The organism is Burkholderia cepacia GG4 (assembly GCF_000292915.1).
Taxonomy (GTDB): Bacteria; Pseudomonadota; Gammaproteobacteria; order Burkholderiales; family Burkholderiaceae; genus Burkholderia; species Burkholderia cepacia_D.
The window spans coordinates 3,017,431-3,075,101 of record NC_018513.1 but is presented as its reverse complement, the minus strand read 5'-3'; the positions used below and the strand labels follow the sequence as shown (position 1 = coordinate 3,075,101).

Genomic DNA, 57,671 nt, shown 5'->3' with positions numbered 1-57,671 from the left:
GGCGGATCATGATGAAGTAGAGCACCGCGAACATCAGGATGAGCGGCAGGAAGCTCATCAGGCTCGATTCGGCGCCACCGGCACCTTGCGCGAAGGCATTGGAAATGAACGGCACGTTGGTCTCTCCGTAGGGGAAGATCGAAAAATAAGCCGGTTATTCTACCACCGGCCCCATGCGCAAACGGCGCAGCAAATGCGCTTTCGGATCAAGCTGTTAAAGCATGAACCGGCATTGTTGTAACGCGTTTGGAAAGGCAATTGTAATGTTTGGCGGTCGTGACCGGTATTGGGAACGAGCAATTTAGTACTCGTCCCATGCGACGGGCCGCGGTACGGGTTGCCGGCCCGTCAGTCGACGCCTCTTGCGCGATCCTCCGCGAAGCGCTGGCGGAACGCGTCGAACGTATGGGTCTCGATCGCGTCGCGGATCTCGCTCATCAGCTGCAGGTAGTAGTGCAGGTTGTGGATCGTGTTGAGCTGCGCGCCGAGGATTTCGCCGACGCGGTGCAGGTGATGCAGGTAGCCGCGCGAGAAGTTCTGGCACGTGTAGCAGCCGCAGCTCGCGTCGAGCGGCTTCAGCGAGTTCTTGTGCGTCGCGTTGCGGATCTTCACGTCGCCGAAGCGGGTGAACAGCCAGCCGTTGCGCGCATTGCGGGTCGGCATCACGCAGTCGAACATGTCGATGCCGTTTGCGACGCCCTCGACCAGATCCTCCGGCGTGCCGACGCCCATCAGGTAGTGCGGCTTGTTGGCCGGCAGCTTCGGGCCGACGTGCTGCAGCACCCGCATCATGTCTTCCTTCGGCTCGCCGACCGACAGCCCGCCGATCGCGAGGCCGTGGAAGCCGAGCTCCGACAGGCCGGCGAGCGATTCGTCGCGCAGGTCCTCGAACATCCCGCCCTGGACGATGCCGAACAGCGCGTTCGGGTTGCCGAGCCGGTCGAACTCGTCGAGCGAGCGCTTCGCCCAGCGCAGCGACATGCGCATCGAGTCGGCCGCCTCCTTGTGCGTCGTCGGCACGCCGTTGGTCGCGTACGGCGTGCATTCGTCGAACTGCATCACGATGTCGGAGTTCAGCACCTTCTGGATCTGCATCGACACTTCCGGCGACAGGAACAGCTTGTCGCCGTTGATCGGCGACGCGAACGTGACGCCGTCCTCGGTGATCTTGCGCAGGTCGCCGAGCGAGAACACCTGGAAGCCGCCCGAGTCGGTCAGGATCGGCTTGTTCCAGCCCATGAAGCCGTGCAGGCCGCCGTGCGCGTCGATCGTGTCGAGGCCCGGGCGCAGCCACAGGTGGAAGGTGTTGCCGAGGATGATCTGGGCCTTGATCTCGTGCAGCTCGCGCGGCTGGATCGCCTTCACGGTGCCGTACGTGCCGACCGGCATGAAGATCGGCGTCTCGACCACGCCGTGGTTGAGCTTCACGCGGCCGCGGCGCGCATGGCCGTCGGTCGTCAGCAGTTCGAATTCGAGCCCGTTGGCGGGGCGGTCTTGCACGGGGGCGTGCATATCGTGGGATGAACCTTCGGTCATCGCGTCATTCTCCTTGCCACCGGAGAACAGTCCGGCGCATGTTGGAAACGCCGCCGGGCGCCCGGCGGCGGGGAAAAGCGGGTGCGCGCCAGCGTAGCGCGCACAGCGGGAAAACGGGGTGCGACGGCGCGACGGCGGCCGCGCGCGGCGCGGGCCGGCGCGCCTGCCGCGCTTACGCGCGCGGCGCCTCCGGCGTGTCGCGGCGCGTGAGCAGCATCGCGTCGCCGTAGCTGAAGAAGCGGTAGCGTTCGTCGATCGCGTGCTGGTACGCGGCGCGGATCGTCTCGACGCCCGCGAACGCGGACACCAGCATCAGCAACGTCGACTTCGGCAGGTGGAAGTTCGTGACGAGCCGGTCGACAACCCGGAAACGGTAGCCGGGCGTGATGAAGATGTCGGTCTCGGCCTGTGTCGCCGCAAGCGGGCGTCCTGCTTCGTCGGCGGCGCGCGCCGCGGCTTCGAGCGCGCGCATCGACGTCGTGCCGACCGCGATCACGTTGCCGCCGCGCGCGCGGGTCGCGGCGATCTTGTCGACGAGCGACTGCGGCAGGTCGTACCACTCGCTGTGCATCTTGTGCTCGGCGATGTTCTCGACGCGCACCGGCTGGAACGTGCCGGCGCCCACGTGCAGCGTCAGCGTCGCGCGCTCGACGCCCATCGCGTCGAGCTGGGCGAGCAGCGGCTGGTCGAAATGGAGCCCGGCCGTCGGCGCTGCGACCGCGCCCGGGTTGCTCGCGTAGACGGTCTGGTAGCGCGTCTCGTCGTTCGCGTCGGCGTCGTGCTCGATGTACGGCGGCAGCGGCAGGCGGCCGTGCTGCTCGATCAGCGTGAGGCACGGCTCCGGGAAGTGCAGCGTGAAGAACGGCTCGACGCGCTCGCCGACCGTCACGTCGAACGCGTCGGCGAGGCGCAGCGTCGTGCCGGCGCCCGGCGACTTGCTCGCGCGGATCTGCGCGAGCGCCGTGTGGGTGCCGGTCACGCGCTCGATCAGCACCTCGATCTTGCCGCCGCTGGCCTTCTGGCCGAAGAACCGCGCCTTCAGCACCTTGGTATCGTTGAACACGAGCAGGTCGCCGGGCGCGATGCACGACGGCAGCTCGGCGAAACGGCGGTCGACGAGGCGTGCGGGCTCGACGGTGCGGTCGACCTCGAGCAGGCGGCTCGCGGTGCGGTCCGGCAGCGCGGTTTGCGCAATCAGCTCGGGCGGCAGATTGAAATCGAAATCGGAAAGCGTGAACATGCGGGCTGGTTAGAAACGGCCGGCGGGCGCCGCCGACAGGGCGGAAACGCATAAATGGGGCGCGCGAGCCGCTATGATGGCGGGATGCGCGGCCTGGCCGGCGTCGTTCGTTCGGACGACGTGAAAGCCGCTATTGTACTTGCCTTGCGAAGCACCCAGACGATCCGATGCCTGTGTCACCACGCCGTTCTACCGCCGCCGTTGCCGATTCCGCCGATTCCGCCGATCCGTTCGACGCGGACGATGCCGCGTCACCCGCGCCCGGCACGGAGCCGCGCAGTGCCGCGCCGCGTCGCGCCGGCCCGCGGCGCGGCGCCGACGGGCGGCTCGCACGTGTGCCTCGACACCGCGTCCGGGGCTCATCGAGGTGCATTCTGCGGCGAGCCGTCGCGCACGTGCCTGATGACACACATCACTTCCAAGGACCATCCGCTGGTGTACACGACCTGATGGTCGTTGCACGTGCATCGTGTCATCTCCCCCGTGCGCCACTACCTTCCCAAACAATGGACCTCGATGTTCCACGCACCACGTTCTGCCCGCACGGCGCGCTCTCTGGCTGACGCCCATCGCCTTCGTGCCGTCGGTCAAAGGATCCGGGGAATCCGGGTAAACGATAGAGTGAACGGGTCCGCCGAGTCTAACGACAAGGTCCAGCTGAAAGACCATGACAAGGTGAGCGAGCGCTTCTTGGTCATCATCGGAGAGTAGACAATCAGGAAGCAAGACAGGTTACACCACGAGGTATACGAGGAAAGATGCGAAAAAGAGACACGGGGAGGCACACGAAACCGAAAGCGACAGGTAAAGGTGGTACCGGACGAGACGCCGAAGGACCATTCGTGACGGAGCACAGCCATACGGCATGGTGGACGCGGTGTCGACGAGGCGGGCGCAGCCGGCGCAAAGCGCAAGAAGAAGCCGGCCGCCGACAAACCCGTGAAGACCGTCGACAAGCTCGCGAAGCTCGGCCTCACGCGCTCGATCGATCTCGTGCTGCATCTGCCGATGCGCTATGAGGACGAAACCACGCTCACGCCGATCGGCGACCTGCTGCCGGGCGGCATCGCGCAGTCCGAAGGCGTCGTGTTCGACAACGAGGTCGCATACCGGCCGCGCCGCCAGCTCGTCGTGAAGATCCAGGACGACGACGGCGAGCAGCTCGTGCTGCGCTTCCTGAATTTCTACGGTTCGCAGGTCAAGCAGATGGCCGTCGGCCAGCGGCTGCGTGTGCGCGGCGACGTGCGCGGCGGCTTCTTCGGGATGGAGATGGTGCATCCGGCGGTGCGCGTCGTCGAAGCGGATGCGCCGCTGCCGCAGGTGCTCACGCCCGTTTATCCGAGCACGGCCGGCGTGTCGCAGGCGTATCTGCGCAAGGCGATCGAGAACGCGGTCGAGCGCACGCCGCTGCCCGAGCTGCTGCCGCCCGAGATCGGGCGCGACTACCTGAAGCCGCTCGGCGTGCCGACGCTCGAGCAGGCCGTGCGCATCCTGCATCACCCGGGCGTCGATTCCGACGAAGCCGCGCTGATGGACGGCTCGCATCCGGCGTGGACCCGCATCAAGTTCGAGGAACTGCTCGCGCAGCAGCTGTCGCTCAAGCGTGCGCACGAGGAGCGCCGCACGCGCGCGGCGCCCGCGATGCCGCGCCGCACTGCGAGCGACATCGACGCGCTGACGACGCGCCTCTACGCGGCGCTGCCGTTCAAGTTGACGGGCGCGCAGTCGCGCGTCGTCGACGAGATCGCGCACGATCTCACGCTCGCGCATCCGATGCAGCGGCTGCTGCAGGGTGACGTCGGCAGCGGCAAGACGGTCGTCGCGGCGCTGGCCGCCACGCAGGCCATCGATGCCGGCTACCAGGCCGCGCTGATGGCGCCGACCGAAATCCTCGCGGAACAGCACGCGCGCAAGCTGCGCGCGTGGCTCGAGCCGCTCGGCGTGTCGGTCGCATGGCTCGCGGGCAGCCTGAAGGCGAAGGAGAAGCGCGCGGCGATCGAGGCTGCGGCGCTCGGCACCGCGCAGCTCGTGATCGGCACCCACGCGATCATCCAGGACACCGTCGAATTCGCGCGGCTCGGCCTCGTGATCGTCGACGAGCAGCACCGCTTCGGCGTCGAGCAGCGTCTCGCGCTGCGCGCGAAGGCCGCGAACGCGGCCAACGGCGCGCGCGATTTCCAGCCGCACCAGCTGATGATGTCGGCCACGCCGATTCCGCGCACGCTCGCGATGACGTACTACGCGGATCTCGAGGTATCGACCATCGACGAGCTGCCGCCGGGCCGCACGCCGGTGCTGACGCGCCTCGTCGGCGACGCGCGGCGCGAAGAGGTGATCGCCCGCGTGCGCGAGGCCGCGCTGACCGGCCGCCAGGTGTACTGGGTCTGCCCGCTGATCGAGGAGAGCGAGACGCTGCAGCTGCAGACGGCCGTCGAGACCTACGAGACGCTGGCCACGGCGCTGCCCGAGCTGAAGGTCGGGCTCGTGCACGGCCGGCTGTCGCCGGCCGACAAGGCGGCGGTGATGGAGGCCTTCACGCGCAACGACGTGCAGCTGCTGGTCGCGACGACCGTGATCGAGGTCGGCGTCGACGTGCCGAATGCGTCGCTGATGGTGATCGAGCACGCGGAGCGCTTCGGCCTCGCGCAGCTGCACCAGCTGCGCGGCCGGGTCGGGCGCGGCACCGCGGCGTCGGTATGCGTGCTGCTGTACACGGGCCCGCTGTCGCTCACGGGGCGCGAACGGCTGAAGACGATGCGCGAGACGACCGACGGCTTCGAGATCGCGCGGCGCGATCTCGAGATCCGCGGCCCCGGCGAATTTCTCGGCGCGCGCCAGTCGGGTGCGGCGATGCTGCGCTTCGCGAACCTCGAGACCGACGGCTGGCTGATCGATCCGGCTCGCGACGCCGCGACGCGACTGATCGCCGCGTATCCCGACATCGTCACGCAGCATCTCGCGCGCTGGCTCGGCGCACGGGAGCAGTATCTGAAGGCCTGATTCGCGCTTTCGGGGTCGGATTTAAAACCGCCATTCGACGGAGATTCGATGCATCCCGATGCAGAGAAACTTGGCGAACCGGTGCCAGTGGGTGTATAAATTAAACCTATCGCCTGTATATCCCTGATTGACCCACAATGACCCTGACTGAATTGAAGTACATCGTCGCGGTCGCGCGCGAACGGCATTTCGGTCGCGCGGCCGAAGCATGCTTCGTGAGCCAGCCGACGCTATCGGTGGCGATCAAGAAGCTGGAAGACGAGCTGAACGTGCAGATTTTCGAGCGCGGCGCGAGCGAAGTGAGCGTGACGCCGATCGGCGACCAGATCGTCACGCAGGCGCAGCGCGTGCTCGAGCAGACCTTCGCGATCAAGGAGATCGCGAAGCAGGGCAAGGACCCGCTCGTCGGCCCGTTCCGTCTCGGCGTGATCTACACGATCGGGCCGTACCTGCTGCCGACGCTCGTCAAGCAGATGATCCAGCGGGTTCCGCAGATGCCGCTGATGCTGCAGGAGAACTACACGCTCAAGCTGCTCGAACTGCTGAAACAGGGCGAGATCGACGCAGCGATCATGGCGCTGCCGTTCCCCGAAACCGGCCTGATGGTGCGGCCGCTGTACGACGAGCCGTTCGTCGTCGCGCTGCCGGCGGGCCATCCGTGGGAGAAGCGCGACGAGATCGACGCCGAGGACCTGAAGCAGGAAACCATGCTGCTGCTCGGCAATGGTCACTGCTTCCGCGATCACGTGCTCGGCGTGTGTCCGGAGCTGATGCGCTTCTCGCAGACGGCCGACGGCATCCAGAAGACCTTCGAGGGCTCGTCGCTGGAAACGATTCGCCATATGGTCGCGAGCGGCGTCGGCATCACGGTGCTGCCGCGGATGTCGGTCGCCGAGGTCGGCCCGCGCGCGAACGGCCCCGATGCCGAGCTGCTGTCGTACGTGCCGTTCAACGAACCGGTGCCCGATCGCCGCGTCGTGCTGGTGTGGCGCAAGAGCTTCACGCGGATGCCCGCGATCGATGCGATCAGCGATGCGATTGCCGCGTGCGAGCTGCCCGGTGTCGCGAAGCTCGACATGCCGGCGACGATGAACTGAACAGGGCGCGGCGCGCCCGCATGTCGGCCGATGGACGGGGTCTTGCGACCCCGTTTATTTTTTTCTATCGCATAGATAAAATTAATCAAATTAAAATAATCGATAGGTTTGCATAGAATGCTCTACATGGATCGGCGCCGGATCGGCAGCCCGATTCGCACGCTGGATGCAAGCGTCAAAGGAGGATGTCATGATGCGGTCGGTAATGCAGCACGCGCAGCGGAACATCCCGTCGCGCGACGAGGTCGTAACTCGCGCCAGGGCCGTGGTCCGCAACCTGCGCCCGATTGCGTTCGCGTACCTGGCGGACCGTGTGTACGGCGGCTGAGCGCCGCTGCACGCCGGTCCTGTGTTCCCCCGATTCACCTGCCGTCCAGCCATGAGGGAGCATTGCATGTCCGAAGTCCGGAAAACCACCCGCACCGCCGGCGTAGCGCCGGCCGGTTGCCGATTCCTGGAGCGCCCCGCTTGCGGCGCTTCGCGACGGGAATGCGCACCGCCGGTCACGCACGACATCCCGTAGAAAGCAGGAGGACCAGCCTGTTCCGTTTCTTACCCCCGCAATGACACTCCACGAACCGCGCGCGGCACGCTGCCGGGCCGGGTTGGTGGAGGCACATGAGCAAGCCTAGGAGAAAACGCATGTCGAACGAAAAGAAGTGTCCGTTCAATCACACCGCAGGCAGCGGCCCGTCGAACAAGGACTGGTGGCCGAACCAGGTGAACCTGAACATCCTGCACCGGCACTCGGCGCTGTCCGATCCGATGGACCAGGATTTCGACTACGCGGAAGCATTCGGGAAGCTGGACCTCGCGGCGGTGAAGCGCGACCTGCAAGCGCTGATGACGACGTCGCAGGACTGGTGGCCGGCCGACTTCGGCCACTACGGCGGCCTGTTCATCCGCATGGCATGGCACAGCGCCGGCACGTACCGGACCGCCGACGGCCGCGGTGGCGCGGGCGGCGGGCAACAGCGCTTCGCACCGCTGAACAGCTGGCCCGACAACGGCAACCTCGACAAGGCACGCCGGCTGTTGTGGCCGATCAAGCAGAAGTACGGCCGCAACATCTCGTGGGCCGACCTGCTGATCCTGACCGGCAACGTCGCGCTCGAGTCGATGGGCTTCAAGACCTTCGGTTACGCGGGCGGCCGCGTCGATACGTGGGAACCGGACGACGTCTATTGGGGTTCGGAAAAGATCTGGCTGGAACTGAGCGGCGGCCCGAACAGCCGTTACTCGGGCGACCGTGACCTCGAGAACCCGCTGGCCGCCGTGCAGATGGGCCTCATCTACGTGAACCCGGAAGGCCCGGACGGCAACCCCGACCCGGTTGCGGCGGCACGCGACATCCGCGAAACGTTCGCGCGGATGGCGATGAACGACGAAGAGACGGTGGCGCTGATCGCGGGCGGCCACACGTTCGGCAAGACGCACGGCGCGGGCCCCGCATCGGACGTCGGCCCCGAGCCGGAAGCGGCCGGCATCGAACAGCAGGGTCTCGGCTGGAAGAGCACGTACGCATCGGGCAAGGGCCAGGACGCGATCACGAGCGGCCTCGAAGTCACGTGGACGTCGACGCCGACGAAGTGGAGCAACGACTTCTTCAAGCACCTGTTCAGCTACGAATGGGAACTGACGAAGAGCCCGGCCGGTGCGCACCAGTGGGTCGCGAAGGGCGCCGACGAGGTGATTCCCGATGCGTTCGATCCGGCGAAGAAGCGTCGCCCGATGATGCTGACGACCGACCTGTCGCTGCGTTTCGATCCGGCCTACGAGAAGATCTCGCGCCGCTTCTACGAGAACCCGGCCGAGTTCGCCGACGCGTTCGCACGCGCCTGGTTCAAGCTCACGCACCGCGACATGGGGCCGCGTGCGCGCTATCTCGGCCCGGAAGTGCCGGCCGAGGCACTGCTGTGGCAGGACCCGATCCCGGCCGTCGACCACCCGCTGATCGATGACGCCGACGTCGCGGCGCTGAAGGCGAAGGTGCTCGCGTCGGGCCTGTCGGTTGCGCAGCTCGTGTCGACCGCATGGGCGTCGGCCTCGACGTTCCGCGGGTCGGACAAGCGCGGCGGCGCGAACGGCGCGCGCATCCGCCTCACGCCGCAGAAGGACTGGGACGTGAACCAGCCGGCCGCACTCGCGACGGTGCTCGGGACCCTCGAAGGCGTGCAGAAGGCGTTCAACGACGCGCAGACGGGCGGCAAGAAGGTGTCGCTCGCCGACCTGATCGTGCTGGCCGGTGCGGCTGGCGTCGAGCAGGCCGCGAAGAACGCGGGTATCGCGGTGACGGTGCCGTTCGCACCGGGCCGGATGGACGCGTCGCAGGAGCAGACCGACATCGAGGCGATCGCCGTGCTCGAGCCGGTTGCGGACGGTTTCCGCAACTACCTGAAGGCCGCGTACAAGACGCCGGCCGAGGCGCTGCTGGTCGACAAGGCACAGCTGCTGACGCTGACCGGGCCGGAGCTGACGGTGCTCGTCGGTGGCCTGCGGGTGCTCGGCGCGAACGTCGGCGATGCGAAGCACGGCGTGTTCACCGATCGTCCGGGCACGCTGACGAACGACTTCTTCGTGAACCTGCTCGACATGGGCACGGAGTGGAAGCCGGCGTCGGCCGCGAACGACGTGTTCGAAGGTCGCGATCGTGCGACGGGCCAGGTCAAGTGGACCGGCACGCGCGTCGACCTGATCTTCGGCTCGCACTCGCAGCTTCGTGCGCTGGCCGAGGTGTACGGCAGCGCCGACGCGAACGAGAAGTTCGTACGCGATTTCGTCGCAGCCTGGAACAAGGTGATGAACCTCGACCGCTTCGACCTCGCGTGAATCTCGCGATGCGGTAACGCAGTCACGTTGTAACGTGAAACGGCCGGTCGTACGACCGGCCGTTTTTTCTTCCGATTCAAGGTTTTGTCGAAGGAGTGACGACCATGACGCAAATGATGCTGGACATGCGCGCGCCGGCCGAGTGGGCGCGGCGCATCGTCGGTTCCGCGATCGTCGTCGGCGGTGCGGCCGAGCTGGTCGCGCAGGCGCTGCACGCGATCGCGTCGGCTGCAGGCGGCTGAGCGGCGCGATTCGCTCGCCGCTCCAGACGGGCATGTCGCGAACGGATGCCGCGCAGAGGTGTCCGGACTGTCAGCCCGGGCCGGTTCGCCCGCATCGGGTCAAATCCTGGGTGGGGGCGGCGCCGGGGTGCATCTGTCCCCTGATAAGACGCGCGGGCTGCCCCGACATGACGCGAACCGCCGGTCGGTTCTAAAATGCCGGGGTTATCTTCCCGGTGCTTCGCCATGCTTGCCCGCTTCCCCCTGTATCTGCGGCTCGTCCGGATGGACAAGCCGATCGGCAGCCTGCTGCTGCTCTGGCCGACGCTCAACGCACTGTGGATCGCGTCGGACGGCCATCCGCGCTGGCCGCTGCTCGTGATCTTCGTGCTCGGCACGCTGCTGATGCGCTCGGCCGGCTGCGCGATGAACGACTATGCCGACCGCGATTTCGACCGTCACGTGAAGCGCACGGCCGACCGGCCGCTGACGTCGGGCAAGATCCGCGCATGGGAAGCCGTCGCGATCGCGGTGGTGCTGTCGTTCATCGCGTTCCTGCTGATCCAGCCGCTCAATACGCTGACGAAGGAGCTGTCGGTCGTCGCGCTGTTCGTCGCCGGCTCGTATCCGTTCATGAAGCGCTTCTTCGCGATTCCGCAGGCGTATCTCGGCATCGCGTTCGGCTTCGGCATTCCGATGGCGTTTGCGGCCGTGCAGGATACGGTGCCGATGCTCGCCTGGGTGATGCTGATCGCGAACATCTTCTGGTCGGTCGCGTACGACACCGAATATGCGATGGTCGATCGCGACGACGACATCAAGATCGGGATTCGCACGTCCGCGCTGACGTTCGGCCGCTTCGACGTCGCGGCCGTGATGGCGTGCTATGCGGTGACGCTCGGCATCTACGTGTGGATCGGCGTGACACTCGGCTTCGGTCTTGTGTACTGGGCCGGCTGGGCGACGGCGGTTGGCTGCGCGCTGTATCACTACACGCTGATCAAGGACCGCGAGCGGATGCCGTGCTTCGCGGCGTTCCGGCACAACAACTGGCTCGGCGGCGTGCTGTTCGCGGGCATCGCCGCGCATTACCTGCTGGCGGGGCCGACGGCCAACTGACGCGGCCGCGCGCCGGCGCGCGATGCCAACAAAAAAGCGGCCGAGGCCGCTTTTTTGTTGGCCCTGCCAGGCAAGCCCGGCAGACGGCGCAGCGCTTACGCGCGGCCGAGTTCGTCGCCCATTTCCTTCGCGCGCGCTTGCGCTGCGAGCGCGCCGCGCACGATCGCTTCCTTCACGCCCTGCGCGTCGAACGACGCGAGCGCGGCGGCCGTGGTGCCGCCCTTCGACGTCACGCGCTCGCGCAGCACGCTCGCCGGTTCGCCCGATTGCGCGGCGAGCTGCGCGGCGCCCGTGAACGTCGCGACCGCAAGCGCGCGGCCCTGTTCGTCGTTCATGCCGAGGCGGCGCGCGGCTTCCTGCAGCGCTTCGATGAAATAGAACACGTAGGCCGGGCCGCTGCCCGAGATCGCCGTCACCGCGTCGAGCTGCGCTTCGTCGTCGAACCACACGATCTCGCCGACCGCGCCGAGCACGTTCGACGCGAGCTCGCGCCCGGCCGCGTCGACGCCCGGCAGCGCGGCGAGACCGGTCACGCCCATGCCGACCAGCGCGGGCGTGTTCGGCATGGTGCGCACGACGCGCGCGTAGTCGCCGAGCCAGCGGGCGAGATCGGTGGCGCGGATGCCGGCCGCGATGCTGATCACGAGCTGCGACTTCAGATGCGGCGCGAGCGCCTGCGCGACGTCCTTCAGCACCTGCGGTTTCACCGCGAGCACGATCGCGTCGTAGTCCGCGAGCGTCGCGTCGACGGCCGCGCCGGTGCGGATGCCGAATTGCTGCTCGGCGCGCGCGCGGACTTCCTCGTTGACGTCGATGGCATAGAGGCCGTCAGCGGCGACGCCGCGCTTGACGAGGCCGCCGATCAGGGCCGCGGCCATGTTGCCGCCGCCGATGAATGCGATTTTCATGGTATCGAAATGAGCGAGTGAGTGAACGGAAAGGCGGAAAAGGGCGGCGCTCAGTGCGAATAGTCGCGTGCGCCGAAGATCGCGGTGCCGACGCGCACGACCGTCGCGCCTTCGAGCACGGCGGCTTCGAGATCGGCGGACATGCCCATCGACAACGTATCGAGCGGCAGGCCCTCGGCGCGCAACGCGTCGAACAGCGCGTGCAGCGCGCGATGCGGCGCGCGTTGCGCATCAGTATCGCCGGCCGGTTCGGGAATCGCCATCAGGCCGCGCAGGCGCAGCGCCGGCAGCGCGGCGACCGCGCGGGCGACCTCGGCCAGGTCGGCCGGCGCGACACCGCTCTTCGACGCCTCGCCGCTGATGTTCACCTGCACACACACGTTGAGCGGCGGCAGGTGCGCGGGACGCTGTTCGGCAAGGCGCTGCGCGATCTTCAGCCGGTCGACCGAATGGACCCAGTCGAAACGCTCGGCGACGGCGCGCGTCTTGTTCGATTGCAGCGGCCCGATGAAATGCCATTCGAGCCCGGCGCGCAGGTCGGCGAGCGCGTCGATCTTGTCGATCGATTCCTGCACGTAGTTTTCGCCGAACGCGCGTTGTCCGGCCGCATGCGCGGCGCGCACGTCGTCGGCGGGAAACGTTTTCGATACGGCGAGCAGCGAGACGGTGGCGGGATCACGGCCGGCCGCGCGGGCGGCGTCGGCGATGCGGCGATGAACGGAATCGAGGCGGGCGGCGAAATCGGACATGACAGGAACGGAAGCGGGCACGAGAAGCGAATACGGCGGTGGATGCGGCGCGGCACGCACCGCATCGATTCGCCCATTATACGGACCGGACGCCGCGCGCGGCCGGGCGGGCAGCCGGCCATCCGCGCTAGTCAGTATGACTCCCGTGGAGCAAAGGCTGGCCTGCCGTGAGGAATCAAACGCGGGTTAGCATTGCTGCCAGAGCCGCACGGTGCGGACAGGGCCGCACCCGGCGATTTCCAGCACGGAGGCCAGCATGGAACACGATAGCACGCTGTACGTCGGGCTCGATGTCCATAAGGAGTCGATCACGGCCGCCTATGCGCTCGGCATGGGCGAGGTTGAGCTGCTCGGCAAGGTCGGCGCCACGAAGACGGATATCGATCGCTTATGCAAGCGCCTGCAATCGAAGGCGTCGCGCATCCGTATTGTCTACGAGGCGGGCCCATGTGGTTACGGGCTTTACCGTCAACTTCAGCAGAAGGGAATCGACTGCATGGTGTGTGCACCGTCCCTGATTCCAAGGAAGCCGGGAGAGCGCGTAAAGACCGATCGGCGCGACGCGATCAAACTGGCGCGTTCGCTCAGGGCTGGCGACCTGTCGGAAGTCTATGTCCCTACCGTCGAAGACGAAGCGTTTCGCGATCTGGCACGGGCATGGGTGAGTGCCAAGGATGATCTGAAGCGTGCGCGTCAGCGGCTGAAGTCCTTTCTGCTTTCGCATGGGGTCGGCTATACCGGTCGCGCCGACTGGAGGGCGGCACACCGGCGCTGGCTGAGCACGTTTGCGTTCGACAGCGCATGGCAGCAGTTGGCATTCGAAGAACATCGACGCACGATCGAGGACCGTCTTGCGCAATGCGATCGACTGGAAGCTGCACTGCGCGAGGCAGTGGTTGCCTGGCGCTTTTATCCGGCAGTACTGGGTCTGCAAACGATGCGCGGCATGCAGTTCACCACGGCGGTCGGCATGCTTGCCGAGTTGGGCGATCTGTCACGCTTCGCGCATCCCCGCCAGTTGATGGCGTGGTTGGGTGTAACGCCAAGCGAGCACTCGTCCGGCGAAAAACGCCGTCAGGGCAGTATCACCAAGAATGGCAACAGTTATGCGAGAAAACTGCTCGTCGAATCGGCATGGAGCTATCAGCATCCGGCTTGTGTCAGTCCGGAGATTCAGCGCCGCCACGAAGGGATCCCCAAACCCATCATAGATCGAGCGTGGGACGCGCAGGTGCGCCTGTGTCGACGCTATCGAACGCTCGTTGCACGCGGCAAGCAGAAGAACATCGCCGTGGTCGCGGTTGCCCGTGAACTGAGCGGGTTTATCTGGGACATCAGCCAGCTTGCCATGTCACTTGCTTCGCAACCGCAGAGGCGCGAGGCTTGAGCAGGCGAGCGCGAGTCCTCGATCACCGAGCAAAGAGTTCCCTGAAGGCGGCGTAGCCCGGCACATGAGTAACCCGCGCCACGGCTACGCAACGAATCCGATTCGACTTGCGACGCTAGATAGCGGCAGGCTCATCGGGCGGACCTCTGTAATGCGGTAGCCAACCCGCGGATATCAGCGTGATCCACCGTCGAGATGTACTGCTACGCCGCCCTCAGGAAATTCGAATGGAACCTCTCAGAGAGAATTGAAAACCGATCCCAATTGACAGCGGGAGTCATATCAGCCGTACAGCAGATGCTCGACGAGCTGGATCCAGTGCGCGACCGGAATCTGCGTGCCGCTTTGCAGGTGTGCGATGCAGCCGACGTTGCCGGACACGATCATCTGCGGCTCGAGCGCCTGCAGCTTCAGCAGCTTCTGCTTGCGCAGCCGGTACGACAGCGACGGCTGGGTCAGCGAATAGGTGCCGGCCGACCCGCAGCACAGATGGCTGTCGGCCGGCAGCCGCACGTCGATGCCGAGCGTCTCGAGCAGGCGCTCGACTTTGCCGCGCGACTGCTGGCCATGCTGCAGGGTGCACGGCGGGTGATAGGCGACGGTGTGGATCGCGCGGCGCCGCGCGAGCGTCGCGAGCTCGGCCTCGAACGCGAGGAGCACGTCGGAGATGTCGCGCGTCAGCGCGACGATGCGCTGCGCCTTCTCCGCGTAGGCCGGATCGTCGCGCAGCAGGTGCGCGTATTCGAGTACCGTCGCGCCGCAGCCCGATGCGTTCATCACGATCGCCTCGGCACCTTGCTCGACGTACGGCCACCACGCATCGATGTTGCGACGTGCGTCGGCGAGCGCTTCGTCGTGATAGTTCAGATGCAGGCGGATCGCGCCGCAGCAGCCCGCGTCGGGCGCGACGATCGTTTCGATGCCGAGCGCGTCGAGCACGCGCGCGGTCGCGATGTTGATGTTCGGCAGCATCGACGGCTGCACGCAGCCGCCGAGCATCAGCATCTTGCGCGGATGCGTGCGCTGCGGCCATTCGAGCAGCCGCGTGCGCGGCGGCACCTTGTCGCGCAGCCGTTTCGGCAGCAGCGGCCGCATATGCTGGCCGAGCCGCATCACCGGCGAGAACAGCGCCGCGTTCGGCACGAGGGTCGCGAGCAGGCGGCGCACGAGCCGCTGCTGCAACGGCCGCTGTACCTGCGCTTCGACGTGCTTGCGGCCGATCTCGACGAGCCGGCCGTACTGGACGCCCGACGGGCAGGTCGTCTCGCAGCTGCGGCACGTGAGGCAGCGGTCGAGGTGCTGCTGCGTGCTGCGCGTGACGGGCGCGCCTTCGACCATCTGCTTGATCAGGTAGATGCGGCCGCGCGGTCCGTCGAGTTCGTCGCCGAGCAGCTGGTAGGTCGGGCACGTCGCGGTGCAGAAGCCGCAATGCACGCACTTGCGCAGGATCGCGTCGGCCTCGTCGCCGTCGGGCGTATTGCGGATGAAATCGGCGAGGTTCGTTTGCATCTTAGAGATCGGAGTAAAGCCGGCCGCGGTTGAAGATGCGTGCGGGATCGAACGCGGCCTTCAGCCCGCGGTGAATCTTCATCAGCGGCGCGGGTAGCGGCGTGAACACGCCCGCGCTGCGATCGTAGGACTCGCCCGCGCGGAACAGCGTCGCATGGCCGCCGGCCTGCTTCGCGCTCATGCGCACCGTCTGCGCATCGGCGTCGGTGATCCACCAGCGTTGCGCGCCGCCCCATTCCATCAACTGGGTGCCGGGCAGGTGCATCGGTTCGGTGATCGACGGCAACGCGAGGCGCCACAGCGCATAGCCGGGCGGGATGCCGTGGAAGAACGGGTCGGTATGCTCGCGCAGGCCGGCCCAGAAGCGTTCGGCCTCGACCGCGTCGACGACTTCGCCGCCGAGCAGCGTCTTCGCGGATTTCACGGCGGCCTCGGCGCCCGACAGGCGCAGCACCAGCGTGCCGTTGCGCCACCCGCTCGCGCTGACGGGCAGCGGATGGCCGCCCCATTCGTTGAGCTTGCGCACCGCGTCGGTCGCGGTCATCTCGAACTTCAGCGTGACTTCGGCGACCGGCACCGGCAGCACCTTGATCGACAGGTCGAGCATCAGCCCGAGCGTGCCGAGCGAGCCGGCCATCAGCCGCGACACGTCGTAGCCGGCGACGTTTTTCACGACCTGGCCGCCGAACCGCAGCACTTCGCCGCGGCCGTTCATCAGCGTGACGCCCAGCACGAAATCGCGCGGCGCGCCGCAGGTCGCGCGACGCGGGCCCGCGAGGCCGGCCGCGATGCAGCCGCCGACGGTGGCCGCGCGGCCGAAGTGCGGCGGCTCGAACGGCAGCATCTGGCCGCACTCGGCGAGGACGGTTTCAAGCTGCGCGAGCGGCGTGCCCGCGCGGACCGTGACGACGAGTTCGGCCGGGTCGTACGACACGATGCCCTGAAACGCGCGCGTGTCGAGTATTTCGCCGTCCAGCGCCTGGCCGTACCAGTCCTTGGTGCCGCCGCCGCGAATCCGCAACGGCCGGCCGTCGGCACTCGCGGAGCGGATACGCTCGGCCCATCCGGCGACGATGTCGTCCTCTTCCATGTTCTGTTGCTGCCTCGTCTTGTTGTCCGGTCGATTGTACCGGGGTGGCGCGAATCTACATCGCGACTATCCCTAAGCCCCGTATCACGAAGGCATGCAGCCGCCCGCCGCGCGCGGGCAGTGGGGCGGCAGGTCGCGGCACGTGTGGCCGGCACGGGCCGCGCACCGCGCGGCGCTCAGAAGCGCGGCAGGTCGGGGTGCGGCAGCAGCCCCCCGCGCACATGCTGGCGACCGTACTCCGCACAGCGGGCGCGGGTCGGGATGCCCTTGTCGGGATTGAGCAGCCCGGCCGGATCGAACGCGCGCTTGACCGCGAAGAACGCGTCGCGCTCCTGTGGCGAGAACTGTACGCACATCGAATTGAGCTTTTCGATGCCGACGCCGTGCTCGCCCGTCACGCTGCCGCCGAATTCCACGCAGCATTCGAGGATTTCCGCGCCGAACTGCTCGGCACGGTGCAGCTCGTCCGGATCGTTCGCGTTGTAGAGGATCAGCGGATGCATGTTGCCGTCGCCGGCATGGAACACGTTGATGCAGCGCAGCCCGTAGCGCGTCTCGAGCTGCTCGATGCGCGCGAGCAGCGGCCCGATCGCGCGGCGCGGCACGGTGCCGTCCATGCAGTAATAGTCAGCGGAAATGCGCCCGGCGGCCGGAAACGCGTTCTTGCGGCCCGACCAGAAGCGCAGCCGCTCGCTTTCGTTGCGCGAGACCTGGATGCGCGTCGCGCCATGCTCGCGCAGCACGGCCGTCATGCGGACAATTTCCTCCGCGACTTCTTCCGGCGTGCCGTCCGATTCGCACAGCAGGATCGCCTTCGCGTCGAGATCGTAGCCCGCGTGCGTGAACGCCTCGACGGCCTGGGTGGCCGGCTTGTCCATCATCTCGAGCCCGGCCGGGATGATGCCCGACGCGATGATCGCGGCGACCGCCTCGCCGCCCTTCACGACATCGTCGAAGCTCGCCATCACGAGCTGCGCGGTCTGCGGTTTCGGGATCAGCTTCACCGTGACCTCGGTGACGATCGCGAACATCCCTTCGCTGCCGATCACGACGGCGAGCAGGTCGAGGCCCGGCATGTCGAGGCCGAGCGAGCCGAATTCGACGATCTCGCCGTCGATCGTGACCGCGCGCACGCGCATCACGTTGTGCACGGTCAGCCCGTATTTCAGGCAGTGGACGCCACCGGAATTTTCCGCGACGTTGCCGCCGATCGTGCAGGCGATCTGCGACGAAGGATCGGGCGCGTAGTACAGCCCGTAAGGCGCGGCGGCTTCCGAAATCGCGAGGTTGCGCACGCCGGGCTGCACGGTCGCCGTGCGCGCGTACGGATCGACCTCGACGATGCGCGTGAAGCGCGCAAGCGACAGCACGACGCCGTTCGTGATCGGCAGCGCACCGCCCGACAGGCTCGTGCCCGCGCCGCGCGGCACGATCGGCACCTCCATGCGGCGACAGATCTGCACGATCCGCTGCACCTGCGATTCGGTTTCGGGCAGCGCGACCGCGAGCGGCAGCCGGCGGTACGCGGACAGGCCGTCGCATTCGTACGGCGCGGTGTCTTCGTCGCGGTACAGCAGGCAATGCGTCGGCAGCACGGCCATCAGCGCCTGCACGACTTCGCGCTGGCGCTGCGCGCGGGTCGCGCTCGACAGTTCGACGGAAGCGTTCATTGGGTCTCCTGCGCGCGGTGCGTCATCGCACCGCCGTGTCAGCACGTGAAGATCTTGCCGGGATTCATCAGGTTGCGCGGATCGAGCGCGAGCTTGATCGCGCGCATCGCGTCGATGGCGTTGTCGCCGTGCTCCTTCGGCAGGAAGCGCATCTTGTGCAGCCCGACGCCGTGTTCGCCGGTGCAGGTGCCGCCGAGGCGCAGCGCGCGCTCGACGATCCGGTCGTTGATGCGTTCGGCTTCGTCGATTTCCTCGGGCTTGTCGGGATCGATCAGGATCGCGACGTGGAAGTTGCCGTCGCCGACGTGGCCGACGATCGGGCAGGGCAGCGACGAGGCGCGCAGGTCGGCTTCGGTTTCCTCGACGCACGCGGCGAGTTGCGAGATCGGCACGCACACGTCGGTCGTCACCGCGCGGCAGCCGGGCTTCAGCTGCAGCATCGCGAAGTACGCGTTGTGGCGCGCGGCCCACAGCCGCGTGCGATCCTCGGGGCGGGTCGCCCATTCGAAGCCCTGGCCGTTGTTCTGGCCCGCGAGCGCCTGCACGAGCTCGGCCTGCTCCTTCACGCCGGCTTCGGTGCCGTGGAATTCGAAGAACAGTGTCGGCGCTTCGGCGAGCGTCAGGTTCGAGTGGCGGTTGATCGAGCGCACCGCGAGCGAGTCGACGAATTCGACGCGCGCGATCGGCACGCCGATCTGGATCGTCTCGATCACGGTGCGTACCGCGTCGCCCATCGACGGGAACGTGCAGGTCGCGGCCGACACGGCTTCGGGCAGCGGATGCAGGCGCAGCGTGATCTCGGTGATCACGCCGAGCGTGCCTTCGGAGCCGACGAACAGGCGCGTGAGGTCGTAGCCGGCCGACGACTTGCGGGCGCGCGAGCCGGTCTTCACGACGCGGCCGTCGGCGAGCACGGCGGTCAGGCCGAGCACGTTCTCGCGCATCGTCCCGTAGCGCACGGCGTTGGTGCCCGACGCGCGGGTCGCGGTCATGCCACCGATGCTGGCGTCGGCGCCCGGATCGATCGGGAAGAACAGGCCGGTGTCGCGCAGGGCTTCGTTGAGCGCCTTGCGCGTGATGCCCGGTTCGACCGTGACGGTCAGGTCTTCCGCGTTGATCGACAGCACGCGGTTCATTTCCGACAGGTCGAGCGACACGCCGCCGCGCACGGCGAGCAGGTGGCCTTCGAGCGACGAGCCGGCGCCGTACGGGATCAACGGCACGCTGTAGAGCGCGCACAGCGACACGACTTCGCGGACTTCGTCGGCGCTGTGGGCGAACACGACGGCGTCGGGCAGTTGCGGATCGAACGGCGATTCGTCGCGGCCGTGATGGGCGCGGACGGCGTCGGCGGTCGACACGCGCTCGCCGAAGGCGGCGCGCAGCGCATCGAGCATGGCGGGGGGCAGCGGGCGGCGCGCGGTGGCCGGCGGGGCAGGGTGATTCACGAATGTCTCCTGACGACTGCTTGTCAAACTTTCGGCCCATTCTACGCTGCAACGCCTGCTGCGGCCCCCGCCGCGGGCTGCGATAATCGCGTTCCAACCCAACCCAACCCAACCCAACACAACCCAACCGGGCCGCGTCGCGGCCGCGCACGTGAGGACATTCGCATGGGCAACCGCTTGAGCAAGATCGCCACGCGCACGGGCGACGACGGCACCACCGGCCTCGGCGACGGGCGGCGTATCGGCAAGGACGACGCGCGGATCGCTGCGATCGGCGATGTCGACGAACTGAACTCGAACCTCGGCGTGCTGCTCGCCGAGCCGCTTCCGGACGACGTCCGCACCGCGCTCGTCACGATCCAGCACGACCTGTTCGATCTCGGCGGCGAGCTGTGCATTCCCGGCCATACGGTGCTCGACGACACGCACCTCGCGCGCCTCGACCAGTGGCTGGCCGACTACAACGCGACGCTGCCGCCGCTGAAGGAATTCATCCTGCCGGCCGGCTCGCGCGCGGCGTCGCTCGCGCACGTGTGCCGGACGGTGTGCCGGCGCGCCGAGCGCTCGATCGTCGCGCTCGGGCGCCACGACACGTTGAATGATGCGCCGCGGCGCTACGTGAACCGGCTGTCGGACCTGCTGTTCGTGCTGGCGCGCGTGCTGAACCGCGCGGGTGGCGGCGCCGACGTGTTGTGGGAGCGCGGGCGCGTCCGCTAGCGCCCGGTGTCGCTTTTCCGCACTGCGACAATTTGCCCAAGGGGCGTCTATTTTTAAAGATGTATCGTATGTGCATGTTTAACGGAGAACGAACATGACCCACATCACCGCTGACCAGATGGCCCGTGTGAAGGCCACCGCCCCCGTCCTTGCCGTGCACGGCGCGACGATCACGAAGCATTTCTACCAGCGCATGTTCGCGCGTCATCCGGAACTGAAGAACCTGTTCAACCAGACGCACCAGAAGACCGGCAGCCAGCCGGAAACGCTCGCGAAGGCCGTCTATGCGTATGCGGCGAACATCGACAACCTCGGGGCGCTCGGCGGGGCGGTGTCGCATATCGCGCACAAGCACGCGAGCCTGAACATCCGTCCGGAGCATTACCCGATCGTCGGCGAGAACCTGCTCGCGTCGATCGTCGAAGTGCTCGGCGACGCGGTCGATGCGGAGACGCTCGAAGCCTGGCGCGTCGCGTACGGCCAGCTCGCGCAGATCCTGATCGGAGCCGAGGCCGACCTGTACGCGGGTGCCGCGTGGAGCGGCTTCCGTCCGTTCAAGGTCGCCCGCAAGGTGCGTGAAAGCGACGAGATCACGTCGTTCTACCTGACGCCCGCCGACGGCGGTGAGGCGCCGAAGTTCGAGCCGGGCCAGTACATCACGGTGAAGCGCTTCGTCGGCGATCTCGGGGTCGACCAGCCGCGCCAGTACAGCCTGTCCGACGCGCCGCACGGCAAGTGGCTGCGTATCTCGGTGAAGCGCGAGGCCGGCCAGCCGGAAGTCATTCCGGCCGGCAAGGTGTCGACGCTGATGCATGACGGCGTGGAGGAGGGCGCGATCGTCGAGGTGACCGCGCCGATGGGCGAATTCTCGCTGAAGCGTGGCGTCGACACGCCGGTCGTGCTGATCTCCGGCGGCGTCGGCCTGACGCCGATGGTGTCGATGGCATCGACGCTGGTCGCCGAAGGCAGCAAGCGTGAGGTGCGGTTCGTGCACGCCTGCCGTTCGGGCGCGGTGCACGCGTTCCGGGACTGGCTGAACGATACAGTGCGCGAGCACGCGAACGTGAAGCGCACGGTGCTGTACGAGCTGGTCGGCCCGAATGATCGCGTCGGCGTCGATCACGACCTCGAAGGGCGCCTGACGCCGGAACGCGTGAAGCAATACGCGCTTGTGCCGGACGCCGACTACTACATCTGCGGCCCGATCGCGTTCATGAAGGCGCAACGCGATGCACTGGTCGCGCTCGGCGTCGCGCCGGAACGCATCAATACCGAGATCTTCGGCTCGGGCGCGCTCGAGTGAGATCCTGACGGCCGGTTCCGGCCAAGGCAATGAAAAAGCCCGGCGCGAGCCGGGCTTTTGTTCGTGCTGCGCCAGGCGGGCGACTTCAGGCGCGCAGCATCAGCGTTGCGTGGTAGCGCCATACCTTCGGATCGGCACTGACGAATGGCATGCCTTCATGTAGCGCTTGCGCGACCATCACGCGGTCGAACGGATCGGCATGATCAGCGAAATCCGGCAACACGGCGACCGCTTCAGCGTGATCGCTGCTAATTGGCAACTCCGCGAAGCCTGCCAGACGGAACGCCGAGCGGGCATCGCGCGGATGAACGGGAAGGTTGCCTTTGCGATACTTGATCGCAATTTCCCGGATGGACGCGGCGCTGATATACAGCGTGTTTTGCGGATCCTCGATCAATGCGGCAGCGGTCGGCGAAAGTTGCGACGCGCCTTCAGCGGCCCAGAGCGCGATATGCGTATCGAGTAACAGCTTCACGGTGCGAGCCCCCGCTCGGCGCTGGCGTCAAAATCGGTCGCGATCGATTCGTCGCCGGCATTGAATGCTTCGACGGTCGTCGGGATGTTCAGGCCGGCAAGCAGCTGGCGAGCGGCGCCGATGCGGCGCGGCGCGGTGTAGGGAACGATGCGGGCGACCGGATGGCCATTGCGGGCGATCACCACTTCGGACTCGCGCCCCAATTCAAGCGCCTCGACGAGACTTGAGAGCCGCGACTTGGCATCATGCATGTTGACGGTCGACATGAGTACCTCCGGTTAGCTAGGGGGGTGTTAGCTAGTCAAGCAGAACCCAATGCTGACCACAGTCGAACCATGGCAACCCGCCGGCAAGCGGGTTGTCATGGTTCGGACCGGTGTCGTCTGTCAGTTGCCGCTGCCGCGCGCGACGCGGCGTGCCTTCACCGATTCCGCGAGACCTTCGAGCACCTTCACGCTGTCGTCCCACGCGATGCACGCGTCGGTGATGCTCTGGCCGTAGGTCAGCGGGCAGCCTTCCTTCAGGTCCTGACGCCCCTCGACGAGGTGCGACTCGACCATTACGCCGACGATGCGCTCGTCGCCGGCCGCGACCTGGCGGCCGATGTCCGCACACACGGGGATCTGGTTCTCGTGCTTTTTCGAGCTGTTCGCGTGGCTCGCGTCGATCATCAGGCGCGCCGCGAGGCCGGCCTTGCCGATGTCCGCGCACGCGGCGTTCACGCTGTCCGCGTCGTAGTTCGGCGTCTTGCCGCCGCGCAGGATCACGTGGCAGTCCTCGTTGCCGGCCGTCGACACGATCGCCGAGTGACCGCCCTTGGTCACCGACAGGAAATGGTGCGGCTGCGACGCGGCCTTGATCGCGTCGACCGCGATCTTCACGTTGCCGTCGGTGCCGTTCTTGAAGCCGACCGGGCACGACAGCCCCGACGCCAGTTCGCGGTGCACCTGCGACTCGGTCGTGCGCGCGCCGATCGCGCCCCACGAGATCAGGTCGGCGATGTACTGGGGGCTGATCATGTCGAGGTATTCGGTCGCGGCCGGCAGCCCCATCTCGTTGATCTGCAGCAGCAGTTCGCGCGCGGTGCGCAGCCCTTCGTTGATCTTGAAGCTGTTGTCCAGGTGCGGATCGTTGATGAGCCCCTTCCAGCCGACCGTCGTGCGCGGCTTCTCGAAGTACACGCGCATCACGATTTCCAGTTCGCCCTGGAAGCGCTCGCGCTCCTTCACGAGCCGCCCCGCGTACTCGATTGCCGCCTTCGTGTCATGGATCGAGCACGGCCCGATCACGACGATCAGCCGGTCGTCCATCCCGTGCAGGATGCGGTGCATCGACTCGCGCGAGTTGTAGATCAGTTCGGACGCCGCCTCGGAGCACGCGAATTCGCGGATCAGGTGGGCGGGCGGCGTCAGTTCCTTGAGTTCGCGAATACGGACGTCGTCGGTGTTGTGCGGGGGCATGCTGGTTCTCCTTGTTCCGGGCGCCGTTCGGTCAGTGGGCGTGCGGCAGATTCATCAATTCAAGCGATTCAGTGGTTTCGGTCGGGGCCGCGGGACCCGCTGCGGCGGCGACCGGGTGGCGAAGGGCGAAAAAAAACCGCCGGGTTCGCCGGCGGTTTTTTCGGGAATTTCGGTTGCGCTTTACGCGCCATCAACCCTCTCGATCCGCCAGCGGTCTGAGATGCCAAAAAAAGTAAAAATAAAACTTGGCGGACATGACGGAGATTCGGTTCGTCAAAAAAGTTGATTCGGAATTTATACCCCGTCGCCGTGCGGCTGGCAACCGGGGGTGTTCAAAAATGCGGACAATCCGCGCGTTTTTGTCAAAATGCGCGGATTGTCTGCGCCGCGATGCGGTTATGCCGTACCGCCGACCGTCATTTTGTCGATCCGCAGGGTCGGCTGGCCGACGCCGACCGGCACGCTCTGGCCTTCCTTGCCGCACACGCCGACGCCCGAGTCGAGCGACATGTCGTTGCCGATCATGCTCACGTACTTCAGCGATTCCGGGCCGCTGCCGATCAGCGTCGCGCCCTTCACCGGGTACGTGATCTTGCCGTTCTCGATCATGTACGCCTCGGACGCCGAGAACACGAACTTGCCGTTCGTGATGTCGACCTGGCCGCCGCCGAAGTTCACCGCGTACAGGCCGTTCTTGACCGATGCGATGATTTCCTGCGGATCCTTGTCGCCGTTCAGCATGTACGTGTTGGTCATGCGCGGCATCGGCAGCGCTGCGTAAGACTCGCGCCGCGCGTTGCCGGTGACGGGCATCTTCATCAGGCGCGCGTTCAGCGTGTCCTGGATGTAGCCCTTCAGGATGCCGTCCTCGATCAGCGTCGTGCACTGCGTCGGGTTGCCTTCGTCGTCGATGTTCAGCGAGCCGCGGCGATTCGGCAGCGTGCCGTCGTCGACGACGGTCACGCCCTTCGCGGCGACCTGCTCGCCGATCCGGCCGGCGAATGCCGACGAGCCCTTGCGGTTGAAGTCGCCCTCGAGGCCATGGCCGATCGCCTCGTGCAGCAGCACGCCCGGCCAGCCCGGCCCGAGCACGACCGTCATCGCGCCGGCCGGCGCGGGGCGGGCGTCGAGGTTCACGAGCGCCGCGTGCACGGCGTCGTCGACGTAGCGCGACAGGATGTCATCGGTGAAGTAGCCGTAGTCGAAGCGGCCGCCGCCGCCGCCGGAACCGATCTCGCGACGGCCGTTCTGTTCGGCGATCACCGTGACCGACACGCGCACGAGCGGGCGGATGTCGGCTGCGAGCGCGCCGTCGCTGCGCGCGACCAGCACGACGTCGTATTCGCCGGCGAGGCCCGCCATCACCTGCGTGATGCGCGGATCGCGCCCGCGCGCCATCTGCTCGATGCGCTCGAGCAGCTTGACCTTGGCCGTCGCGTCGAGCGACGCGAGCGGATCGGACGGCAGGTACAGGTCGCGGCCCGAGATGCCCTTCAGCGACGTCGCGGCCTTGATCTTCTGGCGGCCGCCGCCGGCCGCCGCGATCGCCTTGGTGGCCGCGGCCGCCTGGGCGATGGCTTCTGGCGACAGGTCGTCCGAGTACGCGAACGCGGTGCGGTCGCCCGCGACCGCGCGCACACCGACGCCCTGGTCGATGCTGAAGCTGCCCGACTTCACGATGCCTTCCTCGAGGCTCCACGCTTCGCTGCGGGTTGCCTGGAAGTACAGGTCCGCGTAGTCGACGCGATGCGTGAAGATGTCGGCGATCGTGCGCGTGAGCAGGCTCTCGTCGAGGCCGTACGGCGTGAGGAGGATGTCCTTCGCCAGCGCAAGATTGCGGATGCCGGGTTCGATGATGTTCATGCGGGTATCGAGGGTTCTCAAAAAGTTGTCGGGTGCGTTCTGGGCAGATGGGTTGGCCGGGCGGCGTTTCAAGCGCCGGGGCGGTTCAGCGGTTCAGGCCAGCACACGATGCCGCCATGCGGGCAGGCTCTGGCGCACGTCGGCGATGCGCTGCGGATCGAGCGCGCCGGCCACGACGCTCGCGCCTTCGTCGCGGACCGCGACGATCTCGCCCCACGGGTCGATCAGCATGCTGTGGCCCCAGGTGCGGCGGCCGTTCTCGTGCTTGCCGCCCTGCGCGGCTGCCAGCACGTAGCACTGGTTCTCGACGGCCCGTGCGCGCAACAGCATTTCCCAGTGCGCGCGGCCCGTCGTATACGTAAACGCCGACGGCACGACGATCAGCGCGCAGTCGCCCATCCTGCGATACAGCTCCGGAAAGCGCAGATCGTAACAGACCGACAGGCCGACCCGCCCGAACGGCGCGTCGAACGCGACGACCGTGTCGCCCGCGCGGATCGTGCGCGCCTCGTCGAACGATTCGTCGCCTTTCTCGAAGTTGAACAGGTGGATCTTGTCGTAGCGGGCCGCCTCGTTACCGGACGGGTCGAACACAAGTGTCGTGTTCAGCACGCGGTCGGGTTCCGGCGCCTGCAGCGGCAGCGTGCCGCCGATCACCCAGATGCCGTGACGGCGCGCGGCATCCGCGAGGAAGCGCTGGATCGGACCATCGCGATAGGGCTCGGCGAGCGCGAGCTTGTCGGTGTCGCGGTGACCCATGAAGCAGAAATACTCGGGCAGCAGCATGAGTTGGGCGCCGTCGCCGGCCGCTTCCGCGATCAGGCGGCCGGCTTCGGCGAGATTGCGCGCGACGTCCGGCGTGCTCACCATCTGCAGCGCGGCGACCCGAAAGGGCGTGGCGGAACGGGTGTGATCGGTCATCGCAGAGTCGGTTGCGTCATAAATGGGGTGCGGCCCGGCACCATGGATCGATCAATGGGGCGCCGCATCGGCCGGACCGTGATTCATCTTACCCTGATCGCCCCGCACCCGCTCGATGTGCGGATGGGCCCACGAGCCCGTGATCGAGTAGTCGAGCGCGAACGCGTGCGACAGCGTCTCCGACAGCGCGTAGTTCGCGGCCAGCACGCCGACGCCGAGCAGTGGATTGATGATCGCGGCCGCAATCGCCGCCGAGCCGGCGCCGATTTTCGGCGCGACGTGCGCATGCAAGTCCTGCGTCTCGGTGCCGAGGTCGACCGCGCCGCGCACCGTCACGTTCGCCGGCGCCGTCGTCATCGAGAAGTCGTCGGTGCGTGCGATCCCGTTCGAGATCCGGCCGGTGCCGGTGATCTTGTCGAACGGCAGCCCCTTGCCGACCACGTCGCGGAAATTCAGCGTCAGGAAGCGCGCGAGGCTTTGCAGGCTCAGCACGCCGAGCAGCTTCGCGGCGCCCGGATCGACCTTCAGGATCTGGCCGTGCTCGAGGTCAACGGCGACCTGGCCGCCGAGCGACGGGAGGTCGACCGCGGTCGGGCCGCCGCGCCAGCCGACCTTGCCGGTCACCGTGCCGTGGCCGTCCGCGAGCATGCGCGGCAGGCCGACGCGGTCGAGCAGCGCGCCCGCGTTGCCGATGTCGAGCTTGAAGTCGAACACGCTGCGGCGCGGCGCCTCGCTTTGGTCGACACCGCGGGCGAGCGCGCGGCGCGACGTGCGCCAGTTGCCGGTCGCCGTCAGCTTCGCGGCCGGGTTCGCCAGCTCCAGCTTGTCGAGTTGCCATACGGGCACACCGTCCTCTTCGATGTTGCGCGCGTTGACAACCAGGCGGCCGATGTCGTGGTCGCGCGCGACGACCTGGTCGACGATCAGGTCGACCGACGGCATCGGCCGGTCGGTCGGCGTCGGCAGGTTCATCGCGCGGCCGACGAGGTCGTGCTGCGCGCTTTGCGGAATCACGAGCTTCGCGAGCCGCGCATTCAGCACGCCCGCGCCGTTGTGGCCGCCGCCGGGCGCCCACGACAGGTAGCCCGATACCTGGTTCGACGCGATGTTCGCCTGCCACAGCTCGTCGACGTGCGACGCGCCGATGATCACGTTCTCCCAGTTGCGCTTGAGCAGCTTCAGCGTGCCGAAGTGGAGCGCGAAGCGCTTCGGCGTGAAGCTCGCGACGTCGATGCGCGGGGCTGCCTGCGGCTCCGGCGCGCGCGGCTGTTCGGGCTGCAGCGTGCGGGCCAGCGCGAGCCATGCGTCGGCGTCCAGTTCGTCGACGTCGACGGCCGCGCTCACGCCGTCCTGCGGCAGGTCGGGCATCCGGTGGATGCCCATCGCGCCGCGCACGGCGCGCAGCGGCTGGCCGCGCGTCGCGTCGAGCAGGTAGGTCGCGGACACGGGGCCGAGCGTCAGGTCGGCATGCTCGAGGCGCTTGCCGTCGGCCTGGGCCGCGGGCTGCAGCGTGAAGCGGAACGGCATCGGCGTGCCGGCCGGCTTCGCGAACGGCGCCGGGAAGTTCAGCGCAACACCCGTCAGGTCGGAATGCGCGGTGACTTCCGGCAGGCGGCCCGGCGCACCGCGCACGGCGAGCTGGTACGGCGCGTCGCCGACCACGTGCTCGAGCAGCGCCGCAGCCGTGCCGCGCAGGTTCAGGCCGCGCGCGGCGTCGAGTGCGAGCTTGCCGTCGACGTCCACCGTGTAAGGGCCGTGTGACTGGAAGTTGCCGCTCGCGTGTACCGGGCCGCCGAGGAAGCGCCCCGACAGGTCGCGCAGTGACGCGCCGGCCTCGGTGAACTGCACGCTGCCGCGCAGCGCGGACAGCGGCGGCACACCTTCGGTCGACAGCGTGTTGCCGCCGAACGCGAGCGCACCTTCGACGTGCGTGTGCGGATGCGGAACGTGTTGCGGAATCGTGATCTTGAGCGCGAGCGACGCGGGCCCCTGCGCATCGATCCGCTGGCCGATGTGCCCGCTCATCATGCCGAGCGAGCTGTTGTCCGCGTAGTCGATCAGGTCGGCGAGCGGGCCTTGCGCATGGCCGTCGATGACGAGCGGCGACTTCGACGGGTTGCCGAGGTCGTCGATGCGGCCCGCGACCTTCGTCAGCGCGACCCGCTTGTAATGCGCGCGCGCGATGTCGAAGCGCAGCTTGTTCTGTGCGAGCTCGAATACGCCGTCGATCCCGTCGAGGGCCGGCCACACGCTCGGCGTGCCGTTCGCGAGCTTGCGCGGCGGGTACGGCGTCGGCTCGAAGCGCCCGCCGGTGAACGGCGCGACGATATGGAACACGCCGGCATCCGGCTCGTGTTCGAACGGGAATTTCTCGAGCGGGCCGCGCGCGACGATCGAGGCGCCCCTGGTTACCTTGCCGTCCTGCAGCGCATGACCGAGATAGTCGCGCAGGTGCTCGGACATCCCGGTCGGCAGGTAGCGTGGAATGCGTGCCACCGATGCGCGCGCGAAATCCGCGCGCAGGTCGAGCGAGCCGCGGCCGTGGCCGGGGTTCGAGTACGAGCCCGACACGGCGATCTCGGCATCGGGGTTGGCGACGAGCAGGTCGGGCAGGGTCACGTCGACGCGCGCGTGCTTTTCGCCCGGCGCCGGCGTGATCACCCATTTCGCGTTGCCGCGCAGCCGGTCGAAGGTCAGGCGCGGCTCGTCGAATTCGCCGGGCACCGTGACGGCCGCGTTGACCGTGTCGAAGTGCGCGTTGCCGCCCGTTTCGTTCGCGTCGATGCGGCCCCACAAATTCTCGACGCCTGGCCAGCCGGCGCGCGGATGACCGCGCGGGGACAGGCCCGGCGGCGGCTCCTGCGCGGCGACGCTGATGCCCTGCAGGTCGCCGAGGAAGCGGTAGCGGACGATCGGCGCGGCGCCCGTGCGCCGCTCTTCTTCGGCGAGGTCGGCCCGCGCCGGCTTCGCGCGTTCGACCTCGATGTGATAGTTCGACACCATCCCGCGCGGGTCGAGCTTGATCAGCTCGTTACGCAGGCGCGCCGGCAGCGGCAGCCCGCGGATGAACTCGCTGAGGATGCCGAGATCGACGCGGTCGCCGACGACGCTCAGCAGCTGTCCCTGGTCGGCGGCCGGCACGCGGTAGCGGGCGGTCAGCGTCGACAGTGCCAGCGAGCGGGAGAGCGGCGTGCCGTCCGGCAGCGGCGGCTGGCCGAGCTCCGCGTTGAAACGCGTCAGGTGCAGCGTGTAGTCGCGGCCGGCGTTCAGCGCCATGTCCCAGCCGAACCCGACCGTCGGCACGTCGAGGCGCGGCTGGGTCGGCCGCACGCGCAGCACGACGTCGGCGCCCTGCAGGTCGCCGCCCGCGGAACGCAGGTGGCCGTCCTTGAAGGTCGCCCAGATCGCGTTGTCGATCCGGCCTGCATGGATCGTGAGCGGCAGGTCGAGATAGCGGCCAAGCGTCTGCAGGTCGACCGGGCCGGTCGACAGATACGCGTCGCCCGTCCAGTTGGTCGGCTTGCCGATCGGCCCAAGCGGCTTGTGCCTGAAGCGCGCGCGGAAATCGAGCGGGCCGAGCAGCAGCGTGCCGTTCGCTGGCGCCTGCAGCGCGGCCTTGTGCACGCGGCCCTGGTTGAGCACCGCGAGGCGGATGCCCGACAGCGCGAGCTCCGGCGCGTCGTGCTGCGCGTCGCGCCAGCGCAGCGTGCCGTTGCGCAGCACGATCGCTTCCTGTTTCAGCAGCCACGTGCCGAACGTGTCGTTGCCGCCGTGGGTGGTCGCGACGCCGACGCCCGCGACGCTCAGCGAGCCGTCGGCGGCGCGCGCGACGACGAGGTCCGGGTGGTCGACGATCAGGCTCGACAGCGCGGGTGACAGCCGCAGCAACGACATCCAGGACAGCGCGGCCGTCGCGTGCGGGACCGACAGCGCGATCTGGCCGTCACGGCCGCGAATGGTGAGGTTGGCGACTTCGACGCCCGGCTGCATGCCGGACCAGTGGGGAGACAGCTTGCCGATCGAAAGCTGCGCGTGGAGCTTGTCGGACACCGCGCGCTCGATGCGCGGGCGGAATTCGTCGATGCGCGGCAGGACCACGTAGCGCAGCCCGAGGAATGCGCCGGACGCGACGAAGTACGTGCCGATCCCGACTGCCAGCGTCACCCTGAACACGTGGCGCAGGACCGGATGATCGTGCTTCGGAGGTCCCGCTTCGGGCGTAGCTACGGCGGATTCCTGACGGTCGGACATGCGGCGGAAGGGCGGCGATATGGTAGTTTTGCAGACTGACGTTGAAATGTATCACACGGGTTCGTGCCGGCGGCCGTTGCGGCAGCGCGGCACGGGCTTTCCGGCGCGCGGTGTCGCGGCGGCGCATCCGCGTCGCGCGATGCCGCGCCGAGTCCATGGGGCCTGTCGGCAGCGGGGCGCGCACGCGTTTACCCCGGGCGGCGGGCCTTACCGCCAGGCCCGCTTCTCGATGACCGACGCTTCCGCCCTGATCAGCCCGTCCTACTCCCGTTATCTCGCCCGCGCGGCTGCCGCGCGCCCCGCGCTGTCCGACCAGATCGCCGCGTGGGCCGCCGCACCGCTGTCCCGCGCGCAGTTCGACGCGCGCCTGACCGAACTGCTCGCGCCGCCGGCCGGCACCGCCGCGCCGAGCGACGAGCAACTGAAGCGCGCGCTGCGGCAGTTGCGTATCGAGGTGTTCGGCGCGGTCGCGGAGCGCGACCTGCGCGGAGTCGCGGACGTCGCCGAGGTGACGGGCGCGATGACCGATCTCGCCGAAGTGGCCGTGCAGCGCTCGCTCGCGCTGCTGTCCGCCGAGCTCGAGGCGATGTACGGCGAGCCGCGCGGCGCCGACGGCCAGCGCGTCGCGCTCGGCGTGGTCGGGATGGGCAAGCTCGGCGGCCGCGAGCTGAACGTGTCGTCGGACATCGACCTGATCTTCGTCTACGAGGACGACGGTGAGACGGCCGGCGGCACGCGCTCGCCGCTGTCCACGCAGGAATATTTCACGCGGCTCGGCCGGCGCCTGATCGGCGTGCTGTCCGAGGTCACGGCCGACGGCTATGTGTTTCGCGTCGACATGCGGCTGCGCCCGAACGGTGATTCGGGGCCGCTCGTCTGCAGCCTCGGGATGCTCGAGGAGTATTTCTACGTGCAGGGGCGCGAATGGGAGCGCTACGCGTGGATCAAGGGGCGACTCGTGTCGGAGGGCGACAGCGACGCGGCGCAGCGGCTCGCGACGCAGCTCGAAGCGATCGTCAAGCCGTTCGTATACCGCCGCTATCTCGACTTCGGCGTGATCGGCGCGATCCGTTCGCTGCACCAGCAGATTCGCCACGAAGCCGCGCGCCGCGCGTCGATGCGGCCCGACAAGGCCGACGACATCAAGCTCGGGCGTGGCGGGATCCGCGAGATCGAATTCAGTGCGCAGGTGTTCCAGCTGATCCGCGGCGGCCAGGATGCGGAGTTCCGCGTGCGGCCGACGCTCGCGGTGCTGCGCCATGCGCAGGCGCGCGGGCTGATCGGCGAGGACGTGCGCGAGCGCCTGACCGATGCTTACAATTTCCTGCGCACGCTCGAGCACCGGCTGCAGTACCGTGACGACGCGCAGACCCACGCGATGCCGGTCGATCCGGACGAGCGCGCGGCGCTGGCCGCGTCGCTCGGCTTTGCCGACTATGCGGCGCTGATGACGGTGCTCGATGGCTACCGCACGTTCGTCGAGGCGCAGTTCGACCAGATCTTCGCAGACAAGGTGAGCGGCGGCCCGTGCGCGGCGGGTGAGGACACGGCGGCCGGGTGGATCTGGAGCGGGGCGCTGGCCGACGACGGCGAGGACGACGCGCTGCTCGCGCGCCTCGACGGGCTGGGCTTCGCCGATCCGGCAGCCGTGCTCGCGCGGCTGCGTGCGATCTGGCAGTCGTCGCGCTACTCGGGCCTGCCGGAAAAGAGCCGGCAGCGTTTCGACAGCGTCGCGCAGCGTGCGCTCGAGGCCGCGCCGCGGATCGACGCCGCGCGCCGCGACGACACCATCGTGCGATTGTTCGACCTGCTCGAGACGGTCAGCCGGCGCGGCGTCTATCTCGCGCTCCTGACCGAGTATCCGGCCGCGCTCGACCGCGTGCTGTCGGTGCTCGGCGCGACGCGCTGGGGCGGCGGCTACCTGATTCGCCATCCGCAGCTGCTGGACGAATTGCTCGACGACGAGGCGATCGCGAGCCCGTTCGACTGGCCCGCGTTCAAGGACGCATTGCGTGCGCGCCTCGCGGCTGCCGACGGCCCCGAGCAGCAGATGGACCTGCTGCGCCACGCGCAGCATGCGGAGGTGTTCCGCATCCTGCTGATCGATCTGGCGGGGCAGCTGTCGGTCGAGCATGTGAGCGACCGCCTGTCCGAGCTGGCCGACGCGGTGCTCGACGTGACGATCGAAGTGGTCTGGTCGCAGCTCGCGAAGCGCCATCGCGACGCGCCGAAGTTCGCGGTGATCGCGTACGGCAAGCTCGGCGGCAAGGAGCTCGGCTACGCATCGGATCTCGACCTGATCTTCCTGTACGACGACCCCGACGAGCGCTCGGCGGACGTCTACACGACGTTCACGCGCCGGCTGATCACGTGGCTCACGACCGCCACCGGCGCGGGCGCGCTGTTCGACATCGACCTGCGGCTGCGGCCGAACGGCGAGGCCGGGCTGCTGGTCACCGATCTCGACGCGTTCCGCCGCTACCAGCTGCGCGAGGGCGATGCGGCGAACACGGCGTGGGTCTGGGAGCACCAGGCGCTGACGCGCGCGCGCTACAGCGCGGGCGACACGCAGATCGGCACGGACTTCGAGGCGATTCGCCAGCAGGTGCTGACGACGCCGCGCGACGGGGGCGTGCTCGCGAAGGAAATCGTCGACATGCGCGGCAAGGTGTTCGCCGGCCACCCGAACCAGACCGAGCTGTTCGACCTGAAGCACGATCGCGGCGGGATGGTCGACATCGAGTTCATCGTCCAGTACTGGGTGCTGCTGCATGCGTCGAGCGACGCCGAGCTGATCCGCAACACCGGCAATATCGCGCTGCTGCGCGAGGTCGCGCGGTTCGGCCTGATGGGCGAGGACGAGGCCGAGCGCGTCGGCGCCGCGTACCGCAAGTACCGCAAGCTGCAGCACAAGCTGCGGCTCGACGGGATGGAGAAGGCGCGGGTCGATCCGGCCCTGGTGGCCGACGAGCGGGCGGCCGTGACGGCGCTGTGGGAGCGCGTGTTCGGGGCGGTTGAAACGGGCGTTTGAGTCGGGCGTTCGAATGGCGGGGCGGGCGCACGCGAGCGAGCGGCCGCTCCACGGAAAAGACCGGCGCGGGCGCCGGTCTTTTTGTATGCGACAAGCGGGTAACGGGCGGCGGCGTCAGGCCGCCAGCATTTCCTTCGCGTGCTTGCGCGTCGTCGCGGTGATCTCGAGCCCGCCGAGCATCCGCGCGACTTCCTCGACGCGGCTCGCCCTGTCGAGAGGGTTGACCGACGATACGGTGCCGCCGCGGTCGTCGGCGCCCTTCGCGACCTGGAAGTGATGGTCGCCGCGGGCGGCGACCTGCGGCAGGTGCGTCACGCACAGCACCTGGCGGTTGCGCCCGAGCTGGTGCAGCAGGCGGCCGACCACTTCGGCGACGCCGCCGCCGATCCCCGTGTCGACTTCGTCGAAAATCAGCGTGGGTGTCGGGCTGGCCGCACTCGCAATCACCGCGAGCGCGAGGCTGATCCGCGCGAGTTCGCCGCCCGACGCGACTTTCGCGAGCGGCCGCAGCGGCACGCCGGGGTGCCCGGCGACACGGAATTCGACCTGCTCGAGCCCGTGCGGGCCGCCGTCGGCGAGCGGCACGAGCGTGACGTCGAAGCTGCCGCCCGCCATCGACAGTTCCTGCATGCCGGCCGTGACGGCCGTGCCGAGCGTTCTGGCTGCCTGCGCGCGCGCCTTCGACAGGTGTTTTGCGTCGGCGAGATAGGCCTCCCATGCCTGCGCCTGCACGGCTTCGAGCGCGCCGAGATCGGCGGCCGCGTCGAGCGCGGCGAGCTGAGCGCGGCGTGCCGCATGTTCCTCGTGCAGCGTGTCGGGCGGCAGCCGGAACTTGCGGGCGGTCGAGTGCAGCGCGTCGAGGCGCGTTTCGACCTGGGCGAGCCGGGCCGGGTCGAGATCGAGGCGCTGCGCGTAGTGCGACAGCGAATAGACGGCTTCCTGCAGCTGGATCTCGGCCGGTTCGAGCGACGCAAGCGCATCGCCGAGGCCGGTGTCGTAATCGGCCAGGCTGCGCAGTTTCGACACGATCGCGCCGAGTTGAGGGAGCATCGCGTCGTCGGCCTCCGACAGCGCGTTGAGCGCGCCCTGCACGCCGGCGATCAGGTTCGCCGAATGCGACAGGCGCTTGTGCTCGCTGCCGACTTCGTCCCATTCGCCCGGTTGCGGCGCGAGCTTGTCGAGTTCGGCGAGCTGCCATGCGAGCTTCTCGCGTTCGAGTTGCAACTCGCGCTCGTGTGCCTTCGCGGCGTCGATCGCCTGTGTCGCGTCGCGCCATACGCGCCATGCGCGTGCGACGTTCGCGGCATCGGCGACGAGCCCCGCGTGCGTGTCGAACAGCTCGCGCTGCGCGTCGGGCCGCATCAGCAGCTGGTGCGCGTGCTGGCCGTGGATGTCGACCAGCATCTCGCCGAGCTCGCGCAGCTGCGCGAGCGTCGCGCTGGTGCCGTTGATGAACGCGCGCGAACGGCCGTTCGCGTCGATCACGCGGCGCAGCATCACGGTGTCCTCGGCGTCGAACGCGTGTTCGTCGAGCCAGCGCGCGACGCGGTCGTGCGGCGTGAATTCGGCGGTGATGTCGGCACGGCCGCAGCCGGCGCGCACGACGCTCGCATCGGCGCGTTCGCCGAGCGCGAGGGCCAGGGCGTCGATCAGGATCGATTTGCCGGCGCCGGTTTCGCCGGAAAAGACGGTAAAGCCGCTGTCGAATTCGAGATCGAGCGCGGCGACGATGACGAAGTCGCGAATCGAGAGGTGGCGGAGCATGGTGTCGGGCGGAGGTGCGTCAGGACGCCTTGTCGTCTTCGTTCGATGCGTGTTCGTTCCAGTGCAGCTTCTTGCGCAGCGTCGCGTAGTAGCTGTAGCCGATCGGGTGCAGGAACGGCACCGTGTGCTTCGAGCGGCGCACCTCGATCGTGTCGTTCAACTCGAGCGCGGTGAACGACTGCATGTCGAAGTTCACGTTGACGTCGCGCCCGCCGACGATCTGGATCGCGATCTTCGAATCGTCGGGCAGTACGATCGGCCGGTTCGACAGCGCATGCGGCGCGATCGGCACGAGCACGATGCCCTGAAGCTGCGGATGCAGGATCGGGCCGGCCGACGACAGCGCGTATGCGGTCGAGCCGGTCGGCGTGGCGACGATCAGGCCGTCCGAACGCTGGTTGTACATGTAGCGGCCGTCGACCGACGCGCGCAGCTCGACCATCCCCGAGAAGCCGCTGCGGGTCACGACGACGTCGTTGAACGCGATCGCGTGGTAGATCGGCTCACCGTCGCGCATGATCCGGGCCTCGAGCAGCGAGCGCTCCTCGCGCTCGAACTTGCCCGACAGGATCACCGGGACGCGCGCCTGCATGTCGGCCGCCGCGATGTCCGTGATGAAGCCGAGCCGCCCGTGGTTGATCCCGATCAGCGGTGTCTTGTACGGCGCGAGCTGGCGCCCGATGCCGAGCATCGTGCCGTCGCCGCCGAGCACGACCGCCACGTCCGCGCGCGCCCCGATTTCCGCCGGGGTGAGCGCCGGATAGCCGGAGATGCCGATCTCGCGCGCGGTGTCGGCCTCGAACACGACCTCGAAGCCGAGCTTCGCGATGCAGCCAGCCAGCGTGGCGAGCGGCTCGGCGATACCGGGCGTGTTGCTCCGGCCGACGAGCGCGACAGTGTTGAACTGATTACCGGTTTTCATGCCGGCATTACACCATAGCTCGTTGACGAAAAGAACCGGCTGTGCACAGACGGGGCCGGATCGGGTCGGGCTGCGCGACGGTGGCCGTGGATACTCGCCGCGGTCGCGCGGTTGCGCTAAAATTTTCCACCATGCTAGATCCTCGCGCACGAACCCTCCTGAAAACCCTGATCGAACGGTATATCGCCGACGGTCAGCCGGTCGGCTCGCGCACGTTGTCCCGTTATTCCGGGCTCGAGCTGAGCCCGGCGACGATCCGCAACGTGATGTCCGACCTGGAGGAGCTCGGCCTCGTGTCGAGCCCGCACACGTCGGCCGGCCGCATCCCGACGCCGCGGGGCTATCGCCTGTTCGTCGACACGATGCTGACGGTCGAGGCGCCGATCGACGCCGAGGCCGTCGCGCGGCAGGTACAGAACACGCTGCAGGCCGGCGAGCCGCAGCAGCGGGTGGTGGCGGCCGCGGCGAGCGTGCTGTCGAACCTGTCGCAGTTCGCGGGCGTCGTGCTGACGCCGCGCCGCAGCCACGTGTTCAAGCAGATCGAGTTCATGCGCCTGTCGGACAGGCGCATCCTGCTGATCATCGTCACCCCCGAGGGCGACGTGCAGAACCGGATGCTCGCGACGCCGCGCGACTATTCGCCGTCGCAGCTGACCGAGGCGTCCAACTACATCAATGCGCACTTCGCCGGCCTGTCGTTCGACGAGGTGCGCCGCCGCCTGCGCGACGAGATCGACCAGCTGCGCGGCGACATGACCACGCTGATGCACGCGGCCGTGACGGCCAGCACCGAGGTGCCCGACACCGAGGACACGGTGCTCATTTCCGGCGAGCGCAACCTGCTCGAAGTGGCGGATCTGTCGTCCGACATGGCGCGGCTGCGCAAGCTGTTCGACGTATTCGACCAAAAGACGGGCCTCCTGCAACTGCTCGACGTGTCGAGCCACGCCCAGGGCGTGCAGATCTTCATCGGCGGCGAATCGACGCTCGTGCCGATCGAGGAAATGAGCGTCGTCACCGCGCCGTACGAGGTGAACGGCCAGATCGTCGGCACGCTCGGCGTGATCGGCCCGACCCGCATGGCGTACAACCGCGTGATCCCGATCGTCGACATCACCGCGCGCCTGCTGTCGCTCACGCTGAGCCAGCAGTAGCCGGCGCCGACACCGTTCCGCCATCGTGCCGCGGCACCGGGCGCGCCGCCAGTCGGCCGAACGGCCAGCCGACCCGAGCGAGGCGGCCCGCTATAATTGAGGGCCGTCCGACTGCGTGCCCCGAGCACGTTCCTGCCCATGCGTTTCGATCTTGAGCCGCCTTCGAGCGTCGCAGCTGCCCATCGCATCGGCGTGCTGCTGATCAACCTCGGCACGCCCGACGCCCCGACCCCGCGCGCGGTGCGGCGCTATCTGGCCGAATTCCTGTCGGATCCCCGCGTCGTCGAAATCCCGCAGGTCGTCTGGCAGGTGCTGCTGCGCACGCTGATCCTGCCGCTGCGCGGGCGCGCGTCCGCGAAGAAATACGCGGCCGTGTGGATGCCCGAGGGCTCGCCGCTGCGCGTGTACACCGAGCGCCAGACCGACGGCGTGCGGCACCTGCTCGCGTCGAACGGCTACCAGGTGATGGTCGACTACGCGATGCGCTACGGCAGCCCGAACATTGCGCAGGCGCTCGCGCAGTTCAAGCGCGCGGGCGTCGAGCGCGTGCTGCTGATGCCGATGTATCCGCAATATTCGGCGTCGACCACCGCGACGGCATTCGATGCCGCGTTCGGCGCGCTCGCGCGGATGCGCAACCAGCCGGAAGTGCGCACGGTGCGGCATTACGCCGACCATCCGGCCTACATCCACGCGCTCGCCGAGCAGGTGCGCCAGTACTGGGCGCAGCACGGCCGGCCCGACTTCGCGGCCGGCGACAAGCTCGTGCTGAGCTTTCACGGCGTGCCGAAGCGCACGCTCGACCTCGGCGATCCCTATCACGACCAGTGCCAGCAGACGGGCGCGCTGCTGATGGCCGCGCTTGGGCTGTCGACGCTCGAATGCCGCGTGACCTTCCAGTCGCGCTTCGGCAAGGCGGAGTGGCTGCAGCCGTACACGGCGCCGACGCTGCGCGAGCTCGGCGAGGCCGGCGTGCGGCGGGCCGACGTGTTCTGTCCCGGTTTCACGGCCGATTGTCTGGAGACGATCGAGGAGATCGGGATGGAAGTGCGCGACGAATTCATCGCCGGCGGCGGCCAGGCGTTCCACCGGATTCCGTGCCTGAACGGCGCGCCCGCGTGGATCGGCGCGCTCGGCGAGATCGTCGCCGAGAACCTGCAGGGCTGGCCCGTGAAGGCCGCCCAACCCGAAACGGTGAATTGAAATGACGACGCGGCCCCTGCGCGCATTGCGTTCGCTGCCCCCGAGGGGGCGGTCGGCCGCGTGGCGGCGGCCCGGCGGAGGCTGACATGAATTACAGGATTTCGACGGAACCCGGCGCGAAGCTGCGCATCGACAAGTGGCTGTGGGCGGCCCGCTTCTTCAAGACCCGCTCGCTCGCGTCCGACGCGGTCGACAAGGGGCACGTGAAGATCGGCGGCGCGGCGGTCAAGCCGGCCAAGGACGTGCGGGTCGGCGACGAGGTCGAGATTGCGATCGACGGTGTCGTCTGGCACATTGCCGTGCTGGGTATTTGCGACCTGCGCGGGCCCGCGAGCATTGCGCAGACGCTTTACGAGGAAACCGAAGCGGGGCGTGCCGCGCGGCTCGCCGAACTGGAGCGGCGGCGCACCTATCGCGAGCCGGCAGCCGAACTGCACGGCCGGCCGACCAAGCGCGACCGGCGCATCATCGACAGATTTTCTGGTGGGAGCTGAACATCTGGTCGAACGTCGCCAGCGCGCTTCCGTATTCGGTCGTGCGGTCGGTGACGGCTCCCGACAGGCAGATGGTGGTGGTGCCGGCGATCAGTACCAGCGCGACCACCGATATGGCAAAGGTCAGTTTCACGGTACTCGCCTCGACAAGACGGTGAATGCGGCGCCAGGTGGATGTCAGGCGACGGTCAGCTAGGGGTTAACACGCTTTTCCGACGCTTGAGTGGAGTGTAGTGCAGCCCCCTGTGCCGAGCTAGTACTTGTCGGGTAAGCGTTGTTACAGGCCGTTTCCTCCGATTTGGCGGCAAATGCGCGCAATCGGGCGGCGTGCCGCGCGGTTGTTTCGCGGCATTGGCGAATGCCGGCGAATAACCCTCTTGAAATTGCAGTTTTCGCCCTTATTTGCACCAACAATGTGCGGTGCCGCCGGTATACGAGCTGGCGGTTGCCGATTTGGCTTCAACCTCTAATCGACTTTCAGCGACATGGAAAACACGCAAGAGAACCCGGCTACCCAATCGGCCGAAGACATCGGTAGCGAGAAGCAGGCGGCGCAAGGCGCTGCTCCTGCCGCCGAAGCAGCCGACGCGGCGCTCGCGGAGGCTCAAGCCAAGGTCGCCGAGCTGCAGGAGAGCTACCTGCGGGCGAAGGCCGAGACCGAGAACGTCCGCCGCCGCGCGCAGGACGACGTCTCGAAGGCGCACAAGTTTGCGATCGAAAGCTTCGCGGAGCACCTGCTGCCCGTGCTGGACAGCCTCGAGGCGGCCGTCAGCGACACGTCCGGCGACATCACGAAGGTGCGCGAGGGTGTCGAGCTGACGCTGCGCCAGCTGACGAGCGCGCTCGAGAAGGGCCGCGTCGTCGCGATCAACCCGGTCGGCGAGAAGTTCGATCCGCACCAGCACCAGGCGATTTCGATGGTGCCGGCCGAGCAGGAGCCGAACACCGTCGTCGCCGTGCTGCAAAAGGGCTACACGATCGCCGACCGCGTGCTGCGCCCGGCGCTCGTCACCGTCGCGCAGCCGAAGTAAGGCCGGCGCGATGGTTCCCGCCGGCGTCGATCCGGCCGCGTTCGAGGCCTTCGACATGCGGGGGCTCGCCGCCGACACGTTCGACGCGGGCATCGACGGCGCCGGCGACGCCCCGGAGGAAGTCCCCTTGGGGGACGCACTCGCCGTGGTGTTCTTCTGGGGTGTCGACTGCTTCAACTGCGAGATCGCGAAGAAGGCGATGCTTGCCCAGCCCGACGCGATTCGCGCGCTGGACCTGAAGTGGTTCCACTGCAACGTGTACGAACACCACGAGCTGGGGCGCCGCTTCGGCCTGCACGGCGTGCCGACGTGGTTCTTCTTCCACCGCGGCAAGCGTCTCGGGCGCGCGACCGGCTGGCATGGCCTCGCGCAGTTCCAGGCGGCGGTGTCGGCGGCGCGCGCGAAGGTCGCGGCGGCGGGCGAGCACGACCGCGGTCCGAACGATCCGGCTACCGGCGGCGATTGAAAAAATTTAATATCCGCATCGCTTGGCGGGTCTTGAAAACGGGCTGGCCGGACGCATTTCGGGAACAGAGTTGAATTCTGGCGCGCGAATCCGCCCCAAAACGTGGGGTTTTGCGCAGCAAACAAGCATTTCTGGAGATTAGGAAAAAATGGGAAAGATCATCGGTATTGACCTCGGCACCACGAACTCGTGCGTCGCCATCATGGAAGGCAACCAGGTCAAGGTCATCGAGAACTCGGAAGGCACGCGCACGACGCCCTCGATCATCGCCTACATGGACGATAACGAAGTGCTCGTCGGCGCGCCGGCCAAGCGTCAGTCGGTGACCAACCCGAAGAACACGCTGTTCGCGGTGAAGCGCCTGATCGGCCGCCGCTTCGAAGAGAAGGAAGTCCAGAAGGACATCGGCCTGATGCCGTACACCATCGTCAAGGCCGACAACGGTGACGCATGGGTCGAGGCACACGGCGAGAAGCTCGCGCCGCCGCAAGTTTCGGCGGAAGTGCTGCGCAAGATGAAGAAGACGGCCGAAGACTACCTCGGCGAGCCGGTCACGGAAGCCGTGATCACGGTGCCGGCGTACTTCAACGACAGCCAGCGCCAGGCGACCAAGGACGCCGGCCGCATCGCGGGCCTCGAAGTCAAGCGGATCATCAACGAGCCGACTGCAGCCGCGCTCGCGTTCGGTCTCGACAAGGTCGAGAAGGGCGACCGCAAGATCGCCGTGTATGACCTCGGCGGCGGCACGTTCGACGTGTCGATCATCGAGATCGCGGACGTCGACGGCGAAATGCAGTTCGAAGTGCTGTCGACCAACGGCGACACGTTCCTCGGCGGCGAGGACTTCGACCAGCGCATCATCGATTACATCATCGGCGAGTTCAAGAAGGAGCAGGGCGTCGACCTGTCGAAGGACGTGCTCGCGCTGCAGCGCCTGAAGGAAGCCGCTGAAAAGGCGAAGATCGAGCTGTCGTCGAGCCAGCAGACCGAAATCAACCTGCCGTACATCACGGCCGACGCATCGGGCCCGAAGCACTTGAACCTGAAGATCACCCGCGCGAAGCTGGAAGCGCTGGTGGAAGACCTCGTCGAGCGCACGATCGAACCGTGCCGCATCGCGATCAAGGACGCAGGCGTCAAGGTGTCGGACATCGACGACGTGATCCTGGTCGGCGGCCAGACGCGCATGCCGAAGGTGCTGGAAAAGGTGAAGGAGTTCTTCGGCAAGGATCCGCGCCGTGACGTGAACCCGGACGAAGCCGTCGCAGTTGGCGCGGCGATCCAGGGCCAGGTCCTGTCGGGCGATCGCAAGGACGTGCTGCTGCTCGACGTGACCCCGCTGTCGCTCGGTATCGAGACGCTCGGCGGCGTGATGACGAAGATGATCAGCAAGAACACGACGATCCCGACGAAGCACGCGCAAGTGTATTCGACGGCGGACGACAACCAGTCGGCCGTGACGATCAAGGTGTTCCAGGGCGAACGCGAGATGGCGGCAGGCAACAAGCTGCTCGGCGAGTTCAACCTCGAAGGCATCCCGCCGTCGCCGCGCGGCGTGCCGCAGATCGAAGTGACCTTCGACATCGACGCGAACGGCATCCTGCACGTCGGCGCGAAGGACAAGGCGACCGGCAAGGAAAACAAGATCACGATCAAGGCGAACTCGGGCCTGTCCGACGCTGAAATCGATCAGATGATCAAGGACGCGGAAGCGAACGCAGCGGAAGACCACAAGCTGCGCGAGCTGGCTGATTCGCGCAACCAGGGCGACGCGCTGGTCCACAGCACGAAGAAGGCGCTCACCGAGTACGGCGACAAGCTGGACGCGGGCGAGAAGGAAAAGATCGAAGCGGCGCTGAAGTCGCTCGAGGACGTGCTGAAGGATACGTCGGCCGACAAGGCGGCGATCGACGCGAAGGTCGAGGAACTCGGTCAGGCTTCGCAGAAGCTCGGCGAAAAGATGTACGCCGACATGCAGGCGCAGCAGGCCGGCGCGGCGGGTGCAGCGGAAGGCGCGGCCCACGCGGGCGGTGCGCAGCAGGCTGCCGACGACGTCGTCGACGCCGAGTTCAAGGAAGTGAAGAAGGACTAAGCCGGGTTGCCATGGCACCGCACGCCGCGCGCGACACGCGCGCGGCGCGGCTGAACAGCGGTCTGTCTTTCCTTCCGGATGGCCGGATCGACTCCACGCCTGGCGGGCTTCGCGGCCCTCCGGGCACATTTGTTTTTTGGCGGGTGCTGCGCGAGCCGTCCGCGGACGGCGCAGCGCCAGACGAGTCGAGAGACTTTACTGCGGGCGAAAGGAGCCGCCGCGTGTGTGACGCGCGACGGCACAGTGAATCGATATGGCGAAACGGGATTACTACGAGGTTCTGGGCGTCGCAAAGAATGCGAGCGACGACGAAATCAAGAAGGCGTATCGCAAGCTTGCGATGAAGTATCACCCGGACCGCAATCCGGACAGCAAGGATGCGGAAGAGCATTTCAAGGAAGTGAAGGAAGCCTATGAAATGCTGTCGGACGACCAGAAGCGCGCGGCGTACGACCAGTACGGCCACGCGGGCGTCGATCCGAACATGGGTGGTGCGGGCGGCCAGGGTTTCGGCGGTTTCGCGGATGCGTTCGGCGACATCTTCGGCGACATCTTCGGTCAGGCCGCGGGCGGTGCCGCGCGCGGCGGCCGTGGCGGCCCGCAGGTGTATCGCGGCGCCGACCTGCGCTACAGCATGGAAATCACGCTCGAGCAGGCCGCGCACGGCTACGACACGCAGATCCGCGTGCCGAGCTGGGTGTCGTGCGAAGTCTGTCACGGGTCGGGTGCGAAGCCCGGCACGAAGCCGGAAACCTGCCCGACCTGTCACGGCCAGGGCACGGTGCGCATGTCGCAGGGCTTCTTCAGCATCCAGCAGACCTGCCCGAAGTGTCACGGCACCGGCACCTACATCCCCGAACCATGTGTGCATTGCCACGGCTCGGGCAAGGTGAAGGAAACCAAGACGCTCGAAGTGAAGATCCCGGCCGGCATCGACGACGGGATGCGGATCCGCTCGGCCGGCAACGGCGAGCCGGGCATCAACGGCGGGCCGCCGGGCGACCTGTACGTCGAGATCCATATCAAGCCGCACTCGGTGTTCGAGCGCGACGGCGACGATCTCCACTGCCAGATGCCGATCCCGTTCACGACCGCCGCACTCGGCGGCGAGATCGAGGTGCCGACGCTGGCCGGCCGTGCGTCGTTCCCGGTGCCGGAAGGCACGCAGTCGGGCAAGACGTTCCGCCTGCGCGGCAAGGGGATCAAGGGTTTGCGTTCGAGCATCGCGGGCGATCTGTACGTGCACGTGCAGGTCGAGACGCCCGTGAAGCTGACCGACCAGCAGCGCGACCTGCTCAAGCAGTTCGAGAAGTCGCTGGCCGAGGGCGGTGCGCGTCACAGCCCGCAGAGCAAGAGCTGGTTCGACCGGGTGAAGAGCTTCTTCGAGTAACGGCATGACTGAAGGCAACGAGAGCGCGTCGTTCGCGCTCTTGGACGATTGCGACTCGACCGCGTCCGCGCGGTCGAGTCGTTTGTATTCCGGTTTCGTGCACGAGCGCGTGTGCACGGATCCGGCACGGCTCGACGAACTCGATGCGGCGGTGGCGCAGGATCTGCGCGACGGGCTGCATGCGGTCGTCGTCGGCGATTACGAATTCGGACGCAATCTGGAAAGAGCGCAGCCGGGCCATGCCCCGCTGCGCTTTTTGCTGTATGCACGCTGCGAGCGCCTGTCGCGCGACGAAGTCGACGCGTGGCTCGCGCAGCAGGATGGCGGCGGCCCGCCGTCGATCGCGGGCGTCGCGCATGTTGCGAAAAGCGTGTCGCGCGACGCGTTCGACGCGGCGATCGCCGCGGTGCACGATGCGCTGCGCGCCGGCGATTCGTATCAGGTCAACTACACGTACCGGCTGAATTTCGACGTTTTCGGCACGCCGCTCGCGCTGTACCGGCGGCTGCGCGCGCGCCAGCCCGTGCGGTACGGCGCGCTGATCGCGCTGCCCGGCGGCGAGTGGGTCGTGTCGTGCTCGCCCGAGCTGTTCGTCGAGAAGCACGGCGACGTGCTGCGCGCGCGGCCGATGAAGGGCACCGCGCCGCGTTCGGCCGATCCCCGCGACGATGCGGCGGCTGCCGCGTTCCTCGCGAACGATCCGAAGAACCGCGCGGAAAACGTGATGATCGTCGACCTGCTGCGCAACGACGTATCGCGGATCGCGCGCACGGGCACCGTCAAGGTGCCGGCGCTGTTCTCCGTCGAACCGTATGCGTCGGTGTGGCAGATGACGTCGACGGTCGAGGCCGGTTGGCGCGCCGGCACGACGTTCGCGCAGATGCTGCGCGCGCTGTTTCCGTGCGGGTCGATCACCGGTGCGCCGAAGCACAAGACCATGGAGCTGATCGACGCGATCGAGTCGACGCCGCGCGGGCTCTATACCGGTGCGATCGGCTGGCTCGACGCCCCGCGGGATGTCGCGACCGAGGCGTCGCCCGACGGCGCGGCCGGCTGCGGCGATTTCTGCCTGTCGGTCGCGATCCGGACACTGACCCTCGAGGCGGTCGGTGCCGCTGCCGGCGAAACGATCGACGCGCATGGCCCGGCAACGGCGGCGGCCGGCCGGCGACGCGGCATGATGGGCGTCGGCGCGGGCATCGTGCTCGACAGCGTCGCCGCCGACGAATATGCGGAGTGCGAATTGAAAGCGCGATTCCTGACCGACGCCGATCCCGGCTTCCAGCTGTTCGAGACCACCGCCGCGACCCGTGCGGACGGCATCCGGCATCTCGCGCGCCATCTCGCGCGGCTGCAGCGCAGTGCGGATGCGTTCGGCTTCCGCTTCGACGCCGATGCGTTGCGCCGCGAGATCGCCGCGCGTTGCGCGGCACTCGACGGTGACGGCCGGTACCGGATGAAGCTCGCGCTCGCGAAGGACGGCACCGTCGATATTATTTCCGCACCGCTGAAGGCGCTACCCGCGGGGCCGGTCGGCGTGATGCTCGCGTCCGCGCACGGCTTCGCGCCGACCCGCACCGACGACGCATTGCTGCTGCACAAGACGACGCGCCGCGCCGAATACGACCGTGCATGGCAGGCGGCGGAAGCGCTCGGCGGTTTCGACATGCTGTTCGTCAACGAGCGCGGCGAGGTGACGGAAGGCGGGCGCTCGAACCTGTTCGTGAAGCTCGACGGCCAATGGGTGACGCCGCCGCTGACGAGCGGCGTGCTGCCGGGCGTGATGCGCGGCGTGCTGCTCGACGACCGGGCGTTCGGCGCGGTGGAGCGTGTCGTCACATGCGACGATCTTGCGCGCGCAGAAGCGCTGCTGCTGACCAATGCACTGCGCGGCGCGCTCGACGCGGTGTTGAAATCATGACGTGATGACGTGACGGCTCGCGCCGCCGGTCCGAAACAAAAAGCGCGGCGCCCCGCAAAGGGCGCCGCGCTTTTTTTTATCGACAGGGCAGGGCGCCGGCGAATGCGCCGCCGGCCGCGCGTCAGAACGAGTGTTCGGGGCCCGGGAACGTGCGGTCCTTCACCGCGCTCACGTAGGCTTCGACGGCCGCCTGGATGTTCGGCTGACCTTGCATGAAATCCTTCACGAAACGCGGACGCTTGCCGGGGAAAATGCCGAGCATGTCGTGCAGCACCAGCACCTGGCCCGAGCAATCGACGCCCGCGCCGATGCCGATCGTCGGGATCTTCAGCATGTGCGTGACTTCGGACGCGACGAGCGTCGGCACCGCTTCGAGCACGACGAGCTGCGCACCCGCGTCCTCGACCGCGCGCGCATCGCGCAGCAGCTGCGCGGCGCCGGCTTCGGTCTTGCCCTGCACCTTGAAGCCGCCGAACGCGTGCACCGATTGCGGCGTGAGGCCGACGTGCGCGCACACCGGCACCGAGCGTTCGACGAGGAAGCGGATCGTTTCGGCGAGCCATTCGCCGCCTTCGAGCTTGACCATCTGCGCGCCCGCGCGCATCAGCTTGACCGAGTTCGCGAACGCCTCGGCCGGCGTGCCGTACGTGCCGAACGGCAGATCGGCGACGATGAGCGCGCGCGGCTGTACGCGCGCGACGCACGCGGTGTGGTACGCGATGTCCTCGAGCGATACGGGCAGCGTGGTCGTGTGGCCCTGCAGCACGTTGCCGAGCGAATCGCCGATCAGCAGCACGTCGGTGCCGGCGCGATCGAGCAGCGCGGAAAAGCTCGCGTCGTAGCAGGTGAGCATCGCGATCTTCTCGTCGGCCTCGCGCATTGCCTGCAGCTTCGGCACCGTCACGGCAGGCCGGCTCGATTCCTGGAGATAGGTCATGGGAAATCCGGTTCGATAGGTGAAGAACGACAGGCGAGGACGCGTCAGCGCGTCGTCTCGCCCTTGACGAAGAATTCCTTGCGGCCGCGCATCGTGTCGATGCGCTCGATCAGCAGCGCGAGGTCTTCGGGGGAATCCAGCGGGTTCAGGTGTTCGGCTGCGACCGTCAGCACCGGCGTGCGGTCGTAGTGATAGAAGAATTCGTTGTACGCGTCGACGAGCGAGCGCAGGTACGCATCGCTGATCTGCAGCTCCATCGGCAGCCCGCGCTTCTGGATGCGCGAGAACAGCACCTCGGGGCTCGCCTGCAGATAGACGACGAGATCGGGCGCGGGCGCCTGCGGCACGTCGAGGTGCGTCGCAATCGACCGGTACAGCTGCCATTCGTCTTCCGGCAGGTTCAGCCGCGCGAAGATGTCGTTCTTCTGCGGCATGAAATCGGCGACGACGGGCCGGCCCGTGTCGAGCGCGCCGATCAGTTCGCGCGCCTGCTGCGCGCGCTGCAGCGCGAACGACAGCTGCGCGGGCAGCGCGTAGCGCGCGGTGTCGCGATAGAAGCGTTCGAGGAACGGGTTGTCCTGCGGGCGTTCGAGCAGCGTCTGCATCGACCAGCGCTCGCCGAGCAGGCGCGCGAGCGTCGTCTTGCCGACGCCGATCGGGCCTTCGATCACCAGATAGCGGTGCGGGGCGCGCAAGTCGGGCGCGGTGACGGTCAGTGGAGTGGGGTTCATCGGCAGCGGTTCTTGTCGGCGTCTGCGCTGGCGGCCAGGGCCTTCTGCATCAGACATTGACAGGCCTGCACCTTCTCGACGCGCTGGTTGGCAACCGCCGCGAGGAACGCGGCGGCGCGGCCGCGCGCGGGGATGTCGAGCGCCGGCTCGATCTCGACGAGCGGCACGAGCGCGAATGCGCGATCGGTGAGGCGCGGGTGCGGGACGATCAGGTCCGGTTCGTCGATCGAGTCGGTGCCGAACAGCAGGATGTCGAGGTCGAGCGTGCGCGGCGCGTTGCGATACGGGCGCTCGCGCCCGAAGTGATGTTCGATCTTCTGGCAGAGCGCGAGCAGCTCACGGGCCGACAGCGTCGTGTCGAGCTTGACGACGCAGTTGTAGTAATCGTCGCCGCCCGCTTCGAAGGGCGCCGTGCGATACAGGCTCGATTTGCCGAGGATCGAGATGGTGCGCTGCTGCGCAAGACACACCACCGCGTCCTTCAGGGTCTGGCGCGCATCGCCGAGATTCGCCCCCAGTCCGATATATGCAACCGTCATGGCATCACTTCCTACGTCGTTCGCCGGCGAGCGCGTCAGTCGTCGGAACCGCCTGCGGTGTCCGGCGCCTGCTCGGCTGCGCCTTCGCCCGGGTTGCGGTTTCGCGCACCGCCGCGGCGGCGCCGCTTGCGGGGCGATTTTTCCTTCGAGCCGCCCTGCGTGAGGAGTGCCTCACGAGCGGCTGCGTCGCCTTCGATGAAATCCGTCCACCACTGTCCGACTTCGGCTTCGAGCTCGCCGGATTCGCAGCGTAACAGGAGGAAATCATACCCCGCTCTAAACCTTTGGTGTTCCAGCAGCCTCATCGCGCTGCGGCCCGAGCGTTTCTCGAGGCGCAGCTGCAGGCCCCAGATCTCGCGCATGTCGGCCGAATAGCGCTTGTGGATCGCGAGTTTCTCGGTCTGCATGTCGAGCACGTCGTCCATCGCGCGATGGAGCGCCGGCACCGGGATTTCGCCCTCCGCCGTGTATTGCTCGAAGCGCTGGCGCATGTCGTGCCACAGCAGCGTCGCGAACAGGAAGCCCGGCGACACCGGCTTGCCGGCGCGCACGCGCGCGTCGGTGTTGTTCAGCGCGAGCGTGATGAATTTCTCGCCCTGCGGCTGTTCGAGCACGACGTCGAGGAGCGGCAGCAGCCCGTGGTGCAGCCCTTCCTTGCGCAGCTGCTGCAGGCACGCGAGCGCGTGGCCCGACAGCAACAGCTTCAGCATTTCGTCGAACAGGCGCGCGGCCGGCACGTTGTTGATCAGGTCGGCGAGCGCGTTGATCGGCTCGCGCGTGTGCGGCTCGATCTCGAAGCCGAGCTTCGCCGCGAAGCGCACGACGCGCAGCATCCGTACCGGATCCTCGCGATAGCGGGTGGCCGGATCGCCGATCATCCGCAGCAGACGGGCGCGCATGTCGGCCATCCCGTCGTGGTAGTCGAGCACCGTCTGCGTCGACGGGTCGTAGTACATCGCGTTGATCGTGAAATCGCGGCGCGCGGCGTCTTCGTGCTGTTCGCCCCAGACGTTGTCGCGCAGCACGCGGCCGCTCGCGTCCACCGCATGCGTGCGGCGATCGAGTTCGTCGCGCTTCAGGCGCTTCGGCGGCTCGGCAGCGGCAGCTTCGGGCGGCGCGTCGACCAGTGCGCGGAACGTCGACACTTCGATCAGTTCCTGGCCGAACTGCACGTGGACGATCTGGAAGCGGCGGCCGATCAGGCGCGCACGGCGGAACAGGCGCTGCACCTCGGTCGGCGTTGCGTCGGTGGCGACGTCGAAGTCCTTCGGCGCGATGCCGAGCAGCAGGTCGCGCACCGCACCGCCGACGATGAACGCGCGGAAGCCCGCCTGCTGCAGCGTGTCGGTCACGCGCACCGCGTTCTTCGAGATCAGCGACGGGTCGATCTGGTGCACGCTGGCCGGCACGACGGTCGGCTCGTGATTGCTGCGCGGCTTTTTGGCAGCGCCGCTGCGGCTACCCTTTGCGTGGCGCGGGGCAGGGGCCGTGTCGGCGGCGGGCGCCTCGGCGGGCGACGTTTGTTCGGCGCCGTCCTGGCCGAGCAGCTTGCGAATGAATTTTTTGATCACGACGTTCAGAAGAGATCTAGGATGCGCCAGCCGCGGTCGCTTGCATGCGCACGCAGCGTGTCGTCGGGGTTGGTCGCGATCGGGTCGGTGACTTTCTCGAGCAACGGGATGTCGTTGTGCGAGTCGCTGTAGAAGTAGCTGTGTTCGAAGTCGTCCCAGTGCTTGCCGAGCGACGCGAGCCACGCTTCGGTACGCACGATCTTGCCTTCGCGATAGCTCGGCGTGCCGGTCGGGCGGCCCGTGTAAGGCGAGTCGGGGTGCCCGTCGGTCGTTTCGACCTCGCACGCGATCAGCGTGTCGACGCCGAACGCGGTCGCGATCGGACGCGTGATGAATTCGTTGGTCGCGGTCACGACGCAGCACAGGTCGCCGGCATCGAGGTGCTTGCGCACGAGTTCGAGCGCGGCGGGCGTCATCGCGGGGCGGATCACCTCGTGCATGTATTGCTCGTGCCATTCGGCGAGCTGCGCGCGCGAATACTTCGCAAGCGGCGTGAGCATCGCGCACAGATACGCATGGATGTCGAGCTGGCCGGCCTTGTAGTCGGCGAAGAACTGATCGTTCTGACGCGAGAAGCTTTCCGCGTCGACGATGCCGAGCTTCACCATGAAGCGGCCCCATTCGTGGTCGCTATCGGTCGGGATCAGCGTGTGATCGAGGTCAAAGAGTGCCAGATTAGTCATGGAAGCGCATTTTACTCGAAGCGGTTCGGGCCTGTGCCCGGCGGTGCGATGTCGTCGCCGGGACGGGCCAGCATCCGGCGCAGCAGCGGCAGCGTGACGGCGCGTTTTTGCTCGAGCGAGAAGCGGTCGAGCGCGTCGAGCAGCGCCATCAGGCTGGGCATGTCGCGGCGGAAATGGGTCAGCAGGTATGCGGCGATGTCGTCGGTGAGCGCGATCCCGCGCTCCTTCGCCGCCAGTTTCAGCACGGCGATCTTGCCGGCGTCGGACGGCGGCGACAGGTGGAACACGAGCCCCCAGCCGAGCCGCGTGCGGAGATCCTCGCGCACGTCGAGCGCGAGCGGCGCCGCGGGGCCCGCCGCGACGAACGCGCTCGACGGGTGCGCGCGGACCTCGTTGAACAGGTTGAACAGCGCGACCTGCTGCGCGTCGCTCATGCGGTCGCAGTCGTCGATCGCGTAGATGCCGATGCGCGGGTCGAACGTGAACGCGCCGAGCGGGCTTTGCGGCGTCAGGTAGCGCGCGTAGCCGTACGACGCGTCGCTCACGAGCGCCTGCAGCAGATGGGTGCGGCCGCTGCCCGGCTCGCCCCAGATGTAGAACGACCGGTCCGGCACGGGCCCCGCCGCGAGCGCGAGGTCGAGCTTCTGGAGCCGCGAGATGAGCTCGTCGTTCTCTTCATTCATGATGAAGTTGTCGAACGTGGCGGGCGGCGGCGTGCCGAGATCGAGCGTCAGTTGACGGGACACAACAGTCACAATGCGGGTCGGTTGATGAAACGCGTGCCGTACGCCGGGCACGCGCGGGGGACTGCTGCGGTGGCTGCACGCACGGCCGCACGCACGGCGGCGCGCGGGTTTCGGCGCGGCTCGCGTAGCGATGAAAACGGGGACGTGTTGACCAAGATGCAATCCCTGACGATTCGGTGCTGGGAATTCCGGCCAACGGGCCGGCTTCGGGTAAAATCGCATTTTACCGACCTTCTCGCATTCCCCCATGAATCCTCCGAAATCCGCTCCTGACGCTCAGGGTCTGTCCTACCGCGACGCAGGCGTCGACATCGACGCGGGCGACGCTCTCATCGACAAGATCAAGCCTTTTGCGAAGAAAACCCTGCGCGACGGCGTGCTCGGCGGCATCGGCGGGTTCGGCGCGCTGTTCGAAGTGCCGAAGAAGTACCAGGAGCCCGTGCTCGTGTCGGGCACCGACGGCGTGGGCACCAAGCTCAAGCTGGCCTTTCATCTGAACAAACACGACACCGTCGGCCAGGATCTGGTGGCGATGAGCGTGAACGACATCCTCGTGCAGGGTGCCGAGCCGCTGTTCTTCCTCGACTACTTCGCGTGCGGCAAGCTCGACGTCGACACGGCCGCCACGGTCGTCAAGGGCATCGCGCACGGCTGCGAGCTGTCGGGCTGCGCGCTGATCGGCGGTGAAACGGCCGAAATGCCGGGCATGTACCCGGACGGCGAATACGACCTGGCCGGTTTCGCGGTCGGCGCGGTCGAGAAGAGCAAGATCATCGACGGCAGCACGATCGCCGAAGGCGACGTGGTGCTCGGCCTCGCGTCGAGCGGCATCCACTCGAACGGCTTCTCGCTCGTGCGCAAGATCATCGAGCGCGCGAACCCCGACCTGTCGGCCGACTTCCACGGCCGCTCGCTGGCCGACACGCTGATGGCGCCCACGCGCATCTACGTGAAGCCGCTGCTCGCGCTGATGCAGAAGCTGTCGGTGAAGGGCATGGCGCACATCACCGGTGGCGGCCTCGTCGAGAACATTCCGCGCGTGCTGCGTGAAGGCCTCACGGCCGAGCTCGACCAGAACGCATGGCCGCTGCCGCCGCTGTTCAAGTGGCTGCAGGAGCACGGCGGTGTCGCCGATGCGGAAATGCACCGCGTGTTCAACTGCGGGATCGGGATGGCCGTGATCGTCTCGGCAGCCGATGCCGACGCAGCGATCGCCGACCTGACGGCCGCCGGCGAGCAGGTGTGGAAGATCGGCACCGTGCGTGCGAGCCGCGAAGGCGAGGCGCAGACGGTCGTGGTCTGACGCACTGCAGCAGCAGATGCAGCAAGGAAAACCGCCCGGAGTCGATCCGGGCGGTTTTTTTTCGGGTGCCGGATCGAGTATCGGGTGCCGATGAAGGAGGAACGACGATGACCGAGGACGAACGCGCGATTCGTGAACTGGTGGAAACCTTGTTCGTGTCGAGCCGGCGCGCGTCGAACCGGCCCGGCTAACGATCCGCGATACCGCCGTCCAGCACGCGTTCGAGCGCATCGACCGCCCGCCCGGTCGAATCGGGTGACACGCAGTCGACGACGATCCGCTCGGGCATCGCGCGCAGCCACGTGATCTGCCGTTTGCACAGTTGGCGCGTCGCGAAGATGCCCTTGTCGCGCATCGTCCGGTAATCGGTGTCGCCGTCGAGGAATTCCCACGCCTGCCGGTAGCCGACGCAGCGCATCGACGGCAGGCCGAGGTGGAGATCCTCGCGACGGCGCAGCCGCTCGACTTCGTCGATGAAGCCTGCGTCGAGCATCGCGTCGAAGCGTTGCGCGATACGCGCGTGCAGCACCGCGCGGTCCGACGGTTCGAGCGCCACCGGCACGAAGCGGTAGGCGGCGGCCGCATCGTCCGCGCGCCGCGGCGCCGCGAGCAGCGCCGACATCGGCTGCCCGCTCAGCAGGAACACTTCGAGCGCACGCTGGATCCGCTGCGAATCGTTCGGCGCGAGCCGTGCGGCCGTCGCGGGGTCGACCTGCGCGAGCCGCGCATGCAGTGCGGGCCAGCCGTCGCGCGCGGCGTCGGCATCGAGCTCCGCGCGCACGGCCGGATCGGCGGTCGGCAGGTCGTTGAGACCTTGCGTCAGCGCCTTGTAGTACAGCATCGTGCCGCCCGCGAGCAGTGGCGTGCGGCCGCGCGCGGCGATCTCGCCGATCACGCGCAGCGCGTCCGCGCGGAATTCGGCCGCCGAATAGGCGTCGGCCGGGTCGATGATGTCGATCAGATGGTGCGGCACGCTCGCGCGCTCGTCACGCGTCGGCTTCGCGGTGCCGATATCCATGTCGCGGTAGACGAGCGCCGAATCGACGCTGACGATCTCGATCGGGCGGCGCGCGGCGAGCGCCAGCGCCGCGGCCGTCTTGCCCGAGGCAGTGGGGCCGAGCAGGCAGGCGATCGTCGTCGGTGGGGACTGCGGTGAAGCGCTCATTGTCCGCGCATGAAGAGGCGGTCGAGATCGTTCAGCGTGAGCTGATACCACGTCGGCCGGCCGTGATTGCACTGGTCCGCGCGTTCGGTCGCTTCCATCTGGCGCAGCAGCGCGTTCATTTCGTCGAGCGTCAGGCGCCGGTTCGCACGCACCGCGTGGTGGCACGCGAGCGTGCCGAGCAGCTCGTGCTGGCGCTCGGTGAGCACGCGCGAGCCGCCGAACGCGTGCAGGTCCGCGAGCACTGCGCGCGCGAGCGACTGCAGGTCCGCGTCCTTCAGCAGCGCGGGCACCGCGCGGATCGCGAGCGTCGTCGGCGACAGCACCGCGAGGTCGAAACCCAGCGATTCAAGCGTGTCGCGCTCTTCCTCGACCGTGCCGATCTCGATCGGCGTCGCCGTCATCGAGATCGGTAGCAGCAGCGCCTGCACGGCGACCGTGCGGTCGGCCAGCGCGTTCTTGAACTGTTCGTACAGGATCCGTTCGTGCGCCGCGTGCATGTCGACGATCACGAGGCCGTGCGCGTTCTGCGCGAGCACGTAGATCCCGTGGATCTGGCCGAGCGCGAAGCCGAGCGGCTGCTCGTCGTGTGCGGTGCCGGCGAGCGGCGCTGCGACGAAGCCTGGCAGCGGTGCGATCGGCGCATCGGCCGAATCTGCGGATGCGCGCGCGACGATCGTCGTGCCGTCCGGCGTGCCCGCCCCCGTGTCCTTGCGGCCGAACAGCGCGTCGTAGAGCGCGAGCGGCTGTGCGACCGGCAGCGTGCCCTGCGTCATGCGCGCCTGGCGCATCCACGTGTTGCCCGATGAAGACGATGACGACGGCGACGAGAAGCCGCTGCCGCCCGTACCGGTGGCCGCGGGCTGGCCGAGCGGTGTATTCAGGAACGAGGCAGGTCCGGCCGGCGCCGGTGAGAGCTGCGCGGCATGGCCGCCCGCGGTGGTTTCCGGCGACGCGCCGGCGTGGCGCGCAAGCGCGCGCTGCACCGCGTGGAAGACGTACTGGTGGATCGAGCGCGAATCGCGGAACCGCACTTCGATCTTCGACGGGTGCACGTTCACGTCGACCGCTTCGGGCGGCAGGTCGAGGAACAGTACGTACGACGGGTAGCGATCGCCGTGGAGGACGTCTTCGTAGGCCGCACGCACCGCGTGCGTGAGCAGCTTGTCGCGCACGAAGCGGCCGTTTACGAAGAAATATTGCTGGTCGGCGCGGCCGCGGCTCGCGGTCGGCAGCCCGGCACAGCCGTAGACGGCGAGCGGCCCGGCCTGCTCGTCGAGCGGCAGGTGCGCGGTCGCGAAGCTGTCGCCGAGTATCTTTGCGACGCGCTGCGCGGGCTCGGTCGCGTTCCAGTGCTCGACGGCCTTGCCGTTGTGCAGCACCGAGATCGCGACGTCTGGCCGCGCGAGCGCCGCGCGGCGGATCATTTCGAGGCAGTGGCCGAACTCGGTCTGCTCGCTTTTCAGGAACTTGCGGCGCGCGGGCGTGTTGAAGTACAGCTCGCGCACCTCGATCGTCGTGCCGACTGCGCCGGCCGCCGGCGACAGCGCGCCCGTGGTCGCGTCGATCTTCGTCGCATGCGCGACGTCAGCTGTGCGGCTCGTGATGGACATCTCGGCGACCGACGCGATCGACGCGAGCGCTTCGCCGCGGAACCCGAGCGTCGCGACCGCCTCGAGCTCCTCGAGCGAGCGGATCTTGCTCGTCGCGTGGCGCATCAGCGCGAGCGGCAGTTCGCCGGGCGGAATCCCGCAGCCGTCGTCGGTGAACGAGATGCGCTTGACGCCGCCTTCCTCGAGCACGATGCGCAATGTGCTCGCGCCGGCGTCCATCGCGTTTTCGAGCAACTCCTTGACGACCGACGCCGGGCGTTCGACGACCTCGCCGGCGGCGATCTGGCTGATCAGCTGGTCGGGCAGGGGCTGGATCGCGCGCAGCGGGCGCGGAGCGGGGGCGGGCGCGGCGCCCGCGCCCGTTTCGGTGATTTCGGACATGGCCGAATTATAGCGAGGCGGCGGGTGCGTGCCGGGGCCGCGTCCGGTTACGTTTTTTCACGGAGCCTTAAGGTAGTTTCGGTATCATGGCTCCGTTGCGCGCGCGGCCTTGTCCGGCGGGCATTCCGCTTATTCCGGCCGTTCCGGCCCCTTCGCCTTCGAGGAATCGCATTTGGATACGCTGCTTCATTTCGTCAACCTGGTCCTGCATATCGATGCGTTCCTCGGCGACTTCATCCGGCAGTACGGTGCATGGGTGTATCTGGTGTTGTTCCTGATCGTGTTCTGCGAGACGGGGCTCGTCGTGTTGCCGTTCCTGCCAGGCGATTCGCTGCTGTTCATCGGCGGCGCGTTCGCGGCGACGGGCGACATGCACATCGGCGCGCTGATCGCGCTGCTGCTGGTCGCGGCGATTTCCGGCAATACCGTGAACTACCTGATCGGCCGCTGGATCGGCCCGAAGGTATTCAATACCCATATCCCGGTGCTCGAGCGCTTCCTCGACCGCGCGGCGCTGCAGAAGACCCACTCGTTCTACGACAAGCACGGCGGCAAGACGATCGTGCTCGCGCGCTTCATCCCGGTCGTGCGCACGTTCGCGCCGTTCGTCGCGGGCGCGTCGTCGATGAGCGTGGCGCGCTTCCAGCTGTTCAACGTGATCGGCGCGGTGGTCTGGGTCATGCTGTTGGTGCTGCTCGGGTACTTCTTCGGCAACATTCCGTTTATTCGGCAATACCTGAACGTGATCGTGCTGGCGGGGATCGGCGCGGCGATCGTGCCAGTTGTGCTCGGGGCGCTGTGGAAGCTGGTGCGCGGGCGGAATTCGGGTGATACGCAGAAGACGGGTGGGCGTTGAGCCGGTACGTTTTCGCTTCGGCGCAGTAAAAGAGCGTGGCGGCTGCCACGCTTTTTTTTCGTCCGTGCGGTTTGGCTGGTTGCCGATGTACGACGCTGCCGTCAGGCGTTGCGGTGCGAGATCGGCGTTTCGGGCGTCGGGTATTGCGCGTCGCGGAACGTCTCGAGGATCACGCGGTTGGTATCGCAGTACACCTGCCAGTAGTTCTCCGGCTGCGTCGACGGGCGCACGAACAGCAGCGGGCCCTCCGGCGTGAACTGCAGCACGCCGACGTCCGGTGCCGGCGCCTTCAGCACGTTCGGGATCTGCTGGATCTGCGTCTTCAGGCGGTTGATCGCGTCGACCGCGTCGACTCCGTTCGCGATCTTCGCGGTCAGGTCGACGCGGCGATGCGGCGTCGCGCTGTAGTTCGCGATGTTGTCGGAGAAGATCTTGTTGTTGCCGACGATCGTCACGATGTTGTCGGCGGTGATGATCGTCGTGCCGAACAGGCCGAGTTCCTTCACCGTGCCGGTGACGCCGCCTGCGCTGATCACGTCGCCGATCTTGAACGGGCGCAGCACCTGCATGAACACACCGGCGGCGAAGTGCGCGAGCAGGCCGCCCCAGGCGGTGCCGATCGCGAGGCCGAGGCCGGCGAGCAGCGCGGCGAACGACGTGGTCTGAACGCCGAAGATCTGCAGGATCGCGAGGATCAGCAGGATCGTCAGCAGCACGCTGACCACCGAGGTCAGGTAGTCGGTGAGCGTCGGGTCGACCTTGCCGCTGCGGCGCACGATCTTGCCGAGCAGGCGGGTAGCGATGCGGATCGCCCAGCGGCCGACGAACCACAAGGCGATCGCGGCGAGGAGGTTCAGGCCGAAGTCGAGGCCGCGGGTCATCAGGAAT

46 protein-coding genes and 1 pseudogene (2 of these 47 only partly in view) are annotated in these 57,671 nt (G+C 67.7%); 20 read left to right on the top strand and 27 right to left on the bottom strand.

What is annotated here, in order from left to right:
- The 3 genes from yajC to queA form a co-directional block, all read right to left on the bottom strand.
- Positions 1-115, bottom strand: partial view of a preprotein translocase subunit YajC gene (yajC, locus tag GEM_RS13955; RefSeq protein ID WP_006476868.1) — the 5' portion only. The gene continues 209 nt to the left of window position 1, outside the view; only the first 115 of its 324 coding nucleotides appear in the window; the start codon lies at positions 113-115; the stop codon falls past the left edge of the window.
- 233 nt (positions 116-348) lie between these two features.
- Positions 349-1,536 (bottom strand): tRNA guanosine(34) transglycosylase Tgt, encoded by a 1,188-nt coding sequence (gene tgt, locus GEM_RS13950; protein WP_014898038.1) that lies wholly within the window; start codon positions 1,534-1,536, stop codon positions 349-351.
- Between the two features lie 172 nt (positions 1,537-1,708).
- On the bottom strand, positions 1,709-2,776 hold the full coding sequence (gene queA, locus GEM_RS13945) for a tRNA preQ1(34) S-adenosylmethionine ribosyltransferase-isomerase QueA (RefSeq protein WP_014898037.1): 1,068 nt from the start codon (positions 2,774-2,776) through the stop codon (positions 1,709-1,711).
- A gap of 882 nt (positions 2,777-3,658) precedes the next feature.
- Here queA and recG point away from each other — a divergent pair.
- From recG to ubiA, 5 genes and pseudogenes are all read left to right on the top strand, one after another.
- Positions 3,659-5,776 (top strand): annotated as a pseudogene (gene recG / locus GEM_RS13935) (ATP-dependent DNA helicase RecG); the annotation flags it as partial.
- A 137-nt stretch (positions 5,777-5,913) separates the two neighbouring features.
- Positions 5,914-6,873 (top strand): LysR substrate-binding domain-containing protein, encoded by a 960-nt coding sequence (locus tag GEM_RS13930; protein ID WP_006476864.1) that lies wholly within the window; start codon positions 5,914-5,916, stop codon positions 6,871-6,873.
- A 642-nt stretch (positions 6,874-7,515) separates the two neighbouring features.
- Positions 7,516-9,702, top strand: coding sequence for a catalase/peroxidase HPI (gene katG / locus GEM_RS13925; protein ID WP_014898034.1), 2,187 nt, complete (start codon positions 7,516-7,518; stop codon positions 9,700-9,702).
- Positions 9,703-9,806: 104 nt separating this feature from the next.
- Positions 9,807-9,944 (top strand): hypothetical protein, encoded by a 138-nt coding sequence (locus tag GEM_RS31845; protein WP_014898033.1) that lies wholly within the window; start codon positions 9,807-9,809, stop codon positions 9,942-9,944.
- A 225-nt stretch (positions 9,945-10,169) separates the two neighbouring features.
- The gene (gene ubiA / locus GEM_RS13920; RefSeq protein WP_014898032.1) at positions 10,170-11,042 is read left to right on the top strand and encodes a 4-hydroxybenzoate octaprenyltransferase; all 873 of its coding nucleotides are present in this window, start codon (positions 10,170-10,172) and stop codon (positions 11,040-11,042) included.
- A 95-nt stretch (positions 11,043-11,137) separates the two neighbouring features.
- Here ubiA and proC read toward each other — a convergent pair whose 3' ends face one another.
- Positions 11,138-11,950, bottom strand: a complete 813-nt coding sequence (gene proC, locus GEM_RS13915) for a pyrroline-5-carboxylate reductase (RefSeq protein ID WP_014898031.1) — start codon at positions 11,948-11,950, stop codon at positions 11,138-11,140.
- Between the two features lie 50 nt (positions 11,951-12,000).
- The gene (locus GEM_RS13910) at positions 12,001-12,699 is read right to left on the bottom strand and encodes a YggS family pyridoxal phosphate-dependent enzyme (RefSeq protein WP_014898030.1); all 699 of its coding nucleotides are present in this window, start codon (positions 12,697-12,699) and stop codon (positions 12,001-12,003) included.
- Positions 12,700-12,955: 256 nt separating this feature from the next.
- Here GEM_RS13910 and GEM_RS13905 point away from each other — a divergent pair, with 256 nt between their 5' ends.
- Positions 12,956-14,086 (top strand): IS110 family transposase, encoded by a 1,131-nt coding sequence (locus GEM_RS13905; RefSeq protein WP_014898029.1) that lies wholly within the window; start codon positions 12,956-12,958, stop codon positions 14,084-14,086.
- Positions 14,087-14,368: 282 nt separating this feature from the next.
- Here the strand turns inward: GEM_RS13905 and glcF are convergent, their stop codons facing one another.
- From glcF to GEM_RS13885, 4 genes are all read right to left on the bottom strand, one after another.
- Positions 14,369-15,595, bottom strand: a complete 1,227-nt coding sequence (glcF, locus tag GEM_RS13900) for a glycolate oxidase subunit GlcF (RefSeq protein WP_014898028.1) — start codon at positions 15,593-15,595, stop codon at positions 14,369-14,371.
- A 1-nt stretch (position 15,596) separates the two neighbouring features.
- Positions 15,597-16,685 (bottom strand): glycolate oxidase subunit GlcE, encoded by a 1,089-nt coding sequence (glcE, locus tag GEM_RS13895; protein ID WP_014898027.1) that lies wholly within the window; start codon positions 16,683-16,685, stop codon positions 15,597-15,599.
- Between the two features lie 176 nt (positions 16,686-16,861).
- Positions 16,862-18,355, bottom strand: coding sequence for an FAD-linked oxidase C-terminal domain-containing protein (locus GEM_RS13890; RefSeq protein WP_014898026.1), 1,494 nt, complete (start codon positions 18,353-18,355; stop codon positions 16,862-16,864).
- Positions 18,356-18,393: 38 nt separating this feature from the next.
- On the bottom strand, positions 18,394-19,803 hold the full coding sequence (locus tag GEM_RS13885; RefSeq protein ID WP_014898025.1) for an FAD-binding oxidoreductase: 1,410 nt from the start codon (positions 19,801-19,803) through the stop codon (positions 18,394-18,396).
- Between the two features lie 165 nt (positions 19,804-19,968).
- On the opposite strand from GEM_RS13885, the gene GEM_RS13880 reads away from it, so the two are divergent.
- Both GEM_RS13880 and hmpA read left to right on the top strand, forming a co-directional pair.
- Positions 19,969-20,520, top strand: coding sequence for a cob(I)yrinic acid a,c-diamide adenosyltransferase (locus tag GEM_RS13880; RefSeq protein WP_014898024.1), 552 nt, complete (start codon positions 19,969-19,971; stop codon positions 20,518-20,520).
- A 94-nt stretch (positions 20,521-20,614) separates the two neighbouring features.
- On the top strand, positions 20,615-21,823 hold the full coding sequence (gene hmpA, locus GEM_RS13875; protein WP_014898023.1) for an NO-inducible flavohemoprotein: 1,209 nt from the start codon (positions 20,615-20,617) through the stop codon (positions 21,821-21,823).
- Between the two features lie 85 nt (positions 21,824-21,908).
- Here the strand turns inward: hmpA and GEM_RS13870 are convergent, their stop codons facing one another.
- The 3 genes from GEM_RS13870 to aroG all read right to left on the bottom strand — a co-directional run bounded on the left by GEM_RS13870 (position 21,909) and on the right by aroG (position 23,758).
- Positions 21,909-22,298, bottom strand: a complete 390-nt coding sequence (locus GEM_RS13870) for a type II toxin-antitoxin system VapC family toxin (protein ID WP_014898022.1) — start codon at positions 22,296-22,298, stop codon at positions 21,909-21,911.
- A complete protein-coding gene (locus GEM_RS13865) occupies positions 22,295-22,564 on the bottom strand; it encodes a type II toxin-antitoxin system Phd/YefM family antitoxin (protein WP_014898021.1) in 270 nt (89 codons plus the stop codon). Before GEM_RS13865 ends, GEM_RS13870 begins: the two co-directional genes overlap by 4 nt.
- Before the next feature lie 120 nt (positions 22,565-22,684).
- Positions 22,685-23,758, bottom strand: a complete 1,074-nt coding sequence (gene aroG, locus GEM_RS13860; protein ID WP_014898020.1) for a 3-deoxy-7-phosphoheptulonate synthase AroG — start codon at positions 23,756-23,758, stop codon at positions 22,685-22,687.
- Between aroG and GEM_RS30940 the strand changes: the two genes are divergently transcribed.
- Positions 23,757-24,044 carry a hypothetical protein gene (locus GEM_RS30940; RefSeq protein ID WP_187293232.1) on the top strand — a complete coding sequence of 96 codons (288 nt, stop codon included), beginning with the start codon at positions 23,757-23,759 and terminating at the stop codon, positions 24,042-24,044. The two genes, aroG and GEM_RS30940, sit on opposite strands and share 2 nt — an antisense overlap.
- A gap of 110 nt (positions 24,045-24,154) precedes the next feature.
- On the opposite strand, the gene tldD is transcribed toward GEM_RS30940, so the two are convergent.
- The 3 genes from tldD to GEM_RS13845 all read right to left on the bottom strand — a co-directional run bounded on the left by tldD (position 24,155) and on the right by GEM_RS13845 (position 30,793).
- Positions 24,155-25,621: a metalloprotease TldD gene (tldD, locus tag GEM_RS13855; protein WP_014898019.1), complete on the bottom strand. Its 1,467-nt coding sequence runs from the start codon at positions 25,619-25,621 to the stop codon at positions 24,155-24,157.
- 93 nt (positions 25,622-25,714) lie between these two features.
- Complete coding sequence (locus GEM_RS13850; protein ID WP_014898018.1) at positions 25,715-26,542, bottom strand: carbon-nitrogen hydrolase family protein; 828 nt, start codon at positions 26,540-26,542, stop codon at positions 25,715-25,717.
- 51 nt (positions 26,543-26,593) lie between these two features.
- Positions 26,594-30,793: a YhdP family protein gene (locus tag GEM_RS13845; protein WP_014898017.1), complete on the bottom strand. Its 4,200-nt coding sequence runs from the start codon at positions 30,791-30,793 to the stop codon at positions 26,594-26,596.
- Between the two features lie 229 nt (positions 30,794-31,022).
- On the opposite strand from GEM_RS13845, the gene glnE reads away from it, so the two are divergent.
- Positions 31,023-33,824, top strand: a complete 2,802-nt coding sequence (gene glnE, locus GEM_RS13840; protein WP_014898016.1) for a bifunctional [glutamate--ammonia ligase]-adenylyl-L-tyrosine phosphorylase/[glutamate--ammonia-ligase] adenylyltransferase — start codon at positions 31,023-31,025, stop codon at positions 33,822-33,824.
- A gap of 114 nt (positions 33,825-33,938) precedes the next feature.
- Here the strand turns inward: glnE and recN are convergent, their stop codons facing one another.
- Positions 33,939-35,588 (bottom strand): DNA repair protein RecN, encoded by a 1,650-nt coding sequence (gene recN / locus GEM_RS13835; RefSeq protein WP_014898015.1) that lies wholly within the window; start codon positions 35,586-35,588, stop codon positions 33,939-33,941.
- A gap of 19 nt (positions 35,589-35,607) precedes the next feature.
- Positions 35,608-36,510, bottom strand: coding sequence for an NAD kinase (locus GEM_RS13830; RefSeq protein WP_014898014.1), 903 nt, complete (start codon positions 36,508-36,510; stop codon positions 35,608-35,610).
- A 131-nt stretch (positions 36,511-36,641) separates the two neighbouring features.
- Between GEM_RS13830 and hrcA the strand changes: the two genes are divergently transcribed.
- The 3 genes from hrcA (at position 36,642) to GEM_RS13815 (ending at position 39,361) form a co-directional block, all read left to right on the top strand.
- Positions 36,642-37,664, top strand: a complete 1,023-nt coding sequence (gene hrcA, locus GEM_RS13825) for a heat-inducible transcriptional repressor HrcA (RefSeq protein WP_014898013.1) — start codon at positions 36,642-36,644, stop codon at positions 37,662-37,664.
- A gap of 138 nt (positions 37,665-37,802) precedes the next feature.
- Positions 37,803-38,867: a ferrochelatase gene (gene hemH, locus GEM_RS13820; protein ID WP_014898012.1), complete on the top strand. Its 1,065-nt coding sequence runs from the start codon at positions 37,803-37,805 to the stop codon at positions 38,865-38,867.
- Positions 38,868-38,953: 86 nt separating this feature from the next.
- Entirely contained in the window at positions 38,954-39,361 is a 408-nt protein-coding gene (locus GEM_RS13815; protein ID WP_014898011.1) for an RNA-binding S4 domain-containing protein, read from the top strand.
- Here the strand turns inward: GEM_RS13815 and GEM_RS31840 are convergent.
- Complete coding sequence (locus GEM_RS31840; protein ID WP_014898010.1) at positions 39,333-39,494, bottom strand: hypothetical protein; 162 nt, start codon at positions 39,492-39,494, stop codon at positions 39,333-39,335. The two genes, GEM_RS13815 and GEM_RS31840, sit on opposite strands and share 29 nt — an antisense overlap.
- A gap of 352 nt (positions 39,495-39,846) precedes the next feature.
- On the opposite strand from GEM_RS31840, the gene grpE reads away from it, so the two are divergent.
- The 5 genes from grpE to GEM_RS13790 all read left to right on the top strand — a co-directional run bounded on the left by grpE (position 39,847) and on the right by GEM_RS13790 (position 46,261).
- Entirely contained in the window at positions 39,847-40,392 is a 546-nt protein-coding gene (grpE, locus tag GEM_RS13810; protein WP_014898009.1) for a nucleotide exchange factor GrpE, read from the top strand.
- Positions 40,393-40,402: 10 nt separating this feature from the next.
- Positions 40,403-40,858 (top strand): thioredoxin family protein, encoded by a 456-nt coding sequence (locus tag GEM_RS13805; protein ID WP_014898008.1) that lies wholly within the window; start codon positions 40,403-40,405, stop codon positions 40,856-40,858.
- A 148-nt stretch (positions 40,859-41,006) separates the two neighbouring features.
- Positions 41,007-42,950 (top strand): molecular chaperone DnaK, encoded by a 1,944-nt coding sequence (gene dnaK / locus GEM_RS13800; RefSeq protein ID WP_014898007.1) that lies wholly within the window; start codon positions 41,007-41,009, stop codon positions 42,948-42,950.
- Positions 42,951-43,203: 253 nt separating this feature from the next.
- On the top strand, positions 43,204-44,340 hold the full coding sequence (gene dnaJ / locus GEM_RS13795; protein WP_014898006.1) for a molecular chaperone DnaJ: 1,137 nt from the start codon (positions 43,204-43,206) through the stop codon (positions 44,338-44,340).
- 4 nt (positions 44,341-44,344) lie between these two features.
- Entirely contained in the window at positions 44,345-46,261 is a 1,917-nt protein-coding gene (locus GEM_RS13790; RefSeq protein WP_014898005.1) for an aminodeoxychorismate synthase component I, read from the top strand.
- Positions 46,262-46,382: 121 nt separating this feature from the next.
- On the opposite strand, the gene panB is transcribed toward GEM_RS13790, so the two are convergent.
- Genes panB through hda form a run of 6 tightly spaced genes read right to left on the bottom strand, consistent with a single transcriptional unit; the run spans position 46,383 to position 51,468 of the window.
- On the bottom strand, positions 46,383-47,198 hold the full coding sequence (gene panB / locus GEM_RS13785) for a 3-methyl-2-oxobutanoate hydroxymethyltransferase (RefSeq protein WP_014898004.1): 816 nt from the start codon (positions 47,196-47,198) through the stop codon (positions 46,383-46,385).
- A gap of 44 nt (positions 47,199-47,242) precedes the next feature.
- Positions 47,243-47,929: a deoxynucleoside kinase gene (locus tag GEM_RS13780; RefSeq protein WP_014898003.1), complete on the bottom strand. Its 687-nt coding sequence runs from the start codon at positions 47,927-47,929 to the stop codon at positions 47,243-47,245.
- Positions 47,926-48,468 (bottom strand): 2-amino-4-hydroxy-6-hydroxymethyldihydropteridine diphosphokinase, encoded by a 543-nt coding sequence (gene folK / locus GEM_RS13775; RefSeq protein ID WP_014898002.1) that lies wholly within the window; start codon positions 48,466-48,468, stop codon positions 47,926-47,928. The genes GEM_RS13780 and folK overlap by 4 nt, the downstream gene beginning before the upstream one ends.
- A 35-nt stretch (positions 48,469-48,503) precedes the next feature.
- On the bottom strand, positions 48,504-50,039 hold the full coding sequence (gene pcnB, locus GEM_RS13770) for a polynucleotide adenylyltransferase PcnB (protein WP_014898001.1): 1,536 nt from the start codon (positions 50,037-50,039) through the stop codon (positions 48,504-48,506).
- A gap of 5 nt (positions 50,040-50,044) precedes the next feature.
- Positions 50,045-50,722, bottom strand: coding sequence for an HAD family hydrolase (locus tag GEM_RS13765; RefSeq protein WP_014898000.1), 678 nt, complete (start codon positions 50,720-50,722; stop codon positions 50,045-50,047).
- A gap of 11 nt (positions 50,723-50,733) precedes the next feature.
- Positions 50,734-51,468 (bottom strand): DnaA regulatory inactivator Hda, encoded by a 735-nt coding sequence (gene hda / locus GEM_RS13760; RefSeq protein WP_014897999.1) that lies wholly within the window; start codon positions 51,466-51,468, stop codon positions 50,734-50,736.
- A 247-nt stretch (positions 51,469-51,715) separates the two neighbouring features.
- Here hda and purM point away from each other — a divergent pair, with 247 nt between their 5' ends.
- Positions 51,716-52,771, top strand: coding sequence for a phosphoribosylformylglycinamidine cyclo-ligase (purM, locus tag GEM_RS13755; RefSeq protein ID WP_014897998.1), 1,056 nt, complete (start codon positions 51,716-51,718; stop codon positions 52,769-52,771).
- Positions 52,772-52,958: 187 nt separating this feature from the next.
- Here the strand turns inward: purM and miaA are convergent, their stop codons facing one another.
- Together miaA and mutL are read right to left on the bottom strand one after the other, a co-directional pair.
- The gene (gene miaA, locus GEM_RS13750) at positions 52,959-53,936 is read right to left on the bottom strand and encodes a tRNA (adenosine(37)-N6)-dimethylallyltransferase MiaA (protein WP_014897997.1); all 978 of its coding nucleotides are present in this window, start codon (positions 53,934-53,936) and stop codon (positions 52,959-52,961) included.
- Positions 53,933-55,927 (bottom strand): DNA mismatch repair endonuclease MutL, encoded by a 1,995-nt coding sequence (gene mutL / locus GEM_RS13745; protein ID WP_014897996.1) that lies wholly within the window; start codon positions 55,925-55,927, stop codon positions 53,933-53,935. Before mutL ends, miaA begins: the two co-directional genes overlap by 4 nt.
- A gap of 172 nt (positions 55,928-56,099) precedes the next feature.
- Here mutL and GEM_RS13740 point away from each other — a divergent pair, with 172 nt between their 5' ends.
- The gene (locus GEM_RS13740; RefSeq protein ID WP_014897995.1) at positions 56,100-56,783 is read left to right on the top strand and encodes a DedA family protein; all 684 of its coding nucleotides are present in this window, start codon (positions 56,100-56,102) and stop codon (positions 56,781-56,783) included.
- Between the two features lie 101 nt (positions 56,784-56,884).
- Here the strand turns inward: GEM_RS13740 and GEM_RS13735 are convergent, their stop codons facing one another.
- Positions 56,885-57,671 carry the 3' portion of a mechanosensitive ion channel family protein gene (locus tag GEM_RS13735; RefSeq protein WP_014897994.1) on the bottom strand. The gene runs 26 nt beyond the window's last position, so the window shows 787 of its 813 coding nt (coding positions 27-813); its start codon lies off the right edge, out of view; the stop codon is at positions 56,885-56,887.

Coding starts and splice junctions, on each gene's coding strand:
- GEM_RS13845 (WP_014898017.1), bottom strand. CDS start 30,793: ATGTCCGACCGTCAGGAATCCGCCGTAGCTACGCCCGAAGCGGGACCT.
- tldD (WP_014898019.1), bottom strand. CDS start 25,621: ATGAACATCATCGAACCCGGCATCCGCAATCTTGCGCTGGCGAAGGAC.
- folK (WP_014898002.1), bottom strand. CDS start 48,468: ATGACGGTTGCATATATCGGACTGGGGGCGAATCTCGGCGATGCGCGC.
- dnaK (WP_014898007.1), top strand. CDS start 41,007: ATGGGAAAGATCATCGGTATTGACCTCGGCACCACGAACTCGTGCGTC.
- glcF (WP_014898028.1), bottom strand. CDS start 15,595: ATGCAAACGAACCTCGCCGATTTCATCCGCAATACGCCCGACGGCGAC.
- hmpA (WP_014898023.1), top strand. CDS start 20,615: ATGACCCACATCACCGCTGACCAGATGGCCCGTGTGAAGGCCACCGCC.
- glcE (WP_014898027.1), bottom strand. CDS start 16,685: ATGGAAGAGGACGACATCGTCGCCGGATGGGCCGAGCGTATCCGCTCC.
- ubiA (WP_014898032.1), top strand. CDS start 10,170: ATGCTTGCCCGCTTCCCCCTGTATCTGCGGCTCGTCCGGATGGACAAG.
- GEM_RS13910 (WP_014898030.1), bottom strand. CDS start 12,699: ATGTCCGATTTCGCCGCCCGCCTCGATTCCGTTCATCGCCGCATCGCC.
- GEM_RS13905 (WP_014898029.1), top strand. CDS start 12,956: ATGGAACACGATAGCACGCTGTACGTCGGGCTCGATGTCCATAAGGAG.
- GEM_RS13890 (WP_014898026.1), bottom strand. CDS start 18,355: ATGAACGCTTCCGTCGAACTGTCGAGCGCGACCCGCGCGCAGCGCCAG.
- GEM_RS13930 (WP_006476864.1), top strand. CDS start 5,914: ATGACCCTGACTGAATTGAAGTACATCGTCGCGGTCGCGCGCGAACGG.
- grpE (WP_014898009.1), top strand. CDS start 39,847: ATGGAAAACACGCAAGAGAACCCGGCTACCCAATCGGCCGAAGACATC.
- GEM_RS13765 (WP_014898000.1), bottom strand. CDS start 50,722: ATGACTAATCTGGCACTCTTTGACCTCGATCACACGCTGATCCCGACC.
- GEM_RS31845 (WP_014898033.1), top strand. CDS start 9,807: ATGACGCAAATGATGCTGGACATGCGCGCGCCGGCCGAGTGGGCGCGG.
- katG (WP_014898034.1), top strand. CDS start 7,516: ATGTCGAACGAAAAGAAGTGTCCGTTCAATCACACCGCAGGCAGCGGC.
- GEM_RS13830 (WP_014898014.1), bottom strand. CDS start 36,510: ATGAAAACCGGTAATCAGTTCAACACTGTCGCGCTCGTCGGCCGGAGC.
- GEM_RS13805 (WP_014898008.1), top strand. CDS start 40,403: ATGGTTCCCGCCGGCGTCGATCCGGCCGCGTTCGAGGCCTTCGACATG.
- hrcA (WP_014898013.1), top strand. CDS start 36,642: ATGCTAGATCCTCGCGCACGAACCCTCCTGAAAACCCTGATCGAACGG.
- proC (WP_014898031.1), bottom strand. CDS start 11,950: ATGAAAATCGCATTCATCGGCGGCGGCAACATGGCCGCGGCCCTGATC.
- recN (WP_014898015.1), bottom strand. CDS start 35,588: ATGCTCCGCCACCTCTCGATTCGCGACTTCGTCATCGTCGCCGCGCTC.
- GEM_RS13790 (WP_014898005.1), top strand. CDS start 44,345: ATGACTGAAGGCAACGAGAGCGCGTCGTTCGCGCTCTTGGACGATTGC.
- queA (WP_014898037.1), bottom strand. CDS start 2,776: ATGTTCACGCTTTCCGATTTCGATTTCAATCTGCCGCCCGAGCTGATT.
- GEM_RS30940 (WP_187293232.1), top strand. CDS start 23,757: ATGCTGGTTCTCCTTGTTCCGGGCGCCGTTCGGTCAGTGGGCGTGCGG.
- miaA (WP_014897997.1), bottom strand. CDS start 53,936: ATGAGCGCTTCACCGCAGTCCCCACCGACGACGATCGCCTGCCTGCTC.
- purM (WP_014897998.1), top strand. CDS start 51,716: ATGAATCCTCCGAAATCCGCTCCTGACGCTCAGGGTCTGTCCTACCGC.
- GEM_RS13815 (WP_014898011.1), top strand. CDS start 38,954: ATGAATTACAGGATTTCGACGGAACCCGGCGCGAAGCTGCGCATCGAC.
- GEM_RS13780 (WP_014898003.1), bottom strand. CDS start 47,929: ATGAACCCCACTCCACTGACCGTCACCGCGCCCGACTTGCGCGCCCCG.
- tgt (WP_014898038.1), bottom strand. CDS start 1,536: ATGACCGAAGGTTCATCCCACGATATGCACGCCCCCGTGCAAGACCGC.
- glnE (WP_014898016.1), top strand. CDS start 31,023: ATGACCGACGCTTCCGCCCTGATCAGCCCGTCCTACTCCCGTTATCTC.
- GEM_RS13880 (WP_014898024.1), top strand. CDS start 19,969: ATGGGCAACCGCTTGAGCAAGATCGCCACGCGCACGGGCGACGACGGC.
- GEM_RS13865 (WP_014898021.1), bottom strand. CDS start 22,564: ATGTCGACCGTCAACATGCATGATGCCAAGTCGCGGCTCTCAAGTCTC.
- aroG (WP_014898020.1), bottom strand. CDS start 23,758: ATGCCCCCGCACAACACCGACGACGTCCGTATTCGCGAACTCAAGGAA.
- hemH (WP_014898012.1), top strand. CDS start 37,803: ATGCGTTTCGATCTTGAGCCGCCTTCGAGCGTCGCAGCTGCCCATCGC.
- GEM_RS13850 (WP_014898018.1), bottom strand. CDS start 26,542: ATGACCGATCACACCCGTTCCGCCACGCCCTTTCGGGTCGCCGCGCTG.
- dnaJ (WP_014898006.1), top strand. CDS start 43,204: ATGGCGAAACGGGATTACTACGAGGTTCTGGGCGTCGCAAAGAATGCG.
- mutL (WP_014897996.1), bottom strand. CDS start 55,927: ATGTCCGAAATCACCGAAACGGGCGCGGGCGCCGCGCCCGCCCCCGCT.
- panB (WP_014898004.1), bottom strand. CDS start 47,198: ATGACCTATCTCCAGGAATCGAGCCGGCCTGCCGTGACGGTGCCGAAG.